Here is a 57,671-nt window from a genome sequence, read left to right as displayed (position 1 = left end):
ATCATTCCTATCAACAATAGATCTACATTCTTTTTATTTTTCATATTCATCTTCCTTTTATTGTTTTTCGATTTTATAACCGACTCCCCAAACAACCTTGATATAACGAGGCTTTTTAGGATTCAGTTCGATCTTTTCTCTTAAATTTCGGATATGAACCATGACTGTTTCTGTATTAATGGCGCTCTCTTTCCAAATACGCTCATAAATTTCTTCACTGGAATATACTCTTCCTGGTGTTTTCATAAAAAGCTCCAAGATCTTAAATTCTAATGGTGTCAGTTGCTTTCGTTCACCATCTACATAGACCTCTTTGCTGTCCTTATGTAATTCGATACCACCGAGAATGCATATATCCTTCGTTTCTTGTTTTTCCTGTGCTATTTTCATAAAACGTTGGTATCTTCTCAATTGAGCGTTGACTCTGGCAATCAATTCCATCGGTGTGAAGGGTTTGGTTACATAATCATCCGCACCGATATTCAAACCGGTAATCTTGTCAATATCTTCACTTTTGGCAGATAACATGATAATTGGAAAATCATAAGATTCTCTTGCTTTCATGGTAAAAGTCACACCATCCATAACAGGCATCATGATATCAACGATGGCCAAATGAACTTCTTGTTTGTCTAAGACATCCATTGCTATTTTACCATTCGCTGCTTTTTTTGTTTCATATCCTTGATTTTTTAAATAAATTTCAATTGCATTTGCAATTTCGATTTCATCTTCTACGATTAAAATTGTCTCATTCATAAAAACCCCTCGCTTTTCTTACATTATACTATATTATTTTTAAAGCGAGAAGTGTCATGGTGTTTCTTTTCCTGCTGATGATCGAGAAATAGCGTTGTACCTAATGTGATCACAAAAGCAGTACATAGCGCACATATCCCTAATAAAAGTAATGTTTGATTCATAGCTTTCCCTCCTTATGATACCGTCATTATAAAATAAAGTTCTAAAGAGCGAAGGGAAGAAAAACAAAAGATTTTCTAAAGACGAATGGGATTTTTACTTGTAAATAGAATAGGGATGCAATACAATAATGTTAAGAGGGGTGTGACGATGAAAAAAATTGTTGAGAATGTAAAGTTCATACAGGATGGCACTCTGGTATTTGGTGATCTATACCTGGAAGATGGTTTTGTGGAACGAATTGATTATAAGACACCGATGATGGAAAGTAAGCTTGCGATTCCTGGCTTTGTTGATATTCACACGCATGGGTGTATGGGAGTTAGTGCAGATGAGTGTGATCCACAACAGCTTCTTGCTTTGGCTGCTTTATATCCTTCTGTGGGAGTAACCTCTTTTTGTCCAACGATATCTTCACGCTCGTTAAAAGAATATGAAGAAGTGATCCTTGCTTATCGTAAAGCGTTTCAAGGGCCATATAAAGGCGCAAGATATATGGGGCTTCATTTAGAAGGACCTTATTTAAACCCTGAGTATCGTGGCGCTTTAAAGCGTAATCAGATACATGAAATCAATCTTGCTGAACTTGAAATCTTTTTAAGTGAATATCATGAGGATATAGCAATCATGACGATTGCTTGTGAAATGGAACATGCACAAGAAGCAATCCGTTTGTTGCATTTATATGGTGTTGAGGTGTCTTTAGGGCATACGAATGCAACATATGAACAGACGGTAGAGGCATTTGATCTTGGTGCTACTCAAATTACTCATTTAGGTAATACCATGCCTAAAGTAAATCATCGAGAACCATCTATGATGGATGCAGTATTTCTCGGGGATTGTTTATGTGAAATCATTATGGATGGTGTCCATATGCAACCATATATGTTGAAGTGGGTCATTCAATTACTTGGAAGTAAACGTATTTGTGCCATTAGTGATAGTAAGTATGCCGGTTTGGATATGCATGGAGAACATGTCATTGATGAACATATCAGTATCATAAACGGTGCGGTATATGTAGATGGCGAATTGAAACGAGGTTGTCGTGATTTATTGACAACATTTCGTTATTTGTATCGAGAAATGCATTATGATCTGATGGATTGTTTGGACATATGTTCTTTAAATGCAGCAAAGATGTTAAAAACTTATGCTCATGAAATCGGTCTTGGTAAAAAAATAGATTTGGTTATTTTGGATCATCAATTAAATTTGGTAGATGTGATCATCAATGGAAGAAGTGCTGTATAGGCACTTCTTTTGTTTTTAGCCTGTTTCAAGGCTGTTTGATAAAAATTAAAGTAAAAGTCTATGATTATGGTAAAAAGCGCTGAAAACGAATAAAAACATGCGAAAACGCAAAAAAAAGAAGCAATATCAAAATTGCTTCTTAAAATGTATTACTGAGGTCTTACAACAGTAAATGCTCCTGAACTACAGTTAGCAGAGTATAATACTGTTTGGTTTCCGTTGAAACCACCGTGTACAGCCATACCGTTACCAGCATAGATTGCAACATGACCATTGTATACCAATACATCACCAGGCTGAGCCTGAGAATAAGATACAGAAGGTCCAAGACTTAAATAATCTGATGGCCAACCATGGAAATAAATACCTGCAGCAGCCAAAGAATTACTTACCAATGCAGTACAATCCTGATTAACACCGATCTGAGACATAGCAGCAGAATAAATGCTTCCATCTGCATTTCCTACATTTGAACTATAAGATGATCCACTTGAAGTAGATCTGCTTGAAGAACTTTCAGAAGCAACTTGTACATCGTTATCTTCTTCTTCCTCTTCAATTGGTGTAGCTACACCGTTCTTATCGAATTTGTATCCTGCATATTCTTCACAGTCATACAACATTTGACCTTTTTTATCAAAATAGTATTTCTTATCATTGATAGTTTTCCAGCCTTTTGTCGCATTACCATAGTTGTCATAGTAATACTTCTCGCCGTCTTTTTCAACCCATCCTTTGTTTAATGTACCATCTTCACTAAAGTTATAGGTTTTACCATCAATTTTTGTTTTACCGGTAGCCATTGAGCCATCAGCATTGAAGTAATATTTTACTCCATCGATTTCCTGATAACCGCTCTTAACATTACCTTCTTCATCAAACAAATAAGTTTTTTCGCCAATCTTCTGAAGACCGGTTACTTTATCTCCGAACTTGTTGAAATAAGATGTCTTTTCTGTGTTCCATCCTGTCAACAGTGTTCCCTTTTCTGTAAATGTGTAATTGTGACCTTCGATGTTCTGTACTCCAGTAACTCTTAAGCCTTCAGCGTTGAAGAAATAAGTTTCTCCATCAATATCCTGCCATCCAGTTACAGGGTGTCCTGCTTCATCGCAGTAATAAGCTCCGTCTTCCAGGATCAACCATCCTGTTTGAGGTTCGTTCTTTTCGTTTATATAAACTCTTTCTGCTCCACTACCTTGCCAACCAGTAGAATTTTCCATTGCGTATACAGTTGTAATTGCTGATCCAGCAGTAGCGACACATAGGAATAATGCGACTTTCTTTGTGTTTTTTTCAATAAAATTCATCTAATCACCTCGACATCAACGCACTCATTGTAACAAACGCCCAAAAGGTTTGCAACCCCAAAAATAAAGAAAACTTACGAAATTGTAATGTTCGAGGATGAATGAAACTTGGTATTTCCGTGATATCCAAAGGCTTTTCTTGAGTTTTGCGAAACTTTAAAAGTTTTTTAAATTATTTTGAATTTCACACATAGTTCACACATTTATAGACAAAAAAACCAAAATTGTACGCTATAAATAGATAAAATCAGAGATTTTGCTTAGTGGTAGCGTTTTCCTTACTCTTTCAGATACCAATATAGGCTTCCGTCACTGCTGTTTTCACCGGTAATGGGGTTGACCTTACGAATGACAATGTTATCACTTGGTTGATACCATACTTCATCTTTGTGTTCGTATAAAGTGTCAAAGGTTTGTTTGAAGATATTTTTACTGACCATGTAATATTCCTTGCCTAGATCTCGATTATCATCAAAGCCGCTCCATATCCCGATCGTATATTCCGGATTAAATCCCATGACCCAAGAATCCCAATCGCTTGTGCCTGATTTCACACCGACTTTGACTTGCGGATTGGAACCATACATGCTAGGTAAGCCATAGGTCTTGTTTTTGACATCATAGGTAGCGGTTAACATTTGATTCAAGATGAGCGTTTCATCTCGTTGTAATAGTCGCTTCGGTTCTATCTTTCGTTCATACAAAGTTTTTTCTTTGGAAGTTATTTTCGAAATCATAGATGGCTCTATATATAAGCCTTCACTGGCAAAGGTATTGTAAATGCTTGAAAGTTGGGTCACAGACATATTGACGCATCCCAAAGCTTCACTGGCATTCGGTTCGGATTGCGTGACACCGAAATCTTTTAATGCATGGTCCAGGGTATCTAATCCGAGAAATAAATGCGTCTTTACTGCGAAGATGTTATCTGACATTGCGATGGCATTGATCATACTGATTTTTTTGTTTGGATAATCGTTGTTGTAATTGGCCGGTTTATATTCATCGTGTTCACCTAGCTGAAATGTCGTTTCTTGTGATAGAAACTGGGTGGAAGGGGTAAAGCCTTGTTGTAAGGCGCAGTAGTATAATAACGGTTTGATCGTACTGGCAATTTGTCTGGAGGAATACATCGCTCGATCATATTGACTGATGGTATAATCTTTGCCTCCTGCTATGGCAAGGATGTTTCCGGTAAATGGTTGTGTAATGGTACCGGCAACTTCCAGATCGTTGTCTGCACTGGTATTTACCTTGATGGCATTGGATAATGCTTTTTGAGCATCAGGATCATAATAGGTGTAAACAGCAACCTCTTGATTCAAATTAATATGCATGGAGTTTAATTGAGATATGACAGCATCTATGTAATACTGCTCGATACCGCTTGTTTGAATATCTTCTTTTGTTGATAACGCCAGTGGTTCCTTCACTGATTTATCATATTCTGCTTTTGATATCAATTCATTTTCGTATAAGATGTTCAGTATCAACTTCTCACGTGCGATAGCGTTGTCAGGATGTAAGAAGGGGGAATAGATACTGGGGCCATTTGGAATACCGATCAACATAGCGACCTGGGCTGTGGTCAGATCCTTCATCTCTTTATCAAAAAAATAATGAGATGCCGCATTGATACCATATACACCATGACCAAAGTAAACGGTATTGAGATAACCTTCCAGAATTTCTGATTTGCTGTATTGCATCTCAAGTCTTGCGGAATCATAAAGCTCTTCTATTTTTCTGGATATCGTTTGTTCATTTGTCAGAAAAAGATTTTTCGCATATTGTTGTGTGATGGTGGAACCACCTTCGACAATGCTACCATGTTTCAGATCCACAAGCAGTGCTTTTGATATTCGAATCGGATCAAAACCGGCATGATAGTAAAATCGTTTATCTTCTACACTGACAAATGCTTTTTGTATAAACTCAGGGATATCATCAATACTGGTCCATTTCATATCCTTCTTAAAATTGGATTCATACATCACATCACCATTCTTATCATAAACGGTGATGTTCTTTCGTTGCTCATCCAGAGACAACGTATCCACATAGGCTGCACCATAAAGCAGTACCATGATGGTCAATATACAAAAAATGAAAGAAAATAAAACCCTTTTGAAAGTTTTCATAACGCCACCTCTATATGAAATAGTTTGTGCATGAATGCCTCTTTCTAAACGAAAGATATCCAATATGTCCAAAATAAATGCAAAAACACATATTATAAAAGTGGAATATAATAAAACGGAAATAATAAGATATCTATGTATCAGAGCGATTGAAAACGCATTCAATCGAAAAATGGGATGCTTTGACAGATCTTGTCTTGTTTAAAATGATAAAATCACATAGTATCCTTATATTATAAAAGTGGAATATGATATAATTAGAATTACTATGTGCATTCTTTTTGCTATATATATAAGGAAGAATGAATAGAAAATATTGTAAATACGAAAGATCGTGTGTGTATGAAAAGAATGACAAAAGACAGCCATTGGCTGTCTAATTAGTATCATAATTATTAGCGTGTTTCTTTGATGGAATGTATTGCTTTTTCATAACAGTTGCCAACTGTTATGACATGTTTTGCTAAACCTTGACGGAAGCTTTTATCTAATAATGCTTTACGATCTTTTTCAAAGAAATAACCACCTTGATATTCAATCAAATGGTCAAAAGCTTCTTTTTCTTTTGCGAATAGATCCATGAGTGTTTTTAGTTCAGTTTCTATTTCAGGACAAAGCGTGAATGCGTGCTCTAGATAAGATTCTAGATAAAATAAATTGGTACCGGTTTGTACCACACAGCTTTGGTAAGTATCCAAAGGTCCTTCTAACATTGTCTCATCTTCAAAGTATTCATCACATAATAATGAATCAGCCCAAGCATCGAAGGCATCCTTACCCATACGCAATTCATCAGTGGAAGGTAAAGCAGCTAATGATGGAATGTTGAGAATAGATTGTTTGATGTTTTCTGCGATAGATGATCGAGGTTTCTTTTTACCGAAGAAAATGAGTGTTTCCACATGTGATAATACACTCTCTACTTGGAAATAATTTTCTGCACAAACCTGATCGATGATCTCATCTTCTATGACTTCACCGCTAAATTGCGACCAACCAATCAGTTGCTTACCTTCTTCTGCATATCCACATATCATAGAACAAACCGGGGGCCCGACAATTCCAAAAGCAAGTACCGGTAATCCTTTATCGATTGATGCGATGATTCTTTGAAGCATTTCTGCTTCGTTCTCTTTGATCTGTGCATGGTCTACATAGGTATATTCATAACCACAGGCATCGAAGGCAGCTTTGATTGGTTTTTGAGTTGCTTTGCAGACATTGGAATAAGAATCATTATAACGCCATTTCGGTTCCAACCATATCTGTGTAAAGAAATCACCGCAGACACCCGCAAAGAAAGCAAAGTCATAAGCCTTATCTTCATGAAAAGCGGACATCACCGAGCGCATACAGCTTGGAAACATATAGTTCTCTGATTTTACCTGATACAGTCGTTCTACATTAGGAATCAGCTTCCTAGATGTAATAAAGCCACCGTTAACTTGAATATTGATATTTAATGGTAAAAAGTAATTTAACTTGCAGATTCCTTTCCGCATTTGTGAAGGCGCAAAACCATGGAAACGTGTAAAAGCTTTAGTAAAGCTCTCAGGTGATTCATAGCCATATTTAAAAGCAACATCAATAATTTTCATTTGATTGTTCACCAATTCCTCACCCGCAAGTGAAAGTCGTCGGTTCTTAATGTAGTCATTGATCGTAAAACCGGTAATGATACTGAATATTTTTTGAAAATACACGCTTGAAATAAAGTATTGACTGGCAATCTTATCGGCGTTGATATCTTCTAGAAGATGATCCTCGATATCATTCAAAGCGTTTTGTACAATATTGATCCATTCCATGTTTTTTTCTCCTCTTTTATTCTTGTATCCATATTGTATCAATTAGTGTTCATTTTGTCCTGTTTTATTATAAGCGGATTTGTCAGATTAATGAACCAAACTTTTTTCTTATATATTATAAGGAAGAGTTTTTATCTTCTACTAGATTGCTATGATATATTGTTCCTATATAATATAAGGAAGCATTTCTGCATTTGCAAATACTGCTATATATATAATATAAGGAAGCATTCTTGATAAGAGTGATTATTTAGAGTAAGTTTTTCATCTTTTTTCATCAAAAAGGTTGCATGAATATAAAATTCTGCTATAATGCTCATGATAAGTGGTGATAACATGAAAAAACATCTTATAGTGAAACAAAAGGATCGATATACAGATGAGAAAAATCTCATGTTTGATGGCTATGTAGATTTTATGAAAAAAGGATCTTTGATTAGCATAGAATATGTAGAAAAAGATCAGACAACAACAGTGAAGGTAAAGGCAGACGATGATGAACTTCAACTTGAACGTAAAGGAGAAATTCAGACACAGCTGTTATTTCGTCACAAGGAAACAACCATTGGAAGCGTACTGTCAGAATTTGGAACGATTGAGTTAGGAATTTATACGCATAAATATATAAGGAAAGATAACATCATCGCTTTGGAATATGACATCCTTAGTGAAGGTGAAGTGACAGATGGCTACCGCATATTATGGATATTGAAGGAGGATCAGGCATGAACCAGATCGAAATGAATTTAAAACATGCTTTGAAGGATGCAGTACAAAATGCTTTTTCTCAAGAATTGTCAGAGAATGATATTGTCATTGAAATCCCAAAGGATAAAAGTCATGGTGATTATTCAACCAATGTTGCGATGCAGTTGACTAGAGTATTGAAGAATAATCCAAGAAAGATAGCTGAAGGAATTTTAGCAGCATTAAACAAGGAACAGGCAGATATTGAAGAATGTGATATTGCAGGACCGGGGTTTATTAATTTTAAAATTAAAAATACGTCTTTGGCTAAGATCATTGAAACCGTTATTCAGGATGGTGATGATTTTGGTCATAATGATACTGGTCATAACATAAAAGTGAATGTAGAATATGTTTCCGCAAATCCAACCGGTGATTTACACTTAGGGCATGCACGTGGTGCAGCTTGGGGTGATAGTATCACTCGTTTGATGAAGGCTAGTGGTTATGACGTATGTCGTGAGTATTATGTAAATGATGCCGGAAACCAGATCATCAATCTTGGGAAATCATTACAAGCCAGATATCGTGAGCATTTAGGTTTAGACTTTGTTCTTCCGGAAGATGGATATCATGGTGAGGATGTAAAGAAGATTGCCATTGAAATTGCCGAAACTTATAAGGATCGTTATGTAGAAGAAAACGAAGCCAATTTGAAATTCTTTAAAGAAAAGGGGATTGAGTTTGAATTAAATAAAATCAAACGTGATTTGGATAACTTCCGTGTACATTTCGATGTATGGAGCAGTGAACAAAGCATTCGTGATGAAGGTAAAGTAGAGGCAGCACTTGCTGTTTTGGATGAAAAAGGTATGACTTATGAAAAGGATGGAGCTCTTTGGTTTGAAACAACGAAGTTCCATGATGATAAAGATCGAGTGTTAAGAAAAACAGATGGATCTTATACGTACCTTGTACCGGATATTGCATATCATAAGGATAAGTTGGATCGTGGCTTTGATTTATTGGTAGACTTGTTAGGTGCAGATCACCATGGTTATATTCCACGTTTGAAGGCAAGTATTGAGGCTTTGGGTAATGATCCGGATAAATTACAAGTTGATATCATTCAGATGGTTCGTCTTGTGGAAAACGGAGAAGAAGTAAAAATGAGCAAACGATTGGGAAATGCAGTTACCATTCGTGAGCTTTGTGATGAAGTTGGTGTAGATGCAGTTCGTTATTTCTTTGTACAACGTGCTGTTGATACACACTTAGATTTTGACTTAGGATTGGCAAGAAAACAAAGCAATGACAATCCTGTTTACTATGCGCAATATGCACATGCCAGAATGTGTTCCATTCTGCGCCAGGCACCTGACATGAAGCAGGCAGAGAATTATGATCTGTTGACTCATGAAAAGGAAATTGCATTAATGAAATACATCAATGAATTTACCAATGTAGTTGCTGATGCTGCCAGAACACGTGCGCCACATAAAGTGTGCAATTACATACAGAAGCTGGCTGCTTATTTCCACAGCTTCTATAATGCATGTAAAGTCATTGACTTAGAGCATGAAGAATTAAGCGCTCAGCGTCTTGCTCTATTAAAAGCAACAAAGATAACATTGAAGAACGCCTTGGAACTGATCGGGGTAGAAGCTATTGAGAAAATGTAGGAGGAATTAAGTTTAACATGAAAAAAGCAATGATCGATGTCGCATATGACCAGTTATCCACGAAGAAAAAACCAATCACTTTCCTAAAAATATGGGAAGAGGTATGTCAGATCATGGGGTTTACACAGGCACAAGAGGAAGATAATATCGCTCAATTTTATAGTGATTTATCTTTAGATGAAAGATTTGTTTGTGTGGGAGAAAACAAATGGGATTTAAGGGAACGTCACACCTATCACGAAGTTGTGGTAGATACAGATGAAATCCTAATTGATGAGGACGAAGAAGATGAAGCAGATGCTATCGAAGAAGTTCCTCCTTTAAAAACAACGGAAGAAGATTATTAAGCACGTTCTGAGAATGTGCTTTTTATATGGGAGCGCTTTATTTATCTAATTACGTGAAATAAATAACAAAAGGCTTTTCAAAAAGGGAAAAATGAAGTAGAATAAGAGTGTAAATGAAATCAAGGAGGAATATACTTATGGCATTAGTTTCAGCAAAAGACATGATCGAAAAAGCTCATGCTGGTCATTACGCAGTCGGAGCATTCAACATTAACAACATGGAATGGATCAAATCTATTTTACTTGCAGCAGAAGAAGCAAAATCACCTGTTATGTTAGGTGTTTCTGAAGGTGCAGGAAAATACATGTGCGGTTTTGAAAATGTAGTTGCAATGGTGAAAGGAATTCATGATTTCTTAGGAATCACTGTTCCAGTTGCATTACACTTAGACCACGGAACTTATGAAGGAGCAAAAGCTTGTATCGCTGCAGGTTTCACTTCTGTTATGTTTGATGGTTCTCACTATGCATTTGATGAAAACTTAGAAAAATCAAAAGAAATGATCGAATTGGCACATTCAAAAGGATTGTCAATCGAATGTGAAGTTGGTGGCATCGGTGGTGAAGAAGACGGTGTTGCTTCTATGGGTGAATTAGCTGATCCAGAAGAATGTAAGACAATCGCTGAATTAGGCGTTGATTTCTTAGCTGCTGGTATCGGAAATATCCATGGTAAATATCCTGCAGATTGGGCTGGATTAAACTTTGATCGTTTAGGAGAAATCCAGGCTTCTACAAATGGTAAACCATTGGTATTACATGGTGGTTCAGGTATCCCTGCAGATCAGATCGCAAAAGCAATCTCTTTAGGTGTATCTAAAATCAATGTAAACACTGAACTTCAGTTAGAGTTTGCTGCAGCAACTCGTGAATACATCGAAGCTGGTAAAGATCAGGCTGGTAAAGGTTACGATCCTCGTAAACTATTAAAACCAGGTGCTGATGCAATTCAGGCAAAAGTTGTTGCTATGATGAATCAGTTCGGTTCTGCTGGAAAAGCTGAATAAGAATATTCAATCAAGACGGTATACTAATGTATATCGTCTTTTTACATATAAGAAAAGCAGACTGTTGTCTGCTTTAGTAACAATACATTCCTTCATTTTCTAACTCAATTTTAATTTCATCCATATCATAAAAAGAAATCATGGTCAGCTGTAATTTTTTCAGTGTATCATAACTAATATCATCAAGTACTATGGTGATATTAAAATATAGATTATCACCATAAAGATATGGTGAGATATAAAATCCATATTCATTTCCATCTATTCCTAACTGATCTAAAACAGCAGACTGTAACTGTACTAAGGTATCAGTATCTATTTGCGATATATCCACTCCAAGATCTTTACTGCTGAATCGAAATTGCATTTCTAATTTATCAACACTTTGATCATAACCGGTGAATGTAAGAAACACTTCATAGCCATTTAAATTACCTTCACAATCAAAACTTTCTTTCTCATAAGGATAGGTGAAAGATGAAGAATAATCTGGAATAGGAGGGTCTTCAGGTATATCGTTTGATGAAGGTAAGGAAAAAGCTAAAATCAAACATAACAATAAGGCTGAAATAGTCGCAGTTATTCCAATTACTGTTTTTTGATGTCTTTTTTTGCATTGCACTTCTAAATCATAATAATCAGATTCATCAATCTGTATTGGTAAGGAAGCTGCTTTCTTCTGTAGATCAGTACCGACATCCAAATGATGCTTTCTACAATATAACATTTCTTCAACTGTGACATAGCGTTTTAGAAAGCTCTCTTTACAATAGGCAGAACATCCTTTCTCTATGATCATGGCGTTATCTGAAGCTGTTCGATGACAATTCGGACATGTTTCCCTTGGTTTCATGGCATATCCACATGCGCAAAGAATGTAAGAATCGCTCATAGATGGGAATATCGTGATATCATGATCTGATAATAAAGCGGAAACAGCTTTGCTTTGTTGATCGTCTGACAACGTTATCTCAAGATTTTCCTCTAAATAAGGATATTCCACTCCTTGTATACGATAAGAAAGAATACTGATGGAATATTCCTTTCCGATCATCTGCAAAGGGAGCTCTATCAAGCACCCTCTAAGACTTGGTTGATAAGAGCGCTTAAGATGCTTGAAATCAAAAACTATGTGTTCTGTTTTTTCATCTCCTGCTTGAATCAGGAAAGTGACTTCTTGTAAAATGTTTTTTGGATTTCGACAGTATAAATAAACCTTTTCATAATGATGTTCTTGTAGAACATGCTCATGGCGAAAAAGCCATATTTGATTATCTAGATTCCATTTTCGATGTCGGTACAAATCAAGTAGAAACTGATGACGATATCTCATGATCAGAACTCCAATTTATCGTCTGTGTTTTGAGTTAATGTTCCATCATCATAAAGTTTTTGATATAAGTCTTGAAGTAAGGTATATTGTTTCTCTTGAATTTCAACCATATTGCCATTGGCATACATATTCAGATAAGCCATAAAACCAATCAAACCAAGCAATCCGATATAAAGTGCGATAAGAAGCAAGATACCGAAGGCCGTACCGGCATTACCGGAAGCGGCGCTTGCGAAGAATCCTAGGACTCCGATGACTGCAAGAATCAACATAAGGGCAAAGAATACATAGAAATAGATTTTCGCAAGTTTTTTCAGTTTTTGTCCACAATTTACACCATTCATGTCTTTCATAAATTTCATTTTTTCTCTCCTCTTCCCATATGGGGTATCGTATAAAAGTATAGCATAAAATGGTTATATATAGCTTTGGTTTGTTTAAGAATGTATATTATGTCTGTATTTGTCGTATTTAGGGATGCTTATTTTCGAATTTCTGAATTTCGCTTCTTTCAGTCAAAAAAAAGCATAGACATCGTGTCTATGCTGCTTAGTTCATGAAAAGGGAATCTCTTATGATAATGATTTTAGATAATTTGCGATTTCTTGGTCTTTACAGTTTGGGTAAAAGTATTCTGCAAAGTGGATACCGGCAATGGTCTCTTTTAAGAAATCTTGATCAATTTCTTTTAAGATCTGAATCAAAGGCTTGTAAGTGATTGCTTTGACATCATCTAATATTTTCTTGTTTCTTTGTTCGGGTTCTCTTCTTTCCTTGGGATAACCTCCTCCAAATGGTTCTGAGAATAGTTTCGCAAACGTATCGTGTAAATTGATTTCTGCGCCCCATCCGAAATTTTGCGCAAATGGCATAGCAATACAATTACCATCATTGACTTGACCAAATAGGTAAGCATCTAAACCATTTGTTACATGACCGCAAATGACATTAGGGAAGGAATTGCATGCTAACATGGCTCCTTGCCCCGTACCACATCCGGTAATAACAAAATCTACGGCACCGGTGGTAAGCAGGATACTTGCAAGCAGGCCGTTTTTTACATACGTAAGTTGAACTTGATCTTCAGCGGTATACATTCCATAATTATAAACGATATGACCTGCCTTTTCTGCTTCTTCCTTTAATACTTCATAAATTTGAGCATTCTTTGATGCCTGTGAATTTTCATTGATCAATGCTATTTTCATATGTTTTCCTCTACTTTCTATTGCGGTTGTTTGCCGATATAAGCAAGAATACCACCGTCTACATAAAGAATATGTCCGTTGACAAAATTGCTTGCATCACTGGCAAGGAATACAGCAGGTCCCATCAAGTCTTCTGGTGTTCCCCAGCGTGCAGCAGGTGTTTTTGATACGATAAACTGGTCGAATGGATGACGAGTGCCGTCTTCTTGGCGTTCACGAAGTGGTGCTGTTTGAGGTGTGGCGATATAACCGGGACCAATGGCGTTACATTGAATATTGGCTTCTCCGAATTCACTACAGATGTTTTTGGTCAACATCTTTAAGCCACCTTTGGCTGCGGCATATGCACTGACCGTTTCTCTCCCCAATTCACTCATCATGCTACAAATATTGATGATCTTTCCATGACCTTTTTGAATCATAGAAGGAAGGACTGCTTTGGATACGATAAAGGGTGCATTTAAATCAACGTCAACGACTGCACGAAAGTCTTCAACGTTCATATCAAGCATAGGAATTCGTTTGATGATACCGGCATTGTTGACTAAAATATCAATGACACCAACTTCTGTTTCTATTTGTTTTACCATTTGTTTTACTGCTGTTTCATCACATACATCACAGACATAACCATGTACCGCAATACCTTCAGCCTTATATGCCTGTATCGCTTTGTCTACTGATTCTTGTCTGTTGGTATTAAATACAATGGTTGCTCCTGCTTGATGCATTGCTTTTGCTATCGCAAAGCCGATACCATAAGCAGCACCTGTGATCAAAGCAACTTTTCCTTTTAGAGAAAAGGAATCCATCGAAAATTCTTTCATAATCATCCTCCTAACGTTGTACTCGTCCTGAGCCATCTCCATTGGCCAAGGTTTCTACCTCATCTACACTGACACGGTTATAATCGCCTTCGATAGAGTGTTTTAATGCGGATGCAGCTACCGCAAATTCAATGATGGTTTGTGGTTGCTTTTTCATTAGCATGGCATAAATTAAGCCGGCACCAAAGGAATCTCCTCCACCAACACGGTCTACAATGTGAAGGGGGTAGGTCTTGGAGAAGTAGGCTTGGTGATTGATATATAGCATTGCGGCCCAATTGTTATCGGATGCGGAAATACTTTCACGAAGCGTGATCGCTACCGCTTTAAAATCAAAGGTTTCCACAAGTTTTTTTGCGACATCTACATAGCTATCATGATCTAGTTTTCCACTATTCACATCTGTATGTTTCGCTTTGATACCAAATACCTTTTCTGCATCTTCTTCATTGGCAATACATACATCGACATATTGCATGATACTACTCATCACTTCTCCTGCTTTTTTGCTTGACCAAAGCTTCTTACGGAAGTTAAGGTCACAAGATATTGTAAGACCTTCTTCTTTTGCGGCTTTGCATGCTTGCATGGTAATGTAAGCAAGTGTATCGTTCAAAGCCGGTGTAATACCTGTGAAATGAAACCAATCAGCACCATCAAAAATTTCTTTCCAGTTAAAATCTTCGGGAATTGCTTGTGCAATGGCTGAGTATGCTCGATCGTAAATAACCTGTGAAGCACGTTGAGATGCGCCTTTTTCTAAATAATAAATTCCAACACGATCGCCACCTCTTGTAATATAAGTGGTATCTACGCCATATTTTCTTAAATCATTGATTGCACATTGACCGATCGAATGAGTCGGAAGCTTGGTAATAAAAGCAGCTTGGATACCGAAGTTTGCTAGTGAAACCGCTACATTGGCTTCTCCACCACCAAAGGTTGCTTCTAACTCGTTTGCTTGGGTAAATCGCTCATAACCATGTGGTGCCAAACGTAACATAATTTCACCGAATGTAATGACCTTCATATTAAACCTCCATATCTACATCAGGATGGATCAAATGGATACCAAAACCTGAAAGCTCCATATCTAAATAGACAAAGTTGATAAGATTTGTTTGTTTGTTTCGTGTGATCGTGCTCTCGTCAAAGCGAACACCTTTTTTTTGAAGCTGATACATAGCACGCATCACATAGTTTGTATAAATACCGATGTGACCATGGCTTCCTTTTCCTAATCCGTGTAAGATCTCAAATCCTTTTCCGGCGAACTTTGATTTCGGCTTTTGATATGGATGAAAGTCAAAGAGTTGACATAGTGTATCCGCAGTATGTTGGGCTTCTTGTATATTGTCACTGTTGATACCGATATGGATCAAGGAAAAACCTAGCATTGTTTTGATTGCCTTCTTACAAAGGGTACGAATGGCATCCCAATTTTTTGTACTGACGAATTCATTAGGAAGCATAAAGCTTCCACCAACTGCAAGCACATTTGGAAGGGAAAGATAGTCATGTAGATTACTTTCGTTGATACCACCGGTTGGTAGAAATGTGATATCAGGATATGGAGCGGCAAAGTCTTTTAATTTTTTTGCGCCTCCACTACTTTCTGCGGGAAAGAATTTTAATGTATGAAGACCATAGGATAAGGCCTCTTCTATTTCACTTGCGGTAGAAACGCCTGGATAAACAACAACATCGTGTTCGATGCACCATGCAACCACTGCTTTATTGAATCCCGGTGTAATGATGAAGGATGCACCGGCTTCTACGGCTTCTTTTGCCTGATCTATCGTTAGAACAGTACCTGCACCTACTAGCATATCCGGTAATTCTTTATGAATGGTAGCAATCGCATCGGTTGCATAAGCACTGCGGAAAGTGATTTCCGCAACATCGATGCCTCCCTCATATAAGGCTTTAGCTAAGGGAAATGCATCCTCTTTATTTAGAATTTTCACAACGGGCACGATGCCGATTTGTGAAATACGGTTTGTTAAATCAATCATAGAATCCCTGCTTTCTTTTTTATCACGTGTGTCTAGTACGTTTCGTTTACTTGTTAGTAAACCAGTTCACTAACAGTATAGTTTGGTAAACCGGTTTTGTCAATAGACTCGCATAAAAATCTTTTTCTTCTTTATTTTTCTATCATATATAAGAAAACGCTTTCTTTAACTATAAATGAATTCAAAATATTTTTGTGAAAAGCATTGACAAGGAACCCCTTTCAACATATAATGGAGTCGTCTAGTAAACCAGTTTACTTTTAAGAAGAGAGTTCTCAACGATCAGGAGGTTGAAGCGTATGGTAAGAAAGGTGAACATCGAGCAAATCGAAAAGAAAGAAGAGTTTCTTAAAACACCGGCCATCACCAAAGAAGAATTAACTACAGCCTTTGAAGAATGCATGAAACAGGTTGACCTGAATATGCAGTACTTCAAAGATAAATTTCCATACTCCGCTACCAAGCAATTGAAATATCCAATCATTGAAAATATTGAATGGACCGATGGCTTTTGGACAGGCATGCTATGGTTGGCTTATGAATATTCCCACAAGGAAGCTTATCGTGAGCTTGCAAATCGCAATGTGGAAAGTTTCCTTTATCGAATAGAGCATAACATCGAACTGGATCATCATGATTTAGGATTTCTCTATTCTTTATCCTGTGTGAGTGGTTATAAATTAACGCAAAATGAGCATGCAAAAAAAGCGGCATTGCTTGCGGCGGATAAACTATTAACACGATGGCAAGAAAAAGGGGAATTTCTACAAGCATGGGGTCCTCTTGACAGTAAGGAGCACTATCGTTTCATTATTGACTGTATGTTGAATATTCCATTGTTATATTGGGCAAGTGAAACAAGTGGCGATCCAAACTATGCATCCATTGCACAACGTCATTTTGAAACAAGCTGTCGCTATGTCATTCGTGATGATGCAAGTGCCTTTCATACCTTTTACATGAATCCTGAAACGGGAGGTCCGGATCATGGCGCAACACGTCAGGGATATTGTGATGATAGTGCATGGGCTCGTGGTCAAGCATGGGGTATCTATGGCATTCCTTTAAATATACGATATACAAAGCAAATAGAATATATGGATTTATATAAAGGCATGACCAATTATTTCCTCAATCGTTTGCCAAAGGACAATATATGTTATTGGGATCTGATTTTCACTGATGATCCTAACCAATCAAGAGATTCCAGTGCTGCGGCAATTGCTGTTTGCGGTATGTTAGAAATGGATCATAACTTATCTGATCATGATCTTGATAAAGCAGTATATCGAGGCGCAAGTGCGAATATCCTTCGTTCATTGATGAAAAATTATACATCATCTAAACATGAACAAGGAGATCCGATTTTATATCATGGAGTATATTCTTGGCATAGTGGCAAGGGCGTAGATGAGGGAAATATATGGGGCGATTATTTCTATATGGAAGCATTGCTTCGTCAGCTAAAGAATTGGGATCCATATTGGTAAGGAGGAACAAGATATGACAACACCAAATATCGTTATGACAAGAATAGACGAACGTTTAGTACATGGACAAGGACAGCTTTGGGTCAAATCACTTGGCGTAAATACTGTTATCGTCGCAAATGATGAAGCCGCTAAAGATGCGATGGCGCAAACATTGATGAAAACGGTTATTCCAAAGGAAGTTGCGATGCGCTTTTATTCCGTACAAAAAGTAATCGATATGATTTATAAAGCTAATCCGGCACAAACGATTTTTCTCATCGTGAAAAATTGTGAGGATGCCTTACGTTTGGTAGAAGGTGGCGTACCTTTGAAGAAAATCAATATCGGAAATATTCATAATGCAGAAGGAAAAGAAAAAGTGACACGTTCTATTTTCCTAGGCAAAGAAGATAAAGCAGCTTTATCAAAAATGATCAATGAGTATCAAATTGAGTTCAATACGCAGACAACGCCAAGTGGCAATGATGGAAGCGTACAGGTAGATATCAAAAGCTACCTATAAGAAAGGTGAGAAAAGATGGTTGAAATTACAATAATCCAAGCAATATTAATCGGCTTATGGACAGCATTCTGTTATTCAGGTATGCTATGGGGAATTTTTACAAACAGAGCAATCGTATTAAGTTTTGGTGTTGGTGTCATATTAGGGGATATCCCAACAGCACTTCAATGTGGTGCCATTGCGGAATTAGCATTTATGGGCTTTGGTGTAGGTGCAGGTGGTACGGTTCCACCAAATCCAATCGGACCCGGTATCATTGGTACATTAATGGCAATTACTATGAGTGATGTTACACCGGAAAGTGCGTTATCCTTATCTCTACCATTTGCGGTAGCGATTCAGTTCTTACAAACAGCAATTTATACTGTACGTGCAGGTGCTCCAGAAGGTGCTGCCAATGCATTGAAAAAACAGAACTTCAAAGCGTTTCGTCGTGGCGCAAATATGACCGTAGTATTATTTGCTATCGTTGGATTTGCATTAGGTTTCTTAGGAGCCTTCAGTATGGATACCTTAAACCATTTGGTAGCTATGGTACCTGAATGGTTATTAAACGGATTGACAGTCGCAGGTGGTATGCTTCCTGCAATCGGATTTGCGATGATCATGAGCGTTATGTTGAAAAAAGAGCTCGTTCCATTTGCTTTGTTGGGGTATATTCTTGCGGCCTTCTTAGGTTTACCGGTCATCGGTATCGCCTTAGTTGGTGCGGTATTCGCTATCAAGCATTATAATGAATCAGAAAAAGCTCCTGTTATGAACGGCGCAGGGGCACAGGAGGTAGAACACGATGACTGGATCTAATAAGCTGACAAAGAAAGATTATACCAAAACGACCCTACGTGCTTATTTCTTACAAAATGGGTTCAATTACAGTAACTATCAAGGACTTGGTTATGCTTTGGTCATGTATCCTGCATTTAAGAAATTGTATGGAGATGATAAGGCAAAACTTGCGGAAGAATTAAATCAAAACTGTGAATTCTATAATACCAATCCAAACTTCTTACCATTTATCACATCTATTCATTTGGCAATGGCAGAGAATGGAATGGAATACGAAGAAATTCGTGGTATTAAAATGGCATTGATGGGACCTTTGGCCGGTATTGGTGATTCTTTATCTCAATTCTGTATCGCTCCTTTATTCTCTACCATCTTTGCATCAATGGCAATGGATGGTATCACGATTGCACCGATTCTATTCTTGTTGGCAGAGAATATCGTGTTATTGGCAATCAAATTAGTAATGGGTGGCTATGGTAGAAGACTTGGAACAAGTATGATCGATAAGCTATCAGAAAAGATGGGTGTAATTTCTGAGGCAGCCGGAATGATCGGTGTTACCGTCATTGCAGGTCTTGCGGCAACCTTTGTGAAAATGAATGTTGCCATTACCTTTGCGGCTGGTGAGGCAGCTGAAGGTGTAAAACAATCTACCGTCAATATTCAGGCAATGTTAGATAAGGTTGCACCTGCATTACTTCCTGTTCTATATACCTTGTTGATGTATTATTTAATAAAGAAAAAGGGTGTCACAACCTATGTGCTTGTACTTATCACCGTCGTTGCCGGTGTCGTACTAAGCTGTCTTGGCATTCTGGCATAAGAGATTGGGGACCTGTAAAGGTTCCTTTTCTTGATTACAGAGAAAGGAGCATTAAGATGGACTTAAATTATACCAAACAACGATTACATCATATTTCCCAGGAAAAAAGAATAGAGGATATGAAGTATTACATATCTGATGAAGATGGAAAACAAATCGTACAACATGCAAATCAATTGATCAAACATATCATTACCTTTGATAAGCCATGGGATATGGAGCGCTGTACTATACCTTATCAATTAGATAAGATCGATTGGAACATCCAAAGAAACGAAGATGAAGAATGGTGCTTTATGTTGAACCGTATGGACTATCTTTCAGATTTGATGTTGGCAACCTTACTTACGCAAGATGATAAGTATATGCGCAAAGGGAAGGAATGGATACTTGATTGGATTCGTTCACATAAGCAAATGAAACCGGAACCTAGCACACGAACCTTGGATACCGGAATCAGAATCATGAACATCATGGAAACACTTCCTTATATATATAAGAAAGAACAAATCAGTGATGAGCAATTATCAGAAATACTCACACATTTACAATTACAAATCGATTATTTAAAAGAACACTATCTGACAAAATATACGTTAAGCAATTGGGGAAGTATTCAAACCTGTGCCATTCTATCAGTGCTTCCCTTTTTAAAGGAAGACTTTTTATCTGACGCAATCTATCAATGGGCATATGAAGAATGGTCAACACAGTTTTCGATTCAAGTATATGAGGATGGTATGCAATGGGAACAATCTACCATGTATCATATAGAAGTATTAAACTATGGGATGAAGGCTCTATATTATCAAGACGTTTTCCATCAACCAAACTCTAGAATATGTAAAGAACAAATATATCGTATGGCAGATGCTTTGTTTTATCAAATAACGCCAGATCATCAAATAGAAACCTTTGGCGATAGTGATCGTGTTTCTATCTGCGATGTGTTTCATAGAGCATCGGTTTTATTTCAACAGCCTATATGGAAAAGTGCAGGTGCGAAAACTTATGATCCAGATAGTGTATATGCCTTTGGGTGCAATTGGGCTGATCGTTACGCTCATTTAGATGCTCAAATACCGGATGATCTTGTTTATGATGGTGAGGATAGTGGTATGTTTACCATGAGAAGCAGTTGGGATGCACTCGCAAGTTTTACCATGTTTACCAATGGTTCGTTGGGTAGTGGACATGGACATAGTGACAATTTACACGTATCTCTTTATCATCATGGTGTACCGGTCTTGATCGATCCCGGTAGATATACCTATCGAGAAGATCATCCACTTCGTGTCGAATTAAAATCTATGCATGCACACAATAGTGTTCTTGTAGATCATATGGAATATTGCTTGCCAAGTGATAGTTGGGGATATCATGATTTTGGCATACCTTGTAAGAATTATATACGACATACCCAAGGTATCCATTATATAGAAGGGATGATGATCGGTCATTCACCTTTACAAGTATGGACACGAAAACTGATCGTGATCGACCCTGATATTTGGATGATCGTTGATGAGATGAAAATAGATGGAAATCATACCATGGAGGTTTCTTTTTCCGTTGACCCTAACATGCATGCCGGTATCGGCAAGAATTTGATTTCTTTGTGTGGAGAAAGTAACCTGTATATGTTAGGAGAAGTAGGTAGTATACAAAAGGGTATCTGTTCTTTACGATATAATGAAGCAAGAACACATGATATCGTTTCCTTTCATAAAGCATTTCAAGATGAAGGAAATCATATCACTGCTGTGGTTTCTACTTCTATTCAGGTGGAAAAAGTAGATATTTTACAAAATGGTACAGAACCATTGAATGAGGAGATCGCTGAGGCTAGAAGATTTACGATATCACCAGAAGAAAGCTATACGATCGTGGTTTTCCACAAGGAGTTATTTCGTGGAAAGAAGCTATGTACATGTGAAGGCTTACCATTCCATGCAAAGTGCGTTGTCATTCATAACGTTAAGGGTATGAAAAAACTGATTCGATTACGTGCATAAATACTTGCATGATGAGGAAAAGTGGTACATAATGAACGATAGATGAGGGAGAATGATAAAAATGGAAAAAGGTTTATTATTTGATTTTAATGGTACGATGTTTTTTGATAGCCCAAAGCATAAGATGGCTTGGGATGTTTTCAGTAAAAAATATAGAGGGATACCTATTCGTGATGAAGAAATGGACCATATGCATGGACAAACGAATAAGGCGATCATTTCTATCCTGCTTGGAGAAATGAGTGAAGAAAAAAGCAAGCAGCTATCTGAGGATAAAGAGGCATTATATCGAGATATCTGTAGACAACAACCAGAGACTTTTCATTTGGTACCGGGATTAACAACTTTATTAGATACATTAAAAACGATGGGTATCCCTATGACGATTTGCAGTGCTTCTATTAAGGCAAACATAGATTTCTTTGTGGAATCTTTTCACTTAGATCAATGGTTTGATATAGACAAGATCGTATATGATGATGGCTTGCATAAAGATAAGGTCGCTATGTTTACAGATGGCGCAAATCGAATTGGTGTAGCATTGGATCAATGCATGGTGATCGAAGATTCTTTATCCGGAATTGCATTTGCGCATCAATGTCATGTAGGACAGATCGTTGCCATCACTGAACCGGAAAAAACAGAAGCATATAAAAAGCTTGCGGGGGTAGATCGAGTGATTCATGATTATCATCATTTTGATTTATCTTTCTTCCAAAGATAGTAAACAGGTTTGCTAAAGCAAAGCGGCATGTGTTAAAATAAAGGCGAACAATCGAGGTCGGAAGAATATGAGTGAAAAAATTACGATAAAAGAAATAGCAAGAAGGGCACAGACATCAAAAACAACCGTATCTTTCTATTTAAATGGGAAAACAGAGAAAATGTCAGAAGACACCAAGCAAAGAATTGAAGCCGTTATCAAAGAGACCAATTATCGTCCAAGTGTGGCAGCACGTTCTTTGAATTCCAAGGGAACGAAATTGATCGGCGTCATCATCGGAGATATCACCAATGCGTTCGCAAATCAAATCGTCAAAGGCATTGATGATTTCGCAAGAGATAAGCGATATCAGTTGATTGTAGGAAACAGCAATTACATATTGGAAAATGAAGCAGATTATGTAAACCGTATGTTAGCAATGGGGGTAGATGGATTTATCATACAGCCTTCTAGTCAGTTCGATCAATTAATCGATACGATCAAGCAAGAAGGAAAAGATGTTGTATTCATCGATTCACAGGTTTCTATGGATAAAGAAAAATGGGTGAAAACGAATAATTATGAAGCAGTATTGGAAATGAGCGAGGAATTGATCAGAAAGGGTTATGATGAATATATCATGATAACAGCTGATCCAAGTGTACTTAGCACAAGGATGGAAAGAACAACTGGATTTCTGGATGCATTACATCTCAATGGGAAGGAATGTATTACACATGTTGTAGATGGCGATGTTGAGAGTGAGGAATTGACCGTGTTATTGAATAAGGAATTAAAGTTTGGTACACGCACCTTGATATTTGTCGCAAATTGTTTTCTTCTTCCCAGAGTATATATCGCTTTGAAAAACTATCGTAATCTTATGCCACAAACCATTGGTCTGATTGGCTTTGATAATACCGAATGGAGCAATTTCTCATCCCCTACTGTCACTACCATTGTGCAGCCTGCGTATGATGAAGGACATCAAGCCGCTAAAATATTAATTGATGCATTGGAACATCATGATGAAGAAGCACCTAATCAAATTTTACAATGTAAGATCAATTGGGGAGAATCCACAAATTAAAACACATCATATCATTATGAAATAACTGAAACAATAGAAAAGGTAGACGATGATCTACCTTTTTCAATGCTTTAAATCTCTATTTCTTTCTTTACATAAACGGCATCTATGAACGATGGTGATGTAGGATGTTCAGTAAAAAGATGATAGAATGGAATTTTTAAAATAAAATAGGATAAGGTCGTGCCACTCATATTTAAGAGGAAATCATCGATATCCATGGTACCTGATAAAGTAAGTAATTGAATGATTTCTACCGATAGGATCAATAGACACATAAAACCTAAGAACTTTCTACATTTGGTCATAGAAGGAAATAGCTTTGGTAGAAAGAAAGCAAACGGCATAAATGCGACAAAATTACCTAATAGATTAATGGTCGCAATGTCATGTAGATCATTTGCATAAGCATTCATCATCAAATGAATGGTGTCAAAGGGCTTTAGATTTGTACGAAGCTCCCATTGCTGTTTCAGACTTTCTAAATAATGTCCATCGAATAATGGATTGTTTTGACGAGAAAATTCACTTGCGAAAAATAACATATAGATCATTTGAGCAATATAATATAAGAATAAGATCCACCAGAATATATGATAGATGCGTTGCTTTTTTTCATCTGTTTGCATTTGATGTGCAATCAGGATGGTCGCAATTCCAAGAGGTAATGTAAATGCCGCAGCCAATGTGAATCTTTCTGTAAAATTTAAGGTATAAATAGGATTTAATCCGGCATATAAGGTATAGATGATCGAAAGAAACGAGATGAACAGACAGATTCTTACACCTATTGATTTTGTGATATTAGCCATGGGCGCCCTCCTTTCTTGTGTACCTATGATACGTTAATTTTATCTTGAATACAAGGTTCATTTTCTTACTTTTTCCTTAATGTTTTCAAGGCGTAAATCTTAAGGCATATACAAATAGATAAAATGTTGTATAATAGTTAAGTAAGGTTGTGAAACGATGAAACTATATACGTGTCCCCATTGTCAATCTGAGATTCGACTCAAATTATTTTTTGGCAATGCTCATTTGAAATGTCCAAATTGTCAAAAGGAATATATGTTGACGATGAAGAGTATGAAACTTAGAATGCTAGAGCCTTTTGTGGCAGTTGGTATCGCAGTTTCTACAAGTCTGTTATTTCTCAATGGGAAGACGATCGATATCAAAACGATTTATATTCTTGGCGTAGCCTTTCTGTTGGCTGCCTTTATGGACCTATTTCTGGTGCGCCTGGGAATTTTGAAATATGAAGAGAAAGCGGATGGGTGAATTTATGAAAAAAACAAATAAAAAAAAGACAACACCAAAACAAAACGGTGAAAATGTAATTTTAGTAAAGGGTTATCGTTCCTTAGAGAAAAGAGATTTATCTTCTCGTTTTTATGCTTTTTTGGTTGATGTGATTGTCATGTTGATACCGATTGCATTATGGAATATTCTGTTCTTGTCAATATTTGGAAGTATCGTAAGCATTAGTGGTATCAAAACAATGAGCATTGTCATTTGTGTTTTATTATTGATTACCATTTTATTGATCAATAACTATATTTATGCACAGACCAAAGGACAAAGTCTAGGTAAAAAAAGCTTTGGTTTGCGTGTGATCACGAAAAGTGGAAAGGTTGCGATGAAGCGTCGTCTTCTTATGCGAGAAACCTTAGGATTTGACCTTCCGTTTTTGATCTTATTTTACTTTACTAATATGTTCGGTGTCATGGCCTATTGGTTCTTAAATGGATTGGTCGTTTTCTTTGATCCGATGCATCGAAGTATCATTGATTTTATCGTAGGAACAAAAGTGGTAACGTATGATCCTAGCTTATTAACACCTGTAAAAGAGATACAGCCAAAGAAAGCAGAAATTCCAACACCTGTACAAAAAGCAACTGTAACACCAACTACAACCATTGATTTGCATATTCATTCTAATTTCAGCGCTAATGGAAGTTACAATGTAGAAGAGATTTTCCAAAAGGCGAAAGAAATAGGATTACAAACGATCTCAATTACCGACTTGGATTGTGCAAAATCCATTGCGATTGCGCAAAGAATGAGTTCCTTGTATCACGTAAACTATGTGCCTGGTATTGAAATCAATGCAGATTTACACGGCAAAAGAGTACGAGTCCTAGGTTATTTTGTGGATTATCCACATGAATTATACAATCAAATTGAGAATGATAGTCTTATTAATGAAAAACAAGCTAGTATTGAACGAGTTAGAAAATTTGAAAATATCATCGGACTTCATGTACCGGTAGAACAATTGTTGTTGAATAACAGATTTCAAAGAATACCGGGAGAAATGATTGCGGAATATGTATTAAATCGTGAGGAATATCGATCATCACCATTGCTTCAGCCTTATTTAAGTGGAACCAAATCTATGGAGCCTTATAAAGAAATGGCAAAGGATTTCTTTGCATATGGTAAGCTATGTTATGTCCCTGTAAAATATCCTGATATCAAGGATGTATTAGATGTTATTCATTTAACGAATGGAATTGCGATCATTGCTCATCCGGGAAAACTGTTGGCAAATGATCCTGTCTTATTGAATGAAGTCATGCGCTTGGATATCGATGGTGTTGAAGTATTCCATCCAAGTCACACGAAAGCTGATATCACACAGTTATTGAAAATGACAATGGATAGAAAATTATTTGTTAGTGCCGGTAGTGGATTCTATGGTAATAGTGGTGAAGCAATCGGAAAAACAAACTGCCCTAAGGATGGAGAAAAACTAGTAGAATTGTTTGTAAATGCAAGAGGATAAAACTACAATAAAATAGTTTTATCCTCTTTTCTTCTTATTTTGCATACAAATAATAGATAACTTTGGTATATGTAAAGGGGAAGCAATCAAATTACATTTTGCCATAAACAGGAAGAATAGATTCTTTTTGTTATTTCCAAGAAGTCCTTCGTAATTTCCTTGTCCTTTACTGATGATCACATCACTGTTATCAAAAATATTCCGAAATGCGAAAGAAGTGTGGTTCAAAACAGTACCTAAAGCAATATCACCGTTTGATATTATTGTTGCGACTTCTTGCATATTAACTTGTTTTGCATCTTCCAATGTTACGTCATTTACAATCGGTGCACCTCTTACACCATAATAAACATTTATCTTAGGAAATAATTTCTTTATATGACGAATGAAAATTTTATCCAAAACGATTTCTCCACAATTATCTGCTAGATATAATACATTTTTTGCTTCTTTCAATTCATTGAATAAGGATAGACTATCGTCGATGGCCAAATCATTGTTTAATATGTTATCTATCATTTCAAGTAGTGTATTGATATCAAAGGTATGGTTTGAGGAAAAATCTATTAAATTTCCAACGATGCTGATTTTGAGTGCTGTTTTAAATTTATCAGATGAGTTGTAAATGAGGTTGCTGATATGGTTTTCATATTTCATAAGTTCTAGATTATAATACGTTTTTATACTTTTATAGGGATCTTGATTGCCTAAATATTCTGAAATCTTACTCCATAGTTCTCCCATGACTTCCGGATTTGTCTTACGCATATCAACTGTTTTTAGATAAGAGGCTATGATTTCATTCAGTTGACATTCTTTTTCTGAATCTAAAGATAACATTTTCTTTATCTTATCTGATTGTTTTATATCGCATTGAATACAATCTTTGTGCATAATAATCTAACACCTATCTTTCTTATTATTTAAAAGTATCATTCACTTTGCCAATCTTATTTTAACAGATAGGAACGATAGTGAGAAAGAAAAGTTAACAAAAGATGCAAATATCAAGCATACTGATTTTATAAAAAAACAAAAGGGTAACTAGATGATTTGTAAACGTAATCATTTCGTGGGTCATTATACGACTCTATTTAGATTACTTATACCGGAAAGTGTGATCTGAGATTGAAATTTTCAGTTTAACCCTTGTAAATAGGGATACAATTCTATATAATGATAGCAAAGGTCAAGACAGGAAGAGTATGTTATCTGGAAATGGTAGAGAGCAGATGGTTGGTGAAAATCTGTATGGAAGGATAAGAGAAGATGGCCCTGGAACCGCTTTTCTGAACAATTAGGAAAAGACGTTGTCGGCGTTAACGATCAAGGTGCAGACATGCACGAATAAAGGTGGTACCACGAGCTTTCGTCCTTTGGCGAAGGCTTTTTATATTTTAGGAGGCTAAGAGTATGTGTGAAAATTGTAATAACAAAAAAGGCAAGTATTATATCACAACTGCGATAACATATACTTCCGGTAGACCACATATCGGAAATACATATGAAATCGTATTAACGGATGCGATAGCACGTTACAAACGTCAACAAGGCTATGATGTGTTTTTTCAGACAGGAACCGATGAACATGGTCAAAAGATTGAGGAAAAAGCAAAAGAAGCCGGCGTGACACCAAAAGAATTTGTGGACAATGTAGCAGGAATTGTACGTAAAAACTTCGATATGATGAATACAAGTTATGATTATTTTGTTCGTACAACAGATGATTATCATGAACGACAGGTTCAAAAGATTTTCAAAAAGTTATATGAGCAGGGTGATATTTATAAAAGTACTTATGAAGGAATGTATTGTACACCTTGTGAATCTTTCTGGACGGAAAGTCAGCTAGTTGATGGAAAATGTCCGGATTGTGGTAGACCTGTACAAAAAGCAACAGAAGAAGCTTATTTCTTTAATTTACAGAAATATGCACCTAAACTGATTCAACATATTGAAGAACATCCTGAATTTATTCAGCCTGAATCAAGAAAAAATGAAATGATCAATAACTTCTTGAAACCGGGACTTCAAGATTTGTGTGTTTCACGTACTAGCTTTAAATGGGGAATTCCTGTAGATTTTGACCCAAACCATGTTGTTTATGTATGGGTAGATGCATTAAGTAACTATATTACATCTTTAGGATATGATGCAGATGGAAACCATGGTGAAAATTATAAGAAATTCTGGCCAGCAGATGTTCATATTATTGGTAAGGATATCTTACGTTTCCATACGATCTATTGGCCAATTATGCTGATGGCACTTGGAGAACCATTACCAAAACAGGTATTTGGTCATCCATGGTTATTGGTAGGCGATGGAAAAATGTCAAAGTCAAAAGGTAATGCAATTTATGCAGATGAATTGGTTCATTACTTTGGAGTAGATGCAGTTCGTTACTTTGTATTACATGAAATGCCATTTGCACAGGATGGAACCATTACTTGGGATTTGATGGTAGAACGTGTAAATTCTGATCTTGCGAATGTTTTAGGAAATTTAGTAAATCGTACCATTAGTATGCAAAATAAGTATTTCAATGGTGTGATCAGTAATCCATTAGAAAGTGAAGAAATTGATAAGGAATTGATCAATCTTGCGATAGATACACCAAAACGTGTAGAAGAAAAGATGAATACGCTTCATGTTGGAGATGCAATCGAAGAAATCTTTACTTTGTTGAAAAGATGTAATAAATACATTGATGAAACAGAACCTTGGGCTTTGGCAAAAGATGAAGCGAAAAAAGATCGTTTGGCAACCGTATTGTATAATTTGTTAGAAAGTATTCGTTTTGCCGCAGTATTATTAAGTAGTTATATGCCGGAAACATCAGATAAGATTTTAGATGAATTAAGTACCAGTGAGCGTGATGCCGAAAGCTTGAAAGAATTCGGAAATCTGGAATGTGGACACACTGTTGATTCTAAACCGGAAATTTTATTCGCAAGAATTGATGTGAAAGAATTCATGAAAACACTGGAAGAGGATAAGAAAAAAGAAGCTAAGGAAGCAAAAAAAGCAGATAAGAAAGCAACAAAAGATGAAGTAAAACCTGAAATCAGTATTGAAGATTTCACAAAGGTTGAATTGAAAGTAGGAACGATCTTATCCGCAGAAAAGCATCCTAAGGCTGACCGTTTATTGGTTGAACAAATTGATCTAGGTGATGAAACTCGTCAAATTGTAAGTGGAATTGCAGGCACCTTCAAACCTGAAGAAGTAGTTGGAAAAAAGGTCGTTGTTGTGACAAATCTTAAACCGGTTTCATTGCGTGGGGTAGAAAGTCAGGGTATGATTCTTTGTGCTAGTAACGATAGCGATCTTGATATCGTCACTATAGCGAAAGACTTACCTAATGGAACGAAGGTAAGCTAATATGAACGCAGGAATGATAAGAACGATCGCATCTTCTATATTACTCATTTTGGTTGCAGCATTCTTTATTTATGATGGTATTTGCACAGATCAAATTCTTATGATGATCATTGGTATTGGGTTATTGGTGTTAGGAATTGTACGTTTTATCATTTTTAGAAAGGCTTGTAAAGAAGTAGAGAAATAATCATCATTTCTCTGCTTTTTATTTACCCTATTACCAATGATGATTCATTGACGAAATACATCATTCGTTACACTTTATCTTGACTAGCTATGAATAAGGTATCATAATAAAGATAGAAGAGGGATATCTAAAATGATAGAAAGAAAGGAGAACTTTTATGAAAAAGAGAGCGAAGTTATCATATGTTATCGCAATATCCACTTGTTTGATTCTATTAACCGGCTGTAATCAATCAAATCCATCATCATCTAAAGAAGCACCTGTGACATTTTCAACTGCCCAAGGAGGATTAGATGGAAAAGGTACAAAAGTGATTGAATGGGGAGAGGAACCTAACTTTCAAGATGATATGTATTTTAAACTAAATGAAGATGTAGATCGTAATGATATTAAAGTTCATTACGAATATGATGCAGATAATGTTGGAAAAATTCAAGATATGAAAGTTGTTGTTGAATATGATGGAAAAGAATATCAAGGTATGTTTCCAATTTTGATTGATGATACTCATAGTCCTGAAATTAGCTTTTCAGGTGATAAAAAGGTCATGGTAAATAAATTGTTTGATACAACACAGGTTATGAAAGTAACCGATAAAAAAGGAAATGGAAAAGAAGACATAAAACAATGTGATCAATTCAATAAGTTCTATCAAGGTTATATTGTCGTCTTTACGGATGCAAAGGATGAAGAAGGTACTCGTGAAGCTTTACAAGCTCAAGCGGGAAATGAGCTTGATGTAGAAAACCCTGGTATATATAAAATGACCATAAAAGCAAGCGATGGTCATGGTAATGTGACAAGTGAAGTGGTAGATATAGAAGTTGTAGATGAGTTGATTTATAAGAGTTGAGATAAAAGGTGTGTTTCATAGAAGCCTTTTAGTTAAATGAACCATAGAAAGCTTTATATAGAATGTTGAGTTTCTGATTATTTTAAAACTATATCACAAGTGATAAAGATCATATGTTTATATTAGATCTGTGAATTGATGAAACATATGAAGTTTGTGATTATTCTTTGAAATATTAGAAGATTGCATATTAGCTAAAAATAAATGAAATAGTCATTTATCATTTTTTGGTTATTCATAGTGCATAATGTTCTTGACTTTCTATAAAAGCGGTTACATAATTAAGGTATAAAGAGGGGTATCGTTCTATACAATTTACGTGATATCACATGTATAAGAACTACTCATTAGCTACTTACATTATGTAAGAGAATGGAGGCAAAATATGTTTGAGGTTATGATTGCTGAGCATCTATACGATTATTGGTATGTTGTAGTTATCATTTGTGTCATAATAGCACTTGTTTATAGATATTTTGCTAAAAAAAGATAACTATTTAGAAGGAAAATCAATAGAGGATAAGACATTAACTTAAATGTATGATAATAGCTAGATTCATGATTTAGAAAAGGAGGAAATTTCATGAAAAAGAGTGTTATGGTGATTTTATTCGCATGTTTGCTCATCGTTGTAGGAGGATGTAATAAGAAACAGGAAATAAAAAAAGAGGAAATGAAGGTCACTAGTACAGAAATTTATGATATGAATGAAGAATTTCATAAAGAAGGTTTAAAAACAGTTTTGGAATATAGTGAAGGGGATTATCAAGTAATCTACACAGTATATATACCATTAGATGAAAAAAGAGATTTCGATAAATCTGTGAATAGTATTGTCAATGTTGATGTGAAAAAAGGGACAAAGATCGTAGCAAGTAATACACCTAAGATTGGGGAAGCTGATGCAACCTTGACTATGGAAGATGAAAAAAATATTCGTTTGCATAGTGAATTTGATGTTATACAGAATGATAAGGTCGTACTGGAAGTACGAGATGATGTCAAACTAAATTTCGAAAAAGAATCAGACACATATAAAGTAACTATTTCTGAATGAAGCAATGATATCAAGCAGTAGGCATGTTATTGCTTTGGTAATATAGGACGATAAAACATGATTATATTTAATAAGTAATGATAGCTTAAAAGCACAACGAGGAGAAATAAATATATGAAAAGAAAAATAGGGTTTCTATTAATATTAGCAGGTGTAGTATTATGTTTTATTACGGTAGCGATGTTTCCGCATGGAAATAGAGAAGGTTTAGATATGATAGATAACTTGTATCGATTTATTTTTCTAAGTGGTGTCTATTTAATGCTTTTTATGGGTGGTGGTATCTTGGTAATATTGGATAAATTAGAAGAACGAAAGTAAAAATATTATTCTAAAGGCACTATAGATATAGCATCTATAGTGTCTTCTTTTGTATTAATAAAATTGCTTATTCAGTAGAATTATATATTTTCTTTAAAGATGTGATATAATAAAAAAGAATAGAGGGGAATTATTGTGAAAATAGCAATTTTAGATGATAGTGAAAACATGAGAAATAAAATCAAAAATATTGTGATACAAGAATATTCAGAAAATGATGTTTTTACATTTTCTAGTATTCTTGAATATGAACAGAATCAGAATGTTTTTGATCTTTTATTGCTTGATATTGAATTACAAGAAGAACATGGTATCGAATATATCAAGTGTCATCCACAAAAACATTGCTATGTCATCTATGTTTCTTCTCATAATGAATATATGATTGATGCGTTCGAAATAAATGTTATGGGGTTTGTACCCAAAAATTTGATAGAGGAAAGGCTATTAAATCAAATACATATTGTTGAAAAAGAAATTTTATCTAAAAAGAGTTATGTTTTTGATACGTTGAATGGAAAAATTGATCTCAAGGAAAGTGAAGTTTTGTATCTTTATTATTTAGAACATACGGTTTGTTTGAGAATGACGAATGGAGAAATATTATATTTAACAGCACGATCATTAAGAGAGGTTGAAAAAATGCTTTCTAATGATTTTTACAAAATAAATAGGACGCACATTGTGAATTTAAAAAAAATTAAACAGTTGATGAAAGATACACACGAAGTTCTGATACTGGGAAATAAAAAACTTAAAGTAAGTGATCGTGTATGGTCAAAATTCAAGAATGCTTATCAGGCTTCGAGGTATCACTATGATTGAATTTATAATTGAATATTTGTTTAGTCTGGCAGATTATGCTTTCCTATTATATTTCTACCTATATCTTAATCATGAAAAAATAAATATGAAAAAAAGATTTTTCATAGCAATTTTGATGATGGCTTTGATTCAATATGCAAGTGAATTATTTATTTTACCAAAATTCATAAGTTCAGTAAAAGATAATATTTTTATTTTTCTATTTCTTTTTCTATATGGAAAAAAGAAAAATATAAACAATTCTTTAAATGCGTTAATGATTTCTTCCTTGTTTTTATTCTTATTATCCTTATGTGTTAATCTTGCAAATATGATATCAATTAATATTGGCTTAACGCTTATCTTTGGTATGTATAGAATCATCTTTACCATAGTAATCAAAGCATGCATTATTCTAATGATGTACTTAATTCTTTCACAATTAAGAAAAGTAGAATTTGATACAAGTAACAAAACCTTTATGATAACTATCATTTGTCTAAGTATTTGTGGCATTTTGGCATCTTATATTTTACAACTCTCAGAAGGCAATCAGAATTGGATGATTGCGATGATTTTAATTGAAATCATTGCCTTTTGTATACTTTATTTTTCGTTAACATATAACATACTTATGAAGAAAAATTACCATGCAGGTATGTTTCAACAATTAATTGCTTTGACGGAACAACAGATTGATGAAATATCATTAGAACATAAGCAAACTCAAATTCTGATCCATGATGTTAAAAATCAAATGTTGGAAATAGATGATATGGCTAATCGAAATGAAACAGATAAGATCCATGAATATATCAATCAATGGATGAAATCGTTCGTGTTTTCTCACGTAACACCATTATGCTTAAATATTTACGTAGACCATGTATTACGACAAAAAATGAAGGAATATCCAATGATTTTATTTCATATCAAATTACAGATACCTGAGCATATTCCTATGAATACCACAGATTTATTATCTTTCATTACCATGATACTTGATAAAAGCTGTAAATCTATAAAACAGCATGATGATAAAAATTATTATTTTGAATTAAAAGGTAACGATTATGAGCTTAATTTATATGAAAGCTATTATTATGATACAGAGAGTAAGAAGAATGATTCCTTCAGTGAATCATACATCAAAGAACTGATAGAGAAGTATGATGGAACTAGTTCAATTGTCATAAAGGAAAGCATCTTTACACAATCAATATTACTGATTTTATAAGAAAAATCGTCACTCGTTGTTTTGGTTCTTATGAAATGTTTCATTTGATGTGAAGAAAGTCAAAAAAGAAAGGATAGACTAATATGAGAAAATGGTATGGAAGGATCGTTGTCGTCATCATCGTCATTATGATATTTATCTTATTTAATCAAAGAAATATAAAAACACACATACTTATAGGTACTTATCAAAGTGAGGGATGTAGCGACTTATATTTTAATTTTTATGAAGATGGAACTTATGAGTGTTTTAGTTATGAAAGTGATCACTACATTGTTGATTCATCCGGGATGTATAAGGAAATTAAGAATGGAGAATATCAACTTAGTCCTGATGATGGGAAATCAATATTGTTACGATTAGAAAAAGACGTGTTTAAAATTGAAAAAGGAACATCAATTTGTGTATTTCAACAGCGCTCAAAAATTCCAATCATAATTGAGTATGAGTAAGATAATAACACTTGGACACAAGTAATATGAATAAGGAAACGTAAGAGGGTAATAATCTATGGGGTAATTGTCTTTTTGTTGCATGTCCTATTTCATATACGAAAGATTTAACTTATGATGTTTGATAAAAGCTGTAAATCTATAAAATAATGATAAAAATAGTATTTTGAATTAATAAGAACTGATAGAGATATATAATGGAAGCCGTTCAATTGTCAATCAATATTACTGATTTTATAAGAAAAATCGTCACTCGTTGCGTAAAAATCGTCACTCGTTGTTTTGGTTCTTGTTTTTATTTAAGTATGGTTGCATAATGAAGTTAGAAAGGAAGAGATATGGTAGCACGGATAGGGACATCATTTGGTAAATGGTTACATAGACATGGTGCAATTCGAGAATCACAAATTGATAGTATTCGTTATGCATTTGAAATCATTTGTAGTGAATTTTTTGAATTAGTGATCATGATTGTATATAGCCTAGTTACTAACCAGATAGTAGAAACGATTTTCTTTATTGGAACATTCCAATTATTGCGAAGGATGTATGAGGGTTATCATGCAAAAACAATAACAAAATGTTTGATGATTACAGTTTCTGTGTTTCTAGTGATTCTATCCACATATGCAAGCTTACAAGTAAATTTATGTTGCTTTACGCTAGCTATTATATTACTTGTACAATTAATGTTAGGGATAAAAGATAGATGGAAGAATCCTTTCTATATATCATTTACGCTTATGTGCTTAAGCGTTTTGATACTGATATTAGGATATAAAGGATTTCTCCAAATACTGACATTAGTTGAAGTGGTTGTGTTGATATCATATCTTCCAGTGAGGAGGCAAAAAAGATGAAAAACAAGTTAGTTAAGGCAGTTGCCAACATCATGTTAGGGATTGGCAAACATTATGACGGAAATGTATCACCACATGGGTATTATAAACCAAGAAAGAAGGAAAAAAGTTTATGAAAAAGATAATAAAATTTCTATTGCCAGGAGTTATGCTCGCTTGCTTGACAGGCATTATTCATGGGGCTTCTGTATCTAGCTCATGGGAGGGAAATGTTCAGTATTATCAAATGCCATTTTCTTATATGACTATGCCTAATAATAGTGAAAGAAAAGTAACGATTAATTGGACTGATGCAGCAAGCTCTGATTCATTTAAAGTAAATTTTAGAGTGAAAGACAATTCAAAAAACGATGTTTTAGTCATGACATTACCTTATTGCTCTTCGTTTACAAGTGGAAGACAGAATGTACTAATCCCAGGTGATCGGTTTTGGCTATATGGTGATAGAGAACATTATATAGACCCAGCTGTTTATATTTGGGGAAATTGGAAATTATTTTAAAGTTGGGCGATTTTGCTCAACTTTAAAATATAGAAAGGAGTGCTTGTATGAATTTGAGAAGAAATAAATATTTTGATTTTGTATTTATTTTAACTTTGTTTTTTTTGTTTTTCTTTTTTTTAACAAGCGAAACTGTTTCAATTGGGTTGTTTTCTTTTACATCATCAAATTCTTACCCAACACAAAATGATTATTTAGAAAAGATACTTACATTTGATACGTACATGATTGAAGGATTCAAACCTATGCAATTTCTTATGCCGGTTTTGGTTAGTACGGCATCTTTAGGGTTTTTATATGAGAAGAAAGGCTTTCTTTTCCATTTTTTTACATTAAAACAAGAAAAATACTGGAAAGCTTTGATGAAACGATTGCTATTTTATAGTTTGGTAATATCTATTATCATATTTGGAGCATTTGTAGTGTTTTGGATAATAGGAGTGATTATTTTCCCTAAGGTTAATGATCCCAATGGATCATTTTGTTATACAAGAGAAACATTTTCGGATATCATGGGTATGGATTTCTATTTGAATCATAGATATGGATTTTATCTAGCAGAAGGATTTTTAAAATGCATTCCATTCACTTTTATATATAGCTTGATTTCAATGTGTATTGGGTTAATTACAGACAAGAAATATCTTTCAGTATTAGTCCCTACCTTATTTTATTTTCTATTAATACCTTTAGTAAGTAGTTTACCAATATTTAAACTAAAAGATTATTTATATCCGAATACGATTTTTGTTGTTGGATCTATGGAACAGCCAAGTACTATAGCCTTGTTTTTAGCTTTTGTTTTACCAATTGTTTTAATTATCGTTATGTTAATTAAGATCTTTTTCTCTAAAGAAAGAGTAGGAGTTTCTTAATGACATTCTCATTTAAAAGAGAATGTGTTTTATATGCTATTTATTTGGTGTTTATTGTGATTCATAAGTTTACAAATATAATTAGTACATTTTGGTTTTGTGCACTGATATATTTAATTAGCTTGTTTTACTTGTTTTCTGTTAATAAAATTAATTGCTTTCAATTGGTAAGATTTAAAACAATGAAAAGATTATATAGAGTAAAACTTAAAAAAACAGTATCTTTGTGCTTTAGGATTAGCGTTGTATTTATCGTCTTATTTAATTTATTATCTGCTGTAAAAAGTGTGCAAACTGATTTAAGCATCCTACACTTTTCTCTTTACTTTTTTATAAATTTATTACTATCAGATATGTTACTGTTTTCAGCGGAATTGATCAGAAGATTAATGCACATGGAACTATTATTGGTGATACTCACAGCTTTAAGTTTTATCTTAATGCAGTGCGGTGTAATAAGATATAACTTGTTATTTTACCCGATTATGAAGTTTGATACGAATATATGGCATTACATGGATCAATTATTACCTTATTTATTTGTTATATATTTTATTTATCTATTAAGGGTGGTGAAATATCGTGAATATTAAAATGAATCCTAGGCTTTTGCTTTTAAACTTTCTGATTTTATTGTTTGGAATATGGTTTGTCAAACAAATCTATTTAAAGCCCGATGAAGAAACAGTGAGTGTAGTATCATCCTTTGTTTTCTATGATATTGAAACATTAACAGAAAGGCATATGTCGATTTTTAATTTACCATTACTTTCCATTTTTTTAAGCTTTCTTTTATGTAATATTTCACTTGTCTTAGAGAATGCAAATGATATGGATTTAAAATATATGCAACTAATTAGATATGCAAATATAAAGAAATATATGATTAAAATATCTTTAAATAAATTGCTGATAAACGTTATTCATATTTGTTTGATTATATTGCTTTATATAGTTTGTTTGCTTTTGAATGGAATTGTCTTTAAAAGTATAGACGAATGGATAAATATTTGCTATTTTTTATTAAAAGTTTTCTTGTTGTTTGATGTTTTGACAATTTTGTTTCTATATTTTCAAATGTTTCATGAGAAAGAAAATTGCTTCTCACTCTCTGTTTTTCTTGTAATCGGAGGATTATGCATTTATTTTTTGCATTCAAATATTAATATGATATGTTTTAGTAGAAGACCTGATATCTTTACAGTTTTAATTTATATAGGAGTTTGTCTTATACTTCTTATCATGTTTATAGTGAAAGTTCTAAAAACTAAAGAGTTATAAATACAGGAGGTATATATGATCGAATTAAAAAATATCAATAAAGCTTATAAACATATTGAATTATTTCAAGATTTAAATTATGTATTTGAAAATGGTCAAATTTATCTGATTAAAGGTCCAAATGGCTGTGGTAAAAGTGTGCTCTTAAAAATGATGTGTGGCTTTTCTCTTCCTGATAAAGGAGAAATTTTTTGTGATGGTAAACAGTTGCATAAAGAAACTGATTTTCTTCCTAATTGCGGAGTAAGTATCAATAATGATGAATTTATACCATATCTTTCAGGTTATGAAAATTTGAAAATGTTGTTAGACATTAATAAGAAAGTAGATAAATCAGAAATATCACGATATGCTGAGAAATTAATGTTAGCGGATAGTATCAATAAGAAATACAAAAAATATTCTCAGGGCATGAAACAAAAAATGCGTATCATTCAGGCGATGATAGAAAATCCGGCAATATTAATTCTAGATGAGCCAACCAATGCGTTAGATCAAAAATCATTGATTATATTGAGAGATATGTTGTTAGATTATATGAAGGATAAAGAACATATCCTCATTTTGACAAGTCATTCAGACGATATGATATCATCTTTAGCGACCAGTGTGCTAGAAATTGAAAATTTACAGTTAGTGAAAAAGTAAAGAATGAGAAAATATGCTTATCATAATAGTAATTAGATAAGCAGAAAGATTGAAAACAATATAGGTATACACCGTGGATATTGAATCTGTGGTGTTTTTTTTATATAGCATTTTAATTTTTATGATTACTACATCTTTCTGTATAATATATAAGAAAGCAAAAATACTAAATGAGAGAAAACGAAGAAAAAAATAGAAATAAAGCCTTAAATTAAGGGGTAAACATGCTATAATAATGACGGTGTGTACGGATTTCATACAAAGATGGGTAAATGTCTGTTACACGTATGAAAAGGGATATGGTAGAATATCTGCTGTATCAAAATAAGGAGATATGGTTATGTTAAAAGTTTTGAAGCATCCACTGATTACGCATAAGTTGACACAGATGCGTAATAAAGACTGTGGGACCAAAGATTTCCGCCAAAATCTAGATGAGATTGCTGGATTGATGGCTTATGAAATCACACGTGATATTCCTTTGAAAGAAGTCACGATCGAAACACCGGTTGCAACGTGCGAAACCTATGAAATGGAAAAGGAAATTGTATTAGTTCCGATCTTACGTGCAGGGCTAGGTATGGTCAATGGTATCTGTAATTTAATACCTACCGTAAAAATTGCACATGTCGGATTGTATCGAGATGAGGAAACTTTGGAACCTCATACCTATTTTGAGAAGTATCCTAAAGAAGTGAAAGATGCGATCGTAATGATCGTAGATCCTATGCTTGCGACAGGTGGTAGTGCGATTGCGGCCATCGATATGGTGAAGAAACAAGGTGCAAAAAACATTCGTTTGGTTTGTCTTGTAGGAGCTCCTGAAGGTGTCAAGGCTGTGGAAAAAGCGCATCCTGAAGTAGATATCTATCTAGCAGCACTTGATGAGAGATTAAATGAACATGGCTACATCATTCCGGGTTTGGGTGATGCAGGAGACAGAATTTTTGGAACAAAATAAATGAAAGATGTCATGAAAGCGATGCGTTTTATGATGACACTGTTGATCAGCTGTATTCTTAGCGTCTTAGCGGGAATCTGGCTGGATGGCTTGATGCATTCTACACCTATATTCCTTTTGGTGCTTCTTGCATATGCCATAGGTTCCAATTTCTATTTATTATGGAAGGGAATGAGTAAAGATGAATGAAACGAAAGCAATGGGAAGAGAAATTAGAAAGATCACCCTCTCCATTATGCTGTTAGTATGTGGTTTATCTTTACCGGTGTTTGAAAGCTTTCAAAGCATTACCTTAGGTATTGTAATCGGTGCAATGTGTGGCTTATTGGGATATGGTATGATCGAACGTATGTGTTCCAATATCGAATTGTACGAGAATGCGAAAGGTAAGGGGTATAGCTCTTATGTAAAACGATATGCGTTATATACTTTGATTTTTGCGTTCAGTGTTTACAAGGGTATCAACATCTTTGCACTGTTAGTAGGAATGCTTTGTCATAAAGCAGCTATCGTCGTATATGCAGTATTGCATAGAAAGGAGGTAGATTAGTGGCTATTGATATCATGATTGGTGGATTTCATCTGTTTATTCATCAATCAATCGTGAATTGGCTGATTCTTTGTGTCATTCTTTGTGTTTTCTTTATCGTTGCAGGTAATAAATTCAAAAAGGCTGATCCCAAAGAAGCTCCAAAAGGGTTCATTTTGGTTTGCGAGTGTATCGCAAATTTAGGAACCAATATCGTTGGTGACAATCTGAAGGAAAGAACTAGAACCTATTTGCCATTTTTCGGAACATTGATTTTTATGATGGCACCAAGTAATTTACTTGGATTGATCGGACTTCAGCCACCGACAAGTAATTTAAGTGTCAATGGTACTTTGGCAATTATGATGTTTTTGCTTGTTCGATATACTGAGATCAAGCAACAAGGTATCAAAGGAAAGATTCAAGGATTATGTGATCCATTCTTTCTATTTCTGCCTTTGAACATCTTAGGAGATCTGGCTTTGCCGGTATCCTTATCATTACGTCTATTTGGAAATATGTTGGCAGGTACGATCATCGTGGGAATGGTGTATTCTATGATGAGAGGCTTTATGCCTGCTGGTGTTCTGGGATATGCAGTGACACCGTTCTTACATGCGTATTTCGATATCTTCTCAGGTCTGATACAGACCTATATCTTCTTCACACTGGCAAGTTTCTTCTTGTCAGATGCATATCCGAGTGAGGATGAATAAGTAAACCATGAAACAGGAGGAAAATTAAACATGGAATTCAATGAATATTTTGTACAAGGTATGGCTTTATTAGGTGCTGGTATCGCAATGATCGCCGGTTTAGGTCCTGGTATCGGACAGGGTATTGCGGCAAGTAAGGGTGCTGAAAGTGTTGGTAGAAATCCAGATGCTGCCGGTAAGGTTCGTAGTATCATGGTTCTTGGTATTGCCATGGCCGAAACAACCGGTATCTATGCATTGGTTATCGCATTGATCCTAATTTTCATGAAAGGATAGAATTACAATACAAGGAGGTAGTTTTAAAAAATGAATATTGATATTACAAATTACCTGCGATTAGACCCTGTTGATGTAATTCTTGTCTGTATCTCTACTTTGATCATTTGTTTGGTAGCGAAACATTTCTTCTGGGATGTCGTTCTTGACTTCTTCCAGAAGCGTCATGATTTGATTGCCGCAGATATTCAAGCAGGAGAAACCGCTCGTAAAGAGGGAGAAGATTACAAGCTTCAATATGAAAATCAACTGGCAAATGCCAGAGAAGAAGCACATGCGATCATAGATAGTGCAACGAAAAATGCCAGTGAAGAACGCAAAGAGGTTTTAAACAAGGCAAGAAATGAAGCACAAGGTATCAAAGAAAAAGCATTGGCTGATATTGAACGTGAAAAGGTTCAGGCACAGAAAGAATTGAAACAGACGATTACCGATGTAGCGTTTGAGGCTGCTGAAAAAATCATCAAAAAAGAAATTGATGAAAAAGATCAGCAGAAGTATGTGGATGAATTTATTGAACATGCAGGTGATGATACATGGCAGGCATAGCAGCGAAAAGCTATTGTGATGCGTTGTTTGAAATCGCAAAGGAAGAACATAAGTTAGATGTTTATAAAGAACAGCTTTGCTTGGTTAGAGATTTGATGGTACAGGATACAAAATTTCAAAGTGTCATGAATCATCCGAAAATCAGAAAAGAAGAAAAGAAACAATTGCTGGAAAGCGTATATAAAGACAAAATTGAAGCTATGCTTTTAAACTTTATGAAACTTTTGGTAGATAAAAATCGTTTCCGTATCCTTCCTGATATTACAAAGGAATTTGTAAAGAGTTATAACTTAGAAATGGGCATTCAGGTTGTGCTGATCAAGAGTGCACATGCGTTATCTCAGCAGGAAGAAACAAGATTAAAGGAAACCCTGGAGAAAAAGCTGGGTAAAACAATAGATCCTGTATTCAGTGTTGATGAAGACCTGATGGCAGGGATCCGTATCAAAATCAATGATCAGATCATCGATAATACAGCAAAAGCAAAGCTGGAACGTTTGAAAAAACAAGTCGTTGCATCTGAAGCAGACAAGTGAGGTGAATGTGGTGAGCTTAAGACCAGAAGAAATAAGCAAACTGATCAAAGAGCAGATCAGACGCTATGACGATGACCTGGAAACCGGTGAAACAGGAACTGTAATTACCATCGGTGATGGGATCGCACTTGTACATGGACTCGCTAATGCAATGGCAGGAGAACTTCTTTTGTTTCCGCAAGATGTCTATGGAATGGTATTAAACCTTGAGGAGGAGCATGTAGGTGCTGTTTTGATGGGTGATGATGCTGCCATTAAAGAAGGCGATGAAGTCAAGCGTACAGGAAAAATCGTTGAAGTACCTGTTGGCGATGGTATGTTAGGTCGTGTTGTAAATGCATTGGGACAGGCAATTGATGGAGGAGCACCAATCAAAAGTGAAAAATTCCGTCCGGTAGAACGTGTTGCCCCAGGTGTTATGACAAGAAAAAGTGTACATCAGCCGGTTCAGACAGGATTAAAAATTATTGACTCTATGATTCCGATTGGAAAGGGTCAGCGTGAGTTGATCATCGGTGATAGACAAACAGGTAAAACGGCGATTGCCATTGATACCATCATCAATCAAAAGGATAATCATGTGAAATGTATCTATGTAGCGATTGGTCAAAAGGCCAGTACCGTTGCACAGATCGTAGAAAAATTAAGAAGCCATGGGGCGATGGAATATACGACCATCGTATCTTCTACAGCAAGTGAACCGGCTCCATTACAATATCTTGCGCCATATGCAGGTTGTGCAATCGGTGAAGAGTGGATGGAAAATGGTGATGATGTATTGATCGTTTATGATGATTTGAGTAAACATGCAGTTGCTTATCGTACCATGTCCTTGTTGTTGAAACGTCCACCGGGACGTGAAGCATACCCAGGTGATGTTTTCTATTTGCATAGTCGTCTTTTAGAACGTGCAGCGAAATTAAATGATGAATTAGGTGGCGGTAGTTTAACGGCACTGCCGATTATCGAAACGCAAGCAGGTGATATCGCAGCATATATTCCTACCAATGTAATTTCCATTACAGATGGACAGATTTTCTTACAGACAGAGCTATTTAACAGTGGTGTTCGTCCTGCAGTTGATAGTGGATTGTCAGTATCTCGTGTAGGTAGTGCAGCACAGATCAAGGCAATGAAACAGGTCAGTGGATCTTTGAAGTTAGAACTTGCGCAGTTTAGAGAAATGCAGGCATTTGCGAAATTCGGTAGTGACTTAGATGCGGCTACAACGGAAACACTGGCACATGGTGAGCGATTGACCGCTTTATTGATTCAGAACCAGTATGATCCTATGCCGGTTGCACATCAGGTATTGTCTTTATTTGCGGCAAAACATAAATTCCTGAAACCCGTCAAGGTTGAAGATATCAAAGTATATGAAAAAGAGATGCTAAAATATATGGAAAGAGAACATGCTGATATCATTGAAAAGATCAATGAGCAGAAGGCTTTGGACAAGGATTTAGAAAATAGCATCAAGGATGCATTGACGGCGTTTGCGACAGAATTTAAAAATTTGATAGAAGGATAATCTATGGCAGCAGGTAAGTTAGCGATCAAAGCACGTATCCGTTCTGTAGATTCAACTCGTAAAATAACCAAAGCGATGCAGTTAGTTGCCAGTAGTAAGCTAAAAAAACAAAAACAGTACATGGAAGAGAATAGGGAATATGCATATTATCTTAAAGAAACCGTGCAAGAAATTCTTTCTTCTGTGGAACATAGTCTTCATCCCTATCTTCAAAAAAATGATGCTGATAAGGCAGTAACCATTGTCATGACAAGTGATATGGGGCTATGTGGTGGATATAATGCCAATGTCTTTCGTATGATCCAAAACGATGTATCAAAAAAGGATGATATCGTGATGATCGGAGGACGTGGGGCAGGATGGATCCATAATAAAGGCTATCATGTCATTCGAGAAGAGCTTGATTTAGAGGATGAATGTTATAGTGAACTTATGGAAGTAGCTGATATGGCTTTGGAAATGTACCGCAAAAAAGAAATATCCGAAATCCGTATTCTTTATACAAAATTCGTTAATTCCGTTACCTTTGCGCCACAGATTACAACATTGTTGCCTGTGGAAAAAGAAGAACGTGAAAACAAAAGCAATGCAGTTACTGAATTTGAACCAGCAGGAGATAAAATATTGGATACTTTAGTACCAATGTATGTACGTTCTTTATTGTACAGTTATTTTCTGGAAACAAAAACAAGTGAACAGGCAAGCAGACGAATGGCAATGGAAAGTGCCACAGATAATGCGGATGAAATTAAAGAAACCCTGGAACTGGAATTCAATCAGGCAAGACAGGCAAGCATCACCCAGGAAATTACAGAAATCGTTGGTGCTGTCAATGCGCTGGAAGGAGTGTAGCAGCTAATGAGTAAAAATATCGGAAAAATCGTTCAGGTTATTGGGCCGGTCGTTGACGTTGTCTTTGAAAATGGTGAACTGCCGGATCTATTGACTGCGATCGAAATTCCAATGAAAGATAAAGAGTCTCTGATTGTTGAGGTCAGTCAAGACATAGGAGATGATCGAGTACGCTGTATCGCTATGGGAAGCACAGATGGTTTGGTACGTGGCATGGATGCAATCGATACCGGTGCACCAATCAGTGTTCCTGTAGGAAAAGAAGTACTTGGTAGAATGTATAATGTATTAGGAAGAGAAATTGATGGGTTAGGAGAAACACCGACATCTAGTAAATGGCCGATTCATCGTAAGGCGCCAACCTTTGATGAACAACAAACAAGTGCAGAAATGCTGGAAACCGGAATCAAGGTCATTGACCTTTTATGTCCTTATTCCAAAGGTGGAAAGATCGGTTTGTTTGGAGGAGCCGGTGTTGGTAAGACCGTATTGATTCAGGAGCTGATTCACAATATTGCGAAAGAGCATGGTGGTATGTCAGTTGTTACCGGTGTAGGAGAACGTACACGTGAAGGTAATGATATGTATCATGAAATGAAGGATAGCGGTGTTTTGGATAAAACGGTTTTGGTTTATGGGCAGATGAATGAATCTCCAGGTGCCAGAATGCGTGTTGGTTTAACAGGATTAACTATGGCAGAATACTTCCGTGACCATGATCATCAAGATGTATTGTTGTTTATCGATAACATCTTCCGTTTCACACAAGCAGGTTCTGAGGTTAGTGCCTTATTAGGGCGTATGCCAAGTGCAGTTGGTTATCAGCCAACATTAGCGACAGAAATGGGACAGCTTCAGGAACGTATTACTTCCACTAAGAATGGTTCTATCACATCCGTTCAGGCAATCTATGTGCCAGCTGATGACTTGACAGACCCTGCACCGGCAACCGCATTTACCCATTTGGATGCGAAAACGGTATTGGATCGTGATATTGCGGCATTGGGGATTTACCCGGCTGTAGATCCATTGGAATCCAGTTCTCGTATCTTGGATCCATTGGTTGTTGGAGAAGAACATTATGAGGTTGCTCGTGGTGTTCAACAGATTCTACAACGTTATAAAGAACTACAAGACATCATCGCCATCCTTGGTATGGATGAGTTGAGTGAAGAGGATAAAGTGATCGTTAATCGAGCTCGTCGTGTACGTAACTTCCTATCTCAGCCATTTAATGTTGCGGAGGTATTCTCCGGTATTCCTGGATGTTATGTATCCTTAGAAGATACGATCAGAAGCTTCAAGGAATTATTAGATGGTAAATATGATGATCTTCCTGAAGCAGCCTTTATGTTTGTTTCTACCATTGAACAGGCTGTGGAAAAAGCAAAAACGTTGAATGAAGGTTAAGCTATGATTACGATCAAGATCATTACTCCCCTTGGACTATACAAGGATGGGAGTGTGGAGGCAGTACATCTGACAACTGTGGAAGGTGATACAACAATTCTTCCCAACCATATTCCAATGGTGGCAATGTTGAAAACCAGTTCTTGTTCCTTAAAGGAAAAAGGAGTTTATAAGGATTATGCGATTGCCGGAGGTCTGATGCAGTTTGCGGATAATGAAATGCGTATACTGACAGATGCCATTGAAGGTCGTGAAGAAATCGATATCGAAAGAGCCAAGCGTGCGAAGCAACGTGCAGAAGCTAGATTGGCGAAACAAGATAGTCGTACAAATATCAAACGTGCGGAAGTGGCATTGGCAAAAGCCATCAACCGTATACATGTATATGGAGATAAGCGCTGATCATCAGCGTTTTCTTTTTTTTGTTTCGTCATATATTTGTCATAATTTATACATACGATTGCTAAAATTTACGATAAAAATCTTTAAATATGCCTTATAATGAGAATAGTTTATTGATTTGATAAGATGTTATTGCTATAATTGTTATATATTGGTACCAAGAATGATTTTGATAGATGCAAGTAATCTTGAACCAGATAGAGGTGAAGCATGACCAGGAAGAAAAAAGTAAAAGAAACAATGGATCAGAAAAAGAAGATAATGCCGATTGCTCCTGTTCGCAGGCTTTTTATTGTATTTGGTATACTCAATATCATAACGATCCTTTTTTGTGGTATCTTATTATCTTTTCAGACGATGAAACAAAATACGGAGGCTGCATTTCAAAGCGCTTCTGCCCAGGTTTCGAAAAAAATCGAAGAGTCTATCAAGCTTCTAACCTCACTTGCCTCTTTGCCAGAATATAATGATCCTTCGATACCTTGGGAAGAAAAAGTAGAGAAACTTGATAAAATTAACGAAGGCTATGACTATATGATGATTTGTTATGTTGATTCAGACATACAAGTTTATACCATTGGAGAAGAGCCTGCCAGTTTGGCAAGTCGAGAATATATGCAAAAGCTATTTGCTACGCAAAAGAATGTGGTAACGGATAGTTTTGTAGCAGGAGCAGATGGTAAAACGTTGAATTATACGGTAGCCGTACCTTTAAAGAAAAACGGTGTCATTACCGGAAGTTTGTTTTGTGCAATTAAATTCGATGATACTGTGAAATTTATGGAAGAAGCTGTAGCTGCGAATAAAGCAGAAGCAGTTCTAATCGGATCGAAAGGTCAAATAATGTCTTCGACAAATGGTATGTCATATGGTGCGGATTTTACTTCGGTTTATGAAGGAACTCGCATTTTTGGCGTAACTACAGACCAATTAGAAGCTAACATGTTGTCTAGAAAAACGGGGTATTATCAAAGTTTTAAATCCGGTAATATCATTTATACAAAATATGGACCGGTTGAAAATACAAACTGGGATGTTATCGTTAGTGTTGATTTTCTTTCTTTATTGATTCCGATGTTACCATATCTCATCACACTTTCCATACTGTCTGCTATGTTGACCTTGATGTTATACTACTTTGTACGAAAACACATTATGATGCAAGCGTATTCTATGCAAAGAATATTGACCACGATTCATAAAATGGAAAAAGAAATGCAACGTGGCATGCCATCTTATGATGTGGATTATGAGAATATCATGCAGATTACAGGAAAAGGTTTAAAAGATGATTTGACCGGTGCTGCAACTCGTGTTTTCTTCTTAAATCAAGCGGAGCAACTTTTAGAAGGATGCAATAAAACTTCGACACTTGCTTTATGTTTTGTGGACTTGGATGATTTGAAAATATTAAATGATACTTATGGGCATTTGGCAGGGGATGCTGCTTTGAAAGCCATAGGAAAAATCTTACGTGAATATGAAAGAAAATATGATGGTATCGTTGGGCGATATGGTGGAGATGAATTTGTTTTGATCATGAGCGATGTAGATGATTTAGATGAATTGAAAGAAATATTAAGTGAAATGGTAGAGCGCTTGACCTTTACCTTACAATTCAATGAAGAGAATATCGCTATTCATAGCAGTATTGGTGCCAGTATCAGGCGAAATCATGAACCTTTGGAACTATTGATAGCCAATGCCGATAAAGCTTTATATGATGTAAAACGTCATGGAAAAGGAAGCTATTCTGTGTTTCTTGATGGCGAGGTAAAAGAGCTATGAAATTAACAAAGAAAAGAAAGCTGCTTTTATTTATCGCTTTCAGCATTTGTGTTCTTTTCAGTTCTCTGTTTGGCGCATATCTGTTTCAGCAACATATCATAGATGAACGCAAAAAAAGCGTACAGACGACTTTGGACTTATTTTATACACAAATGATTGAAAAAATAGGAAATATGAATTATGCAGAATACCTTTCTTATACAATTGATCATGAAGATGAGCCTGATTTGAGTTTGTTTAAGGAACGAGCTGAAGATTTACGGAAAGAAAATGAACATATCTTATTTCTTGCCTTTATTCAAGGAGATGTTCTCAAGACCATTTTACCTGAACAAGAATATCATGAATCGATAGGAAAAAATATTAGTGGGTTGTCTTATAGTTATACACTTGCGAAAGTTGTCAAGGAAACAGTGGTAGAAGGACCGGAAAAACTAAAAACAAACCAAAAAGATGTCTTTTTGTTTCTATATCCTTTATTACATGATGAGGAATATATCGGAGAGATCGTAGCGGCTTTGGATGCAGATTATGTCATTGAACAATTTGGCTTAGATAAATTAAAGAAAGGCAATTATGATTATGAACTTTGGACTGTAAATGAACTTGGTGAACATAAAAATATCATTGCTGTATCTGATACATCTGTTGATTTCTCTAATGCTTTGAAAAAAGAGTTTAGTTTACCTGCCAATAGTAACCTTAGCATTCAACCTAAGAATGGATGGATCAGTGATGAAGAATGGTATCAAGTAGAAGTTATCTGTGTGGGAAGCGGACTTCTTGTGATGATTCTCATAGGACTTGCATATTTTTATATCAAAAGATTAGAAGAGTTGCAACGTGTAAGCTATACAGATCCTAATTGTAAACTTTTGAATCAGAATGGTTTTTACCATTATATCAATCAAAGGATCCATCGAGATGGCACAAAAGGCTTTGTTGTTATATATATTGAGTTAAAGGGTTATCACGAAATACAAAACGTCAGTGAACAGGGTGAACAAACTCAATATTTCGCTCATGTACATGAAAAAATTAAGGATTGTTTTGGAAATGAGGTAATATCGGCACGATTAAATGAAGAAACTCTTGCGATTGCCATTTATGACGAATATCATGATGAAGCCCTTACCAGCTTACTTGATGATTTCATATTACAGCTATTTTGGAAGAAAAAATATAAAGGTGAAAAATTATTTATAGAACCTATTCATAGCATTGCAACATACCCTATGGATGGTGATACCGCAGCTTCCTTAATTGAAGCAGCAAAGAAGCGTTTGCAGAAAAACATAGAATAAGATGATTTATTTTCTAATGGAAGTTGTATAAAGGGTAAAAAAATAGGTATCCTCTTATTGATAAAAAAAGAGATTACAGGATGTAATAATATCATATTTAAAAAACCTGTGAATCGGATGGAGGTCTTTATGAAAAAGCTTAAAACAATTTTGATAGCAGATGATTCATCAATTAATCGATCTATTTTGTGTGATATTCTCAGCAATGATTATGAGGTATTAGAAGCGGAAAACGGTGTTCAGACATTGTTAGAATTAAAGAATAGGGAAGGTAATATTGCTTTATTATTACTTGATATTCATATGCCTGGTGTGGATGGATTACAAATATTAGAAGAGATGCGAAAATATAGTTGGGGTAAGGATGTACCTGTCATCATTATTTCTTCTGAAACCTCTCTTGCATCGATACGTCAAGGTTTTTCTTATGGTGTCATCGATTATATTAGAAAACCTTTTGATCACGAAATCATTCAAGAACGTATACGTAATACCATCATGTTATATTCTAAACTTGATAGCTTAAAAAATAAGGTAAATCGTCAAGTTATGGAAAATGAAAAAAATAATATGTTGATGATCAATATCTTGAGCTCAGTGGTAGAATTTCGTAATGGAGAATCGGGAATGCATGTGATTCGTATACGAGCAATAACTGAAATCCTACTCAATCAGTTGGTAAAAGAATATCCACAATATGCATTGGATCAAGGTACGATCAAGATGATCTCAAATGCAGCTGCACTTCATGATATCGGTAAAATTTCTATTCCTGAGGAAATTTTAAATAAACCAGGAAAGCTGACCAATGAAGAATATACTGTCATGAAACAACATACGGTAATTGCAGATGAAATGATTCACAATTTAAAATTTGCAAAACGAGAAAGTCTTCTTCAATATTGCCATGAAATATGTCGTTGGCATCATGAAAGATGGGATGGTTTTGGTTATCCTGATGGTCTAAAAGGAGAGGAAATTCCAATTAGTGCACAGGTGGTATCACTTGCGGATGTATATGATGCTTTGGTTAGTGAACGTGTCTATAAAAAGGCATATTCACATCAAGAGGCAGTTCATATGATCATAAATCATGAGTGTGGTGTGTTTAATCCACAAATCATCACATGTTTCTTGAGCATAGCGGATACGATAGATGAAAAAATAAATGATTATTGTCGTAAACAAGAAAATATTTTTGATCTTTATTATTTAGTGAACGAAGAACTTATGCAAGTTGAAGAAGTGGATAACAAACCATACCATGAAGCTTTACCGCAACATTCTATCTTCGATACTCATACCGGTGAATATTTAATTACGGAAAAGTTATTAGATCGTTCATCATGTGGTGCTTACTTGCTGTTATATTTTGATTCATCGCAAGAGAAAAAGATGTATGAGATATTGCATAACATTAATGAAATATGTGAGGATGCTATCATCGCACATGGACTAAAAGAAAACATCATGATTTATATTGAAGACCATGATGAAAAAGAAGTAAAACGGTATGTAGAAAACATCATATCTTTGTGGAAGGATTGTGGAGTTGCGTATGTACCTGAACATGGAACAACTTTATTTGAGCTTTACAGACACGTTGTAAAAACACAGATGTGATTTATTTCCATAAAATAGTTCCATCATACACCTTCATAGCGGCATCATAATAGTTTAGATGTTTACAAGCAAGAATGGATTCTTGGTAAATATGGGTAAAGATATCTTTGCATAAAGTCGCAAACAAAGAAATATCTTGCTTGATCAAGGCATCGATTGCAGTTAGGATACGCTCATGAATTTCACGATTCGAGTTGGTTGCCCCAAGGTTGAGCAAACAAGGAATAGATCGACCGATTCTAAAATTACGTTGTAATAGTTCATATACGACCCTCAATGCTTGATAAGGGATATTATTCGTGATAAAATTCAACAAAACACGAGATGACATGTGATAAATTTGATAGTCATCCCACATAGCTGTTAATTCACAGCGCAACTGCAAGGCATCTTCTTTGGGAATGTTTTGGGCAACTAATTGGGCTGTTTGTTCAATGATAAGCATTAGAAATTCCAAACTATCCAAAAAGCGTCGAACGTGATGAGCAACAAGGGATGGATCAAGATGAATATTTGTCAGTTCGATTTGTTTCATCACCACATGGATACCTTTTCCACGAATGGAAGTAACAGCACCCCATTGTTGAAGCTGTTGAACAGCTTTAGATGCAGTTTTGATGCTTACATTATAACTTTGATGTAATTGGATGATGGAAGGTAAACGATCACCTAACTTGTATTGTCCGGAAACCATCATGCTCAGTAAATCCATATATACGCTAGCACAACGATCTTCTCCCTTGCAGATGATTTGTTCAAAGTCATCTACTCCTTTATATAACGGGGAATGAATGCATACATGGGTATTTGCAGAAGGCTGAGCATCTGGTTGCATAAAGTCATATAAGATAGTAAAATCATCAAATTGAACAGAAGTCAAATCCGCTTTCAAACGTGCTAATTCCATTAGCTTTAAAAGATCTTGTTTGTATTTTGAACGCAATGCATAGGTGCCTGGTAATGTAGTAACATCAGAAAAGCCCAAACCGGTAATGACTCTAAAGATCAAATCATTGCCGATCCGTGAAATAAAAAAACGCCAGACTCGTTTGGAATCAAGCCAAAACTGTTGAGGGTCATAAAGATCCATTTGTTGAATGATATCTTCCGCAATTGCAAGCTCTTTTGGCGAACAAAGGTGAATGCCATATTCATTTAATGGATAACAAAGATAAGCCCCTGATTTCATGATATCGTAAGCAATGGATGCATTGACTTGTCTTTGTTCGATAGGAAAGTTAGAGGTCATATCACGTTTTGCCACGATAGGACATTTTCGCTTTTCACAATAGATGAGTCCATCTTCTTTCAATAGCTCTAACGCTTTGCGAATCGTTTTTTCTGAAGTATGATATTCATGACAGAGATCACTACGAGAAGGAATCTTCGTACCCTCACGTAGGCGTCCGTTTTCTATTTTATCTTTTAGAATTCGATATACTTGCTCGTACATCACGATATCATTCTTCATTAATGTCCACCTGCCTTGTTTCTATTATACCGCAAACAAATCTTCTTTGATAGATTTGATTTCTATCGGTTATTTTGATGAAAATACAGATAAGGCAAGATCCCTATGAGAATGAAGGAGGTGATACATATGAATGTAAAAGAATGTTATACGCTTATGGGAGGAGATTATGATGAAATCATGTATCTCATGCGAAGTGAAGCTAGAATTATAAAATATCTTAAGCGATTTAAGGAAGATCAGACCATGCAACAATTAACACAAGCTCTTGAACAACAAGATTATGATTTAGCTTTTCGCTGTGCTCATACATTAAAAGGTGTCAGTGTCAATTTGAATATGATGAATCTTGCGACATCTAGCAATCAATTGACAACAGCACTACGTGAACAAAAGAAAAATGTGGAAGATTTATATCTTGCGGTCAAACAAGATTATGATGCAACCATCAAGGCAATTGATGAGCTTTTATCGGAATAATATAAAAAGCCATGATCAGTCATCATGGTTTTTATGTGCCTGTAAGGCTTGTTCTGTAATACAAGATAATAAAATATAACGATGTCCATCTGGCCATTCAATGACATTTGCAACAGTATGGATCCAGCAATTCAATAAAGGATTGTAAATATCCGTAGCAACGCTTTCCCCTTCTTCATGTTTTAGCTTACGAATAGGACAATGTGTACAAGGGAGCTTTATTTGTTGAAAACATTCATAACAAAGAGCCCCTTTTTTCAATTTAGGAAAGGATTTTTGAATTTCTTTATTGAAATAGATGATGGAATGATTACTAGGGTCAATAACATAAATTGCATAACCGATGTGATCCAACAAAGCCATCATTGTTTTTAGATTTTCTTCTTGTTGTAATTTCTGATTTTGATTTTGAAGAAAGATACCAATAACTTCAAAGATAGTTTTAAAGTCATCCTTTTGTCTACGACTGAATTCTTGTACTTCCTTGTGATTACAATAACCGATAATCAAACTATGAGCCTCATCTAGATGAAGACGCATCATAACAGCGGTTTTTGCTTTGGCACTGGATAATATATTTCTGATATGAGGAATGTTTAGGTATTTAGATTCTCTGGCAAATATCATATGCTCTTGACTGCTTTCAAATAATAAAGCTGATTCATTTATTAGATGTTTTGGATAGGAATCAATATGTGGTCGAAAAGCCATTTGCTCATCTTCTGTCCATTCCATGATCATATTACTTGTTGCTTTTTGTTTATCAAAAACAATCAGATAACAATGGTCTCCATGAAAATATAGCGCAATCATTTTTAAGACATGAAGCAAGGTATCATCAAAGTCCGTTGCATCAGAAGTAAATAAGGTTTTGAATATCAATTCTCTGATATTATTCTCAAAAGGATCTGATATTTTCTTATCTGTTTTTCCATGAATAAGGGATGCATATTCCTCCATCTTACGATCAAAGACGACACATTGATTTTTACCGTTGTTCTTTCCATAATATAGAGCAATATCGGCTTTACGATATAGTTCGTTATAACTAGAGGTTTCTTTATCATAAAAACAAATACCACAAGAAACTGAAATTCTAGCCGATTCATAACCTTGAAGAGATTCTTTTTTTAGTATACTGCATAATAGATCACAGATGGAAACAATCGATTCTCTGGAAGTTACTGATGGAATAAATGCAGAATATTCATCACCCCCAAGACGGCATAGAATGCTATTTTTAGGAAATAACTGTGCCATTTTTTTCGCAACGAAGGATAAAACAAGATCGCCGAATAAATGTCCATAGGTATCATTTGTTTCCTTAAAGTTATCCAAATCAATGATGATAAAGGCATGAAGATCGTTTGGATAATGTTTTATGATCTTATTTATGTTTGCTTGAGCTGTCATGTGATTGTATAATCCAGTTAATAAATCACGCTCTGCTTTCTTTTTCCACTCTACTTCTTTACATTTTTCCTCATTGATATTTTTAATAGATACTCTTGCCAGTACATGCCCATTGTGTTGCTCTACAAAATTCATGGTACTTCGTATCCATTGATAGCGGTTATCAATGATTCTACGATATTCACAAATATATTGTTTTTCTCCATTCTGAAATCTTTTGATCAACTGGGAACGTTGTTTCTCATGGAGAATAGATGAATCATCGGGGTTTATATATTGGTTCAAATCAAGTAGCATTTCATCGTAGGTACAACCATCAGGAAATTTTAGATCATCCGGACAATTCTGATTGATACTGGTGATTTCACCGGTGTTAAGGTCTACCTCATAAACGTGGATATATTCTGATGATACGATATCAAAATATTCTTTCTTGCTTTGATAGTCTTGCTTTAGTTCTTTTTCTTCTGTAATATCTTTTAAAATACCGATTGCTTCAATGACCGATCCGTCATGATCAAAAATTGTGGTACATTGAATGTTAAACCAGCGATATACTTGATCCTGTGTCTTTAATCTCACACTACATTCGCATTCACTACAACCTAAAGCAATTTGATCACACATCTTAATGATATCGGGTATGTTTTCAGGTGCTAAAATCTTATGCTCCCATAGAAATTGAGGGACATGAGATAAGGTATCAAATAAGGGAAGAATATGGAAGGTAAGTTTATTTGTTGTATCCATACGGGAAACTGTTTTTTTGTATGGATCATAACGAAACAAAAGACTTTTGGATTGTCGAAGAGCTATTTTAAAACGTTCCTGATTGATCACAAGCTCTCTTTGTGTGCGTAGCAATTCCTTTACATCAGTAGAAACACTAATATATCCAATGGGAGTATGTTGATCATCATATAAATAAGAAATGGAAACTCGATTTGCGGTATCATTGGGACCATGTTGAATCATGCCGTCTTCTCCACGTAAAAAGCGTTCTACACAACAATTGCTGGTATCACAAAAAGGTGTATGAAAACAACTGCATTTTTGATTGAGGCATGTTTCATAAGGAATATCTACAAGTTGTTTTGCACTTTCATTCATAAACTTGATATTCTTCTCTAAATCCATAATGATGATGGGGTTGGAAATCGCATGTAATACATTTTGACAATTATCAATGTCAATTTCTTTGACGTGCTTCATGTTCATGCTCCTTTATGATAAGTTTACTATATCTTAAGTATATCATAATTCTTGCTTCTGTTTGTTCAATTTTTATCATTTTATCGTTTCACCATTGTTCAAATGAAAAATGATGAATCTTAAATACTTCAGAATATAAAGAAATCTTCAGAAATCTTAGGTTTCTATTTCATAAGTATGGTGCTATAATAATGCTGTTAAAAAGGAGATGCCCTATGGAAGAAAATAATCATCCGGAAGTAAATGAAAATGAAGAAGTAACAAAAGATATAAAGAAAAAAAGCGGATGGAAATATGAGCTGTTTGATTTGGCAAGAACCTTCGTCATCTGCTTTATTGCTGTATGGTTAATCACAACGTTTATTGTAAAACCGGTAAGAGTAGATGGGAAAAGTATGTATCCAACTTTGATGGATGAAGATATCGGAGTGATGAATATCATCAGCAGAAAACTTTCTGGTGTAAAGCGCTTTGATGTTGTAATCGTAAAAAATGAGAGAATGAATGAAGATTGGGTAAAGCGTGTCATCGGAATGCCAGGCGATAGTATTTATGCAAAAGATGATGTAGTGTATGTTAACGGTAAGGCAATTGATGAGCCTTATTTAGATAATGAACATGCCAATGCAGTACGTGCACGTGGAGATAACTTTACCAGTGACTTTGATGAAGTGATACTTGATGATGATGAATATTTCTTAATGGGAGATAATCGGATCAATTCAAGTGATTCTCGTGTTGTAGGTCCTTTTAAAGGTGAAGATATTATCGGAAAGGATGTCTATGTGGCATTCCCATTCAACCATATGAAAATAGTAGGTAATGGTGCTAAAGAATCTTGATATAAAAGTGTTGAATGACACTTTTTTTCTAAATAGATATTGGGATTGGGCAGTATCATTGATTTTTGCCTCCGCTGTTTCTATAATAGAGATAGGAGGTAGTACATATGGATTACGAAAAAATAGTTGAAGGTATCCAGATTCATACCAACGAGGATATCACAGAATCAGAAGCAAAAGCGTATATTGCACATATTAGAAAAAACAATCCACATAAAGAAATCGAGAGCATTGATTTAAAATTTGATGGAGAAGAGGTTGAGTTAGGTTATCATTTACAGCCAGAAGGAGTTTAAAAAGATCAGACGTATTACAGGTTATTTAGTAGGTACGGTAGATCGTTTCAATGATGCAAAACGTGCAGAAGAAAAAGATCGTGTGAAGCATGGATAGAAAGTGTGAAATATGCACTTTCTTTTTTTTAGATTCTTTATGTTCGTATTTGAATAAAAAAGATAAAAAATAAAAAATTTTTAAAATAATTTAGGATTTTCACCCCTGTTTTACGTATGTAGATAGGTAAGGGCCATTTCTATATAGCGAGCCTAGAAAGACAGAGGTGAAACCATTGG

At 35.3% G+C, this 57,671-nt stretch carries 60 protein-coding genes, 1 pseudogene and 1 other annotated feature (1 of these 62 running past the window's edge); of the genes and pseudogenes, 45 read left to right on the top strand and 16 right to left on the bottom strand.

Translation table 11 applies throughout. The features are described 5' to 3' along the window. The 3 genes in view from UGRO018_RS06635 to UGRO018_RS06625 are tightly spaced (at most 23 nt apart) and all read right to left on the bottom strand, a layout consistent with a single transcriptional unit that may run on beyond the window. On the bottom strand, positions 1-44 hold the 5' end (the start) of the coding sequence (locus UGRO018_RS06635; RefSeq protein ID WP_416325685.1) for a sensor histidine kinase. 2,155 nt of this gene lie to the left of the window's left edge; 44 of the gene's 2,199 nt are visible here — the first part of the coding sequence; its start codon is at positions 42-44; its stop codon lies off the left edge, out of view. 13 nt (positions 45-57) lie between these two features. Next, positions 58-759: a response regulator transcription factor gene (locus UGRO018_RS06630; protein WP_416325684.1), complete on the bottom strand. Its 702-nt coding sequence runs from the start codon at positions 757-759 to the stop codon at positions 58-60. A 23-nt stretch (positions 760-782) separates the two neighbouring features. After that, positions 783-923 carry a hypothetical protein gene (locus UGRO018_RS06625; protein WP_416325683.1) on the bottom strand — a complete coding sequence of 47 codons (141 nt, stop codon included), beginning with the start codon at positions 921-923 and terminating at the stop codon, positions 783-785. Positions 924-1,071: 148 nt separating this feature from the next. Between UGRO018_RS06625 and UGRO018_RS06620 the strand changes: the two genes are divergently transcribed. Beyond that, positions 1,072-2,178 (top strand): N-acetylglucosamine-6-phosphate deacetylase, encoded by a 1,107-nt coding sequence (locus UGRO018_RS06620; protein ID WP_416325682.1) that lies wholly within the window; start codon positions 1,072-1,074, stop codon positions 2,176-2,178. 149 nt (positions 2,179-2,327) lie between these two features. Here the strand turns inward: UGRO018_RS06620 and UGRO018_RS06615 are convergent, their stop codons facing one another. From UGRO018_RS06615 to UGRO018_RS06605, 3 genes are all read right to left on the bottom strand, one after another. Beyond that, positions 2,328-3,488, bottom strand: coding sequence for an NlpC/P60 family protein (locus tag UGRO018_RS06615; RefSeq protein WP_416325681.1), 1,161 nt, complete (start codon positions 3,486-3,488; stop codon positions 2,328-2,330). A 278-nt stretch (positions 3,489-3,766) separates the two neighbouring features. Further along, positions 3,767-5,629 (bottom strand): transglycosylase domain-containing protein, encoded by a 1,863-nt coding sequence (locus UGRO018_RS06610; RefSeq protein ID WP_416325680.1) that lies wholly within the window; start codon positions 5,627-5,629, stop codon positions 3,767-3,769. 395 nt (positions 5,630-6,024) lie between these two features. Then, positions 6,025-7,437: a helix-turn-helix domain-containing protein gene (locus tag UGRO018_RS06605; RefSeq protein WP_416325679.1), complete on the bottom strand. Its 1,413-nt coding sequence runs from the start codon at positions 7,435-7,437 to the stop codon at positions 6,025-6,027. Between the two features lie 336 nt (positions 7,438-7,773). Here UGRO018_RS06605 and UGRO018_RS06600 point away from each other — a divergent pair, with 336 nt between their 5' ends. The 4 genes from UGRO018_RS06600 (at position 7,774) to fba (ending at position 11,160) form a co-directional block, all read left to right on the top strand. Next, positions 7,774-8,166, top strand: a complete 393-nt coding sequence (locus UGRO018_RS06600; protein WP_416325678.1) for a YwiB family protein — start codon at positions 7,774-7,776, stop codon at positions 8,164-8,166. Next, positions 8,163-9,806, top strand: coding sequence for an arginine--tRNA ligase (argS, locus tag UGRO018_RS06595; RefSeq protein ID WP_416325677.1), 1,644 nt, complete (start codon positions 8,163-8,165; stop codon positions 9,804-9,806). The genes UGRO018_RS06600 and argS overlap by 4 nt, the downstream gene beginning before the upstream one ends. A gap of 17 nt (positions 9,807-9,823) precedes the next feature. Further along, entirely contained in the window at positions 9,824-10,153 is a 330-nt protein-coding gene (gene rpoE / locus UGRO018_RS06590) for a DNA-directed RNA polymerase subunit delta (RefSeq protein WP_416325676.1), read from the top strand. A gap of 137 nt (positions 10,154-10,290) precedes the next feature. After that, the gene (fba, locus tag UGRO018_RS06585; RefSeq protein WP_416325675.1) at positions 10,291-11,160 is read left to right on the top strand and encodes a class II fructose-1,6-bisphosphate aldolase; all 870 of its coding nucleotides are present in this window, start codon (positions 10,291-10,293) and stop codon (positions 11,158-11,160) included. A 73-nt stretch (positions 11,161-11,233) separates the two neighbouring features. Here fba and UGRO018_RS06580 read toward each other — a convergent pair whose 3' ends face one another. From UGRO018_RS06580 to UGRO018_RS06555, 6 genes are all read right to left on the bottom strand, one after another. Beyond that, a complete protein-coding gene (locus UGRO018_RS06580; protein ID WP_416325674.1) occupies positions 11,234-12,493 on the bottom strand; it encodes a hypothetical protein in 1,260 nt (419 codons plus the stop codon). Between the two features lie 2 nt (positions 12,494-12,495). Next, on the bottom strand, positions 12,496-12,855 hold the full coding sequence (locus UGRO018_RS06575; RefSeq protein WP_416325673.1) for a hypothetical protein: 360 nt from the start codon (positions 12,853-12,855) through the stop codon (positions 12,496-12,498). Between the two features lie 210 nt (positions 12,856-13,065). Beyond that, the gene (locus UGRO018_RS06570) at positions 13,066-13,701 is read right to left on the bottom strand and encodes an RpiB/LacA/LacB family sugar-phosphate isomerase (protein ID WP_416325672.1); all 636 of its coding nucleotides are present in this window, start codon (positions 13,699-13,701) and stop codon (positions 13,066-13,068) included. 17 nt (positions 13,702-13,718) lie between these two features. Continuing rightward, on the bottom strand, positions 13,719-14,528 hold the full coding sequence (locus UGRO018_RS06565; protein ID WP_416325671.1) for a gluconate 5-dehydrogenase: 810 nt from the start codon (positions 14,526-14,528) through the stop codon (positions 13,719-13,721). A 10-nt stretch (positions 14,529-14,538) separates the two neighbouring features. Next, on the bottom strand, positions 14,539-15,558 hold the full coding sequence (locus UGRO018_RS06560) for a PfkB family carbohydrate kinase (protein ID WP_416325670.1): 1,020 nt from the start codon (positions 15,556-15,558) through the stop codon (positions 14,539-14,541). Between the two features lies 1 nt (position 15,559). Then, the gene (locus UGRO018_RS06555; RefSeq protein WP_416325669.1) at positions 15,560-16,543 is read right to left on the bottom strand and encodes a bifunctional 4-hydroxy-2-oxoglutarate aldolase/2-dehydro-3-deoxy-phosphogluconate aldolase; all 984 of its coding nucleotides are present in this window, start codon (positions 16,541-16,543) and stop codon (positions 15,560-15,562) included. A 299-nt stretch (positions 16,544-16,842) separates the two neighbouring features. Between UGRO018_RS06555 and UGRO018_RS06550 the strand changes: the two genes are divergently transcribed. The 7 genes from UGRO018_RS06550 (at position 16,843) to UGRO018_RS06520 (ending at position 23,955) form a co-directional block, all read left to right on the top strand. Beyond that, on the top strand, positions 16,843-18,033 hold the full coding sequence (locus UGRO018_RS06550) for a glycoside hydrolase family 88 protein (RefSeq protein WP_416325668.1): 1,191 nt from the start codon (positions 16,843-16,845) through the stop codon (positions 18,031-18,033). 13 nt (positions 18,034-18,046) lie between these two features. Next, positions 18,047-18,538, top strand: coding sequence for a PTS sugar transporter subunit IIB (locus UGRO018_RS06545; protein WP_416325667.1), 492 nt, complete (start codon positions 18,047-18,049; stop codon positions 18,536-18,538). Between the two features lie 15 nt (positions 18,539-18,553). Then, on the top strand, positions 18,554-19,342 hold the full coding sequence (locus UGRO018_RS06540) for a PTS mannose/fructose/sorbose/N-acetylgalactosamine transporter subunit IIC (protein ID WP_416325666.1): 789 nt from the start codon (positions 18,554-18,556) through the stop codon (positions 19,340-19,342). Further along, a complete protein-coding gene (locus tag UGRO018_RS06535; RefSeq protein ID WP_416325665.1) occupies positions 19,329-20,147 on the top strand; it encodes a PTS system mannose/fructose/sorbose family transporter subunit IID in 819 nt (272 codons plus the stop codon). The genes UGRO018_RS06540 and UGRO018_RS06535 overlap by 14 nt, the downstream gene beginning before the upstream one ends. Positions 20,148-20,203: 56 nt before the next feature. Then, positions 20,204-22,162, top strand: coding sequence for a heparinase II/III family protein (locus UGRO018_RS06530; RefSeq protein WP_416325664.1), 1,959 nt, complete (start codon positions 20,204-20,206; stop codon positions 22,160-22,162). 61 nt (positions 22,163-22,223) lie between these two features. Further along, on the top strand, positions 22,224-22,886 hold the full coding sequence (locus UGRO018_RS06525) for an HAD family hydrolase (RefSeq protein ID WP_416325663.1): 663 nt from the start codon (positions 22,224-22,226) through the stop codon (positions 22,884-22,886). 67 nt (positions 22,887-22,953) lie between these two features. Then, complete coding sequence (locus UGRO018_RS06520) at positions 22,954-23,955, top strand: LacI family DNA-binding transcriptional regulator (RefSeq protein WP_416325662.1); 1,002 nt, start codon at positions 22,954-22,956, stop codon at positions 23,953-23,955. Between the two features lie 71 nt (positions 23,956-24,026). On the opposite strand, the gene UGRO018_RS06515 is transcribed toward UGRO018_RS06520, so the two are convergent. Then, a complete protein-coding gene (locus UGRO018_RS06515) occupies positions 24,027-24,767 on the bottom strand; it encodes a VanZ family protein (protein WP_416325661.1) in 741 nt (246 codons plus the stop codon). Between the two features lie 157 nt (positions 24,768-24,924). Between UGRO018_RS06515 and UGRO018_RS06510 the strand changes: the two genes are divergently transcribed. Both UGRO018_RS06510 and UGRO018_RS06505 read left to right on the top strand, forming a co-directional pair. After that, positions 24,925-25,236, top strand: a complete 312-nt coding sequence (locus tag UGRO018_RS06510; protein ID WP_416325660.1) for a hypothetical protein — start codon at positions 24,925-24,927, stop codon at positions 25,234-25,236. Between the two features lie 4 nt (positions 25,237-25,240). Then, on the top strand, positions 25,241-26,743 hold the full coding sequence (locus UGRO018_RS06505; RefSeq protein WP_416325659.1) for an RDD family protein: 1,503 nt from the start codon (positions 25,241-25,243) through the stop codon (positions 26,741-26,743). Positions 26,744-26,761: 18 nt separating this feature from the next. Here UGRO018_RS06505 and UGRO018_RS06500 read toward each other — a convergent pair whose 3' ends face one another. Next, positions 26,762-27,637: a damage-control phosphatase ARMT1 family protein gene (locus UGRO018_RS06500; protein ID WP_416325658.1), complete on the bottom strand. Its 876-nt coding sequence runs from the start codon at positions 27,635-27,637 to the stop codon at positions 26,762-26,764. 288 nt (positions 27,638-27,925) lie between these two features. Then, positions 27,926-28,123: a binding site (T-box leader), on the top strand. Between the two features lie 33 nt (positions 28,124-28,156). Here UGRO018_RS06500 and metG point away from each other — a divergent pair. From metG to UGRO018_RS06365, 27 genes are all read left to right on the top strand, one after another. After that, the gene (gene metG, locus UGRO018_RS06495; RefSeq protein WP_416325657.1) at positions 28,157-30,127 is read left to right on the top strand and encodes a methionine--tRNA ligase; all 1,971 of its coding nucleotides are present in this window, start codon (positions 28,157-28,159) and stop codon (positions 30,125-30,127) included. Position 30,128: 1 nt separating this feature from the next. Further along, positions 30,129-30,314, top strand: coding sequence for a hypothetical protein (locus UGRO018_RS06490; RefSeq protein ID WP_416325656.1), 186 nt, complete (start codon positions 30,129-30,131; stop codon positions 30,312-30,314). Positions 30,315-30,471: 157 nt separating this feature from the next. Then, the gene (locus UGRO018_RS06485) at positions 30,472-31,167 is read left to right on the top strand and encodes a hypothetical protein (protein WP_416325655.1); all 696 of its coding nucleotides are present in this window, start codon (positions 30,472-30,474) and stop codon (positions 31,165-31,167) included. A gap of 583 nt (positions 31,168-31,750) precedes the next feature. Next, entirely contained in the window at positions 31,751-32,224 is a 474-nt protein-coding gene (locus tag UGRO018_RS06480) for a hypothetical protein (protein WP_416325654.1), read from the top strand. Positions 32,225-32,338: 114 nt separating this feature from the next. Next, positions 32,339-32,545 (top strand): hypothetical protein, encoded by a 207-nt coding sequence (locus UGRO018_RS06475; protein WP_416325653.1) that lies wholly within the window; start codon positions 32,339-32,341, stop codon positions 32,543-32,545. 135 nt (positions 32,546-32,680) lie between these two features. Then, the gene (locus UGRO018_RS06470; protein WP_416325652.1) at positions 32,681-33,370 is read left to right on the top strand and encodes a LytR/AlgR family response regulator transcription factor; all 690 of its coding nucleotides are present in this window, start codon (positions 32,681-32,683) and stop codon (positions 33,368-33,370) included. Between the two features lie 85 nt (positions 33,371-33,455). Next, complete coding sequence (locus tag UGRO018_RS06465) at positions 33,456-34,586, top strand: ATP-binding protein (RefSeq protein WP_416325651.1); 1,131 nt, start codon at positions 33,456-33,458, stop codon at positions 34,584-34,586. Positions 34,587-34,669: 83 nt separating this feature from the next. Beyond that, the gene (locus UGRO018_RS06460; protein WP_416325650.1) at positions 34,670-35,038 is read left to right on the top strand and encodes a hypothetical protein; all 369 of its coding nucleotides are present in this window, start codon (positions 34,670-34,672) and stop codon (positions 35,036-35,038) included. Between the two features lie 338 nt (positions 35,039-35,376). Continuing rightward, entirely contained in the window at positions 35,377-35,898 is a 522-nt protein-coding gene (locus UGRO018_RS06455) for an accessory gene regulator B family protein (RefSeq protein ID WP_416325649.1), read from the top strand. 112 nt (positions 35,899-36,010) lie between these two features. Further along, the gene (locus UGRO018_RS06450) at positions 36,011-36,400 is read left to right on the top strand and encodes a hypothetical protein (RefSeq protein WP_416325648.1); all 390 of its coding nucleotides are present in this window, start codon (positions 36,011-36,013) and stop codon (positions 36,398-36,400) included. 47 nt (positions 36,401-36,447) lie between these two features. Continuing rightward, positions 36,448-37,275 (top strand): hypothetical protein, encoded by an 828-nt coding sequence (locus tag UGRO018_RS06445; RefSeq protein WP_416325647.1) that lies wholly within the window; start codon positions 36,448-36,450, stop codon positions 37,273-37,275. A gap of 582 nt (positions 37,276-37,857) precedes the next feature. Further along, positions 37,858-38,556, top strand: coding sequence for a hypothetical protein (locus tag UGRO018_RS06440; RefSeq protein WP_416325646.1), 699 nt, complete (start codon positions 37,858-37,860; stop codon positions 38,554-38,556). Positions 38,557-38,571: 15 nt separating this feature from the next. Further along, a complete protein-coding gene (locus UGRO018_RS06435) occupies positions 38,572-39,204 on the top strand; it encodes an ATP-binding cassette domain-containing protein (RefSeq protein WP_416325645.1) in 633 nt (210 codons plus the stop codon). A gap of 340 nt (positions 39,205-39,544) precedes the next feature. After that, positions 39,545-40,165, top strand: coding sequence for a uracil phosphoribosyltransferase (gene upp / locus UGRO018_RS06430; RefSeq protein ID WP_416325644.1), 621 nt, complete (start codon positions 39,545-39,547; stop codon positions 40,163-40,165). Continuing rightward, on the top strand, positions 40,166-40,354 hold the full coding sequence (locus UGRO018_RS06425) for an AtpZ/AtpI family protein (RefSeq protein WP_416325643.1): 189 nt from the start codon (positions 40,166-40,168) through the stop codon (positions 40,352-40,354). It begins immediately after the preceding gene. Then, positions 40,347-40,715, top strand: coding sequence for a hypothetical protein (locus UGRO018_RS06420; protein WP_416325642.1), 369 nt, complete (start codon positions 40,347-40,349; stop codon positions 40,713-40,715). Before UGRO018_RS06425 ends, UGRO018_RS06420 begins: the two co-directional genes overlap by 8 nt. Then, positions 40,715-41,410 carry a FoF1 ATP synthase subunit A gene (locus UGRO018_RS06415; protein WP_416325641.1) on the top strand — a complete coding sequence of 232 codons (696 nt, stop codon included), beginning with the start codon at positions 40,715-40,717 and terminating at the stop codon, positions 41,408-41,410. The genes UGRO018_RS06420 and UGRO018_RS06415 overlap by 1 nt, the downstream gene beginning before the upstream one ends. Positions 41,411-41,440: 30 nt before the next feature. Then, positions 41,441-41,686 carry an ATP synthase F0 subunit C gene (atpE, locus tag UGRO018_RS06410; RefSeq protein ID WP_416325640.1) on the top strand — a complete coding sequence of 82 codons (246 nt, stop codon included), beginning with the start codon at positions 41,441-41,443 and terminating at the stop codon, positions 41,684-41,686. A 30-nt stretch (positions 41,687-41,716) separates the two neighbouring features. Next, complete coding sequence (gene atpF / locus UGRO018_RS06405) at positions 41,717-42,235, top strand: F0F1 ATP synthase subunit B (protein WP_416325639.1); 519 nt, start codon at positions 41,717-41,719, stop codon at positions 42,233-42,235. Further along, positions 42,223-42,771: a F0F1 ATP synthase subunit delta gene (locus UGRO018_RS06400; RefSeq protein ID WP_416325638.1), complete on the top strand. Its 549-nt coding sequence runs from the start codon at positions 42,223-42,225 to the stop codon at positions 42,769-42,771. Before atpF ends, UGRO018_RS06400 begins: the two co-directional genes overlap by 13 nt. 10 nt (positions 42,772-42,781) lie before the next feature. Beyond that, entirely contained in the window at positions 42,782-44,302 is a 1,521-nt protein-coding gene (gene atpA / locus UGRO018_RS06395) for a F0F1 ATP synthase subunit alpha (RefSeq protein ID WP_416325637.1), read from the top strand. 3 nt (positions 44,303-44,305) lie between these two features. Then, a complete protein-coding gene (gene atpG / locus UGRO018_RS06390; protein WP_416325636.1) occupies positions 44,306-45,154 on the top strand; it encodes an ATP synthase F1 subunit gamma in 849 nt (282 codons plus the stop codon). A gap of 6 nt (positions 45,155-45,160) precedes the next feature. Continuing rightward, positions 45,161-46,564 carry a F0F1 ATP synthase subunit beta gene (atpD, locus tag UGRO018_RS06385; protein ID WP_416325635.1) on the top strand — a complete coding sequence of 468 codons (1,404 nt, stop codon included), beginning with the start codon at positions 45,161-45,163 and terminating at the stop codon, positions 46,562-46,564. Between the two features lie 3 nt (positions 46,565-46,567). After that, entirely contained in the window at positions 46,568-46,966 is a 399-nt protein-coding gene (gene atpC, locus UGRO018_RS06380; protein ID WP_416325634.1) for an ATP synthase F1 subunit epsilon, read from the top strand. Between the two features lie 210 nt (positions 46,967-47,176). After that, a complete protein-coding gene (locus UGRO018_RS06375; RefSeq protein WP_416325633.1) occupies positions 47,177-48,754 on the top strand; it encodes a sensor domain-containing diguanylate cyclase in 1,578 nt (525 codons plus the stop codon). Next, positions 48,751-50,058, top strand: a complete 1,308-nt coding sequence (locus UGRO018_RS06370; RefSeq protein ID WP_416325632.1) for a diguanylate cyclase domain-containing protein — start codon at positions 48,751-48,753, stop codon at positions 50,056-50,058. Before UGRO018_RS06375 ends, UGRO018_RS06370 begins: the two co-directional genes overlap by 4 nt. Positions 50,059-50,187: 129 nt before the next feature. Next, positions 50,188-51,681: an HD-GYP domain-containing protein gene (locus UGRO018_RS06365; protein ID WP_416325631.1), complete on the top strand. Its 1,494-nt coding sequence runs from the start codon at positions 50,188-50,190 to the stop codon at positions 51,679-51,681. Position 51,682: 1 nt separating this feature from the next. On the opposite strand, the gene UGRO018_RS06360 is transcribed toward UGRO018_RS06365, so the two are convergent. Then, positions 51,683-53,152, bottom strand: coding sequence for a GntR family transcriptional regulator (locus UGRO018_RS06360; protein ID WP_416325630.1), 1,470 nt, complete (start codon positions 53,150-53,152; stop codon positions 51,683-51,685). A 129-nt stretch (positions 53,153-53,281) separates the two neighbouring features. Here UGRO018_RS06360 and UGRO018_RS06355 point away from each other — a divergent pair, with 129 nt between their 5' ends. Then, on the top strand, positions 53,282-53,632 hold the full coding sequence (locus tag UGRO018_RS06355) for an Hpt domain-containing protein (RefSeq protein ID WP_416325629.1): 351 nt from the start codon (positions 53,282-53,284) through the stop codon (positions 53,630-53,632). A 15-nt stretch (positions 53,633-53,647) separates the two neighbouring features. Here UGRO018_RS06355 and UGRO018_RS06350 read toward each other — a convergent pair whose 3' ends face one another. Next, positions 53,648-56,257: a diguanylate cyclase domain-containing protein gene (locus UGRO018_RS06350; RefSeq protein WP_416325628.1), complete on the bottom strand. Its 2,610-nt coding sequence runs from the start codon at positions 56,255-56,257 to the stop codon at positions 53,648-53,650. A 215-nt stretch (positions 56,258-56,472) separates the two neighbouring features. On the opposite strand from UGRO018_RS06350, the gene lepB reads away from it, so the two are divergent. The 3 genes and pseudogenes from lepB to nrdD form a co-directional block, all read left to right on the top strand. Further along, positions 56,473-57,099 carry a signal peptidase I gene (gene lepB / locus UGRO018_RS06345; protein ID WP_416325627.1) on the top strand — a complete coding sequence of 209 codons (627 nt, stop codon included), beginning with the start codon at positions 56,473-56,475 and terminating at the stop codon, positions 57,097-57,099. A gap of 107 nt (positions 57,100-57,206) precedes the next feature. Next, positions 57,207-57,395: a hypothetical protein gene (locus tag UGRO018_RS06340; RefSeq protein ID WP_416325626.1), complete on the top strand. Its 189-nt coding sequence runs from the start codon at positions 57,207-57,209 to the stop codon at positions 57,393-57,395. Then, positions 57,391-57,492, top strand: a pseudogene (nrdD, locus tag UGRO018_RS06335) (anaerobic ribonucleoside-triphosphate reductase); the annotation flags it as partial. The gene UGRO018_RS06340 and the pseudogene nrdD, both read left to right, overlap by 5 nt. Positions 57,493-57,671: the final 179 nt, after the last annotated feature.

Origin of the sequence: Hoskinsella mucinilytica (assembly GCF_045223415.1) — a bacterium.
GTDB lineage: Bacteria > Bacillota_I > Bacilli_A > Erysipelotrichales > Erysipelotrichaceae > Hoskinsella > Hoskinsella mucinilytica.
The sequence above is the reverse complement of the archived record's forward strand: the minus strand, read 5'-3'. Positions and strand labels throughout refer to the sequence as shown.

Coding starts and splice junctions, on each gene's coding strand:
- UGRO018_RS06630 (WP_416325684.1), bottom strand. CDS start 759: ATGAATGAGACAATTTTAATCGTAGAAGATGAAATCGAAATTGCAAAT.
- UGRO018_RS06625 (WP_416325683.1), bottom strand. CDS start 923: ATGAATCAAACATTACTTTTATTAGGGATATGTGCGCTATGTACTGCT.
- UGRO018_RS06620 (WP_416325682.1), top strand. CDS start 1,072: ATGAAAAAAATTGTTGAGAATGTAAAGTTCATACAGGATGGCACTCTG.
- UGRO018_RS06615 (WP_416325681.1), bottom strand. CDS start 3,488: ATGAATTTTATTGAAAAAAACACAAAGAAAGTCGCATTATTCCTATGT.
- UGRO018_RS06610 (WP_416325680.1), bottom strand. CDS start 5,629: ATGAAAACTTTCAAAAGGGTTTTATTTTCTTTCATTTTTTGTATATTG.
- UGRO018_RS06605 (WP_416325679.1), bottom strand. CDS start 7,437: ATGGAATGGATCAATATTGTACAAAACGCTTTGAATGATATCGAGGAT.
- UGRO018_RS06600 (WP_416325678.1), top strand. CDS start 7,774: ATGAAAAAACATCTTATAGTGAAACAAAAGGATCGATATACAGATGAG.
- argS (WP_416325677.1), top strand. CDS start 8,163: ATGAACCAGATCGAAATGAATTTAAAACATGCTTTGAAGGATGCAGTA.
- rpoE (WP_416325676.1), top strand. CDS start 9,824: ATGAAAAAAGCAATGATCGATGTCGCATATGACCAGTTATCCACGAAG.
- fba (WP_416325675.1), top strand. CDS start 10,291: ATGGCATTAGTTTCAGCAAAAGACATGATCGAAAAAGCTCATGCTGGT.
- UGRO018_RS06580 (WP_416325674.1), bottom strand. CDS start 12,493: ATGAGATATCGTCATCAGTTTCTACTTGATTTGTACCGACATCGAAAA.
- UGRO018_RS06575 (WP_416325673.1), bottom strand. CDS start 12,855: ATGAAATTTATGAAAGACATGAATGGTGTAAATTGTGGACAAAAACTG.
- UGRO018_RS06570 (WP_416325672.1), bottom strand. CDS start 13,701: ATGAAAATAGCATTGATCAATGAAAATTCACAGGCATCAAAGAATGCT.
- UGRO018_RS06565 (WP_416325671.1), bottom strand. CDS start 14,528: ATGAAAGAATTTTCGATGGATTCCTTTTCTCTAAAAGGAAAAGTTGCT.
- UGRO018_RS06560 (WP_416325670.1), bottom strand. CDS start 15,558: ATGAAGGTCATTACATTCGGTGAAATTATGTTACGTTTGGCACCACAT.
- UGRO018_RS06555 (WP_416325669.1), bottom strand. CDS start 16,543: ATGATTGATTTAACAAACCGTATTTCACAAATCGGCATCGTGCCCGTT.
- UGRO018_RS06550 (WP_416325668.1), top strand. CDS start 16,843: ATGGTAAGAAAGGTGAACATCGAGCAAATCGAAAAGAAAGAAGAGTTT.
- UGRO018_RS06545 (WP_416325667.1), top strand. CDS start 18,047: ATGACAACACCAAATATCGTTATGACAAGAATAGACGAACGTTTAGTA.
- UGRO018_RS06540 (WP_416325666.1), top strand. CDS start 18,554: ATGGTTGAAATTACAATAATCCAAGCAATATTAATCGGCTTATGGACA.
- UGRO018_RS06535 (WP_416325665.1), top strand. CDS start 19,329: ATGACTGGATCTAATAAGCTGACAAAGAAAGATTATACCAAAACGACC.
- UGRO018_RS06530 (WP_416325664.1), top strand. CDS start 20,204: ATGGACTTAAATTATACCAAACAACGATTACATCATATTTCCCAGGAA.
- UGRO018_RS06525 (WP_416325663.1), top strand. CDS start 22,224: ATGGAAAAAGGTTTATTATTTGATTTTAATGGTACGATGTTTTTTGAT.
- UGRO018_RS06520 (WP_416325662.1), top strand. CDS start 22,954: ATGAGTGAAAAAATTACGATAAAAGAAATAGCAAGAAGGGCACAGACA.
- UGRO018_RS06515 (WP_416325661.1), bottom strand. CDS start 24,767: ATGGCTAATATCACAAAATCAATAGGTGTAAGAATCTGTCTGTTCATC.
- UGRO018_RS06510 (WP_416325660.1), top strand. CDS start 24,925: ATGAAACTATATACGTGTCCCCATTGTCAATCTGAGATTCGACTCAAA.
- UGRO018_RS06505 (WP_416325659.1), top strand. CDS start 25,241: ATGAAAAAAACAAATAAAAAAAAGACAACACCAAAACAAAACGGTGAA.
- UGRO018_RS06500 (WP_416325658.1), bottom strand. CDS start 27,637: ATGCACAAAGATTGTATTCAATGCGATATAAAACAATCAGATAAGATA.
- metG (WP_416325657.1), top strand. CDS start 28,157: ATGTGTGAAAATTGTAATAACAAAAAAGGCAAGTATTATATCACAACT.
- UGRO018_RS06490 (WP_416325656.1), top strand. CDS start 30,129: ATGAACGCAGGAATGATAAGAACGATCGCATCTTCTATATTACTCATT.
- UGRO018_RS06485 (WP_416325655.1), top strand. CDS start 30,472: ATGAAAAAGAGAGCGAAGTTATCATATGTTATCGCAATATCCACTTGT.
- UGRO018_RS06480 (WP_416325654.1), top strand. CDS start 31,751: ATGAAAAAGAGTGTTATGGTGATTTTATTCGCATGTTTGCTCATCGTT.
- UGRO018_RS06475 (WP_416325653.1), top strand. CDS start 32,339: ATGAAAAGAAAAATAGGGTTTCTATTAATATTAGCAGGTGTAGTATTA.
- UGRO018_RS06465 (WP_416325651.1), top strand. CDS start 33,456: ATGAAAAAAAGATTTTTCATAGCAATTTTGATGATGGCTTTGATTCAA.
- UGRO018_RS06460 (WP_416325650.1), top strand. CDS start 34,670: ATGAGAAAATGGTATGGAAGGATCGTTGTCGTCATCATCGTCATTATG.
- UGRO018_RS06455 (WP_416325649.1), top strand. CDS start 35,377: ATGGTAGCACGGATAGGGACATCATTTGGTAAATGGTTACATAGACAT.
- UGRO018_RS06450 (WP_416325648.1), top strand. CDS start 36,011: ATGAAAAAGATAATAAAATTTCTATTGCCAGGAGTTATGCTCGCTTGC.
- UGRO018_RS06445 (WP_416325647.1), top strand. CDS start 36,448: ATGAATTTGAGAAGAAATAAATATTTTGATTTTGTATTTATTTTAACT.
- UGRO018_RS06435 (WP_416325645.1), top strand. CDS start 38,572: ATGATCGAATTAAAAAATATCAATAAAGCTTATAAACATATTGAATTA.
- upp (WP_416325644.1), top strand. CDS start 39,545: ATGTTAAAAGTTTTGAAGCATCCACTGATTACGCATAAGTTGACACAG.
- UGRO018_RS06425 (WP_416325643.1), top strand. CDS start 40,166: ATGAAAGATGTCATGAAAGCGATGCGTTTTATGATGACACTGTTGATC.
- UGRO018_RS06420 (WP_416325642.1), top strand. CDS start 40,347: ATGAATGAAACGAAAGCAATGGGAAGAGAAATTAGAAAGATCACCCTC.
- atpE (WP_416325640.1), top strand. CDS start 41,441: ATGGAATTCAATGAATATTTTGTACAAGGTATGGCTTTATTAGGTGCT.
- atpF (WP_416325639.1), top strand. CDS start 41,717: ATGAATATTGATATTACAAATTACCTGCGATTAGACCCTGTTGATGTA.
- UGRO018_RS06400 (WP_416325638.1), top strand. CDS start 42,223: ATGGCAGGCATAGCAGCGAAAAGCTATTGTGATGCGTTGTTTGAAATC.
- atpG (WP_416325636.1), top strand. CDS start 44,306: ATGGCAGCAGGTAAGTTAGCGATCAAAGCACGTATCCGTTCTGTAGAT.
- atpD (WP_416325635.1), top strand. CDS start 45,161: ATGAGTAAAAATATCGGAAAAATCGTTCAGGTTATTGGGCCGGTCGTT.
- atpC (WP_416325634.1), top strand. CDS start 46,568: ATGATTACGATCAAGATCATTACTCCCCTTGGACTATACAAGGATGGG.
- UGRO018_RS06375 (WP_416325633.1), top strand. CDS start 47,177: ATGACCAGGAAGAAAAAAGTAAAAGAAACAATGGATCAGAAAAAGAAG.
- UGRO018_RS06370 (WP_416325632.1), top strand. CDS start 48,751: ATGAAATTAACAAAGAAAAGAAAGCTGCTTTTATTTATCGCTTTCAGC.
- UGRO018_RS06365 (WP_416325631.1), top strand. CDS start 50,188: ATGAAAAAGCTTAAAACAATTTTGATAGCAGATGATTCATCAATTAAT.
- UGRO018_RS06360 (WP_416325630.1), bottom strand. CDS start 53,152: ATGAAGAATGATATCGTGATGTACGAGCAAGTATATCGAATTCTAAAA.
- UGRO018_RS06355 (WP_416325629.1), top strand. CDS start 53,282: ATGAATGTAAAAGAATGTTATACGCTTATGGGAGGAGATTATGATGAA.
- UGRO018_RS06350 (WP_416325628.1), bottom strand. CDS start 56,257: ATGAAGCACGTCAAAGAAATTGACATTGATAATTGTCAAAATGTATTA.
- lepB (WP_416325627.1), top strand. CDS start 56,473: ATGGAAGAAAATAATCATCCGGAAGTAAATGAAAATGAAGAAGTAACA.
- UGRO018_RS06340 (WP_416325626.1), top strand. CDS start 57,207: ATGGATTACGAAAAAATAGTTGAAGGTATCCAGATTCATACCAACGAG.